At 72.5% G+C, this 55736-nt stretch carries 58 protein-coding genes and 2 pseudogenes (2 of these 60 cut by a window edge); 26 read left to right on the top strand and 34 right to left on the bottom strand.

Annotated elements, in window-relative coordinates; all coding sequences use genetic code 11:
- The 3 genes from ACFQGL_RS17575 to ACFQGL_RS17565 all read left to right on the top strand — a co-directional run.
- Positions 1-1167, top strand: partial view of a beta-xylosidase/alpha-l-arabinosidase gene (locus ACFQGL_RS17575; RefSeq protein ID WP_377513041.1) — the 3' end only. Its footprint begins 1209 nt before the window's first position; only the last 1167 of its 2376 coding nucleotides appear in the window; its start codon lies off the left edge, out of view; its stop codon occupies positions 1165-1167.
- 148 nt (positions 1168-1315) lie between these two features.
- Positions 1316-2158, top strand: a complete 843-nt coding sequence (locus ACFQGL_RS17570) for a M15 family metallopeptidase (protein ID WP_377513039.1) — start codon at positions 1316-1318, stop codon at positions 2156-2158.
- 34 nt (positions 2159-2192) lie between these two features.
- Positions 2193-2699, top strand: coding sequence for a DinB family protein (locus ACFQGL_RS17565; RefSeq protein WP_377513037.1), 507 nt, complete (start codon positions 2193-2195; stop codon positions 2697-2699).
- A gap of 19 nt (positions 2700-2718) precedes the next feature.
- Here ACFQGL_RS17565 and ACFQGL_RS17560 read toward each other — a convergent pair whose 3' ends face one another.
- Positions 2719-3906 carry a spore photoproduct lyase family protein gene (locus ACFQGL_RS17560; RefSeq protein WP_377513035.1) on the bottom strand — a complete coding sequence of 396 codons (1188 nt, stop codon included), beginning with the start codon at positions 3904-3906 and terminating at the stop codon, positions 2719-2721.
- 182 nt (positions 3907-4088) lie between these two features.
- Here ACFQGL_RS17560 and ACFQGL_RS17555 point away from each other — a divergent pair, with 182 nt between their 5' ends.
- The gene (locus ACFQGL_RS17555; RefSeq protein WP_377513033.1) at positions 4089-5384 is read left to right on the top strand and encodes an RICIN domain-containing protein; all 1296 of its coding nucleotides are present in this window, start codon (positions 4089-4091) and stop codon (positions 5382-5384) included.
- 23 nt (positions 5385-5407) lie between these two features.
- Positions 5408-5887 (top strand): hypothetical protein, encoded by a 480-nt coding sequence (locus ACFQGL_RS17550; protein WP_377513031.1) that lies wholly within the window; start codon positions 5408-5410, stop codon positions 5885-5887.
- Positions 5888-5905: 18 nt separating this feature from the next.
- On the opposite strand, the gene ACFQGL_RS17545 is transcribed toward ACFQGL_RS17550, so the two are convergent.
- Positions 5906-6871, bottom strand: coding sequence for a helix-turn-helix transcriptional regulator (locus ACFQGL_RS17545; RefSeq protein ID WP_377513029.1), 966 nt, complete (start codon positions 6869-6871; stop codon positions 5906-5908).
- Positions 6872-6911: 40 nt separating this feature from the next.
- The gene (gene map, locus ACFQGL_RS17540) at positions 6912-7730 is read right to left on the bottom strand and encodes a type I methionyl aminopeptidase (protein WP_377513027.1); all 819 of its coding nucleotides are present in this window, start codon (positions 7728-7730) and stop codon (positions 6912-6914) included.
- Positions 7731-7807: 77 nt separating this feature from the next.
- Here map and ACFQGL_RS17535 point away from each other — a divergent pair, with 77 nt between their 5' ends.
- Together ACFQGL_RS17535 and ACFQGL_RS17530 are read left to right on the top strand one after the other, a co-directional pair.
- Positions 7808-8098 (top strand): helix-turn-helix domain-containing protein, encoded by a 291-nt coding sequence (locus tag ACFQGL_RS17535; protein WP_377513025.1) that lies wholly within the window; start codon positions 7808-7810, stop codon positions 8096-8098.
- A gap of 397 nt (positions 8099-8495) precedes the next feature.
- The gene (locus ACFQGL_RS17530; protein WP_377513023.1) at positions 8496-9695 is read left to right on the top strand and encodes an RtcB family protein; all 1200 of its coding nucleotides are present in this window, start codon (positions 8496-8498) and stop codon (positions 9693-9695) included.
- Between the two features lie 46 nt (positions 9696-9741).
- On the opposite strand, the gene ACFQGL_RS17525 is transcribed toward ACFQGL_RS17530, so the two are convergent.
- From ACFQGL_RS17525 to ACFQGL_RS17495, 7 genes are all read right to left on the bottom strand, one after another.
- Positions 9742-10533, bottom strand: coding sequence for a maleylpyruvate isomerase family mycothiol-dependent enzyme (locus tag ACFQGL_RS17525; RefSeq protein WP_377513021.1), 792 nt, complete (start codon positions 10531-10533; stop codon positions 9742-9744).
- Positions 10534-10640: 107 nt separating this feature from the next.
- Entirely contained in the window at positions 10641-12134 is a 1494-nt protein-coding gene (locus tag ACFQGL_RS17520; protein ID WP_377513019.1) for an MFS transporter, read from the bottom strand.
- Positions 12135-12217: 83 nt separating this feature from the next.
- Positions 12218-12793 carry a TetR/AcrR family transcriptional regulator gene (locus tag ACFQGL_RS17515; RefSeq protein WP_377513017.1) on the bottom strand — a complete coding sequence of 192 codons (576 nt, stop codon included), beginning with the start codon at positions 12791-12793 and terminating at the stop codon, positions 12218-12220.
- A gap of 139 nt (positions 12794-12932) precedes the next feature.
- Positions 12933-13847 (bottom strand): Gmad2 immunoglobulin-like domain-containing protein, encoded by a 915-nt coding sequence (locus ACFQGL_RS17510; protein ID WP_377513015.1) that lies wholly within the window; start codon positions 13845-13847, stop codon positions 12933-12935.
- Positions 13844-15223 (bottom strand): ATP-binding protein, encoded by a 1380-nt coding sequence (locus tag ACFQGL_RS17505; protein ID WP_377513013.1) that lies wholly within the window; start codon positions 15221-15223, stop codon positions 13844-13846. The genes ACFQGL_RS17510 and ACFQGL_RS17505 overlap by 4 nt, the downstream gene beginning before the upstream one ends.
- Before the next feature lie 13 nt (positions 15224-15236).
- A complete protein-coding gene (locus tag ACFQGL_RS17500) occupies positions 15237-15917 on the bottom strand; it encodes a response regulator (protein ID WP_377513011.1) in 681 nt (226 codons plus the stop codon).
- Between the two features lie 131 nt (positions 15918-16048).
- Positions 16049-16624 carry an AMIN-like domain-containing (lipo)protein gene (locus ACFQGL_RS17495; RefSeq protein ID WP_377513009.1) on the bottom strand — a complete coding sequence of 192 codons (576 nt, stop codon included), beginning with the start codon at positions 16622-16624 and terminating at the stop codon, positions 16049-16051.
- Positions 16625-16927: 303 nt separating this feature from the next.
- Between ACFQGL_RS17495 and ACFQGL_RS32180 the strand changes: the two are divergent.
- Positions 16928-17335: pseudogene (locus ACFQGL_RS32180) on the top strand (snapalysin family zinc-dependent metalloprotease); the annotation flags it as partial.
- Positions 17336-17353: 18 nt separating this feature from the next.
- A complete protein-coding gene (locus ACFQGL_RS32175; RefSeq protein WP_417565843.1) occupies positions 17354-18046 on the top strand; it encodes a S1 family peptidase in 693 nt (230 codons plus the stop codon).
- 63 nt (positions 18047-18109) lie between these two features.
- Here the strand turns inward: ACFQGL_RS32175 and ACFQGL_RS17485 are convergent, their stop codons facing one another.
- From ACFQGL_RS17485 to ACFQGL_RS17475, 3 genes are read right to left on the bottom strand one after another with little or no spacing between them, the layout of a single operon-like run.
- On the bottom strand, positions 18110-18736 hold the full coding sequence (locus tag ACFQGL_RS17485; protein ID WP_377513005.1) for a hypothetical protein: 627 nt from the start codon (positions 18734-18736) through the stop codon (positions 18110-18112).
- A gap of 23 nt (positions 18737-18759) precedes the next feature.
- On the bottom strand, positions 18760-19164 hold the full coding sequence (locus tag ACFQGL_RS17480) for a YbaB/EbfC family nucleoid-associated protein (RefSeq protein WP_377513003.1): 405 nt from the start codon (positions 19162-19164) through the stop codon (positions 18760-18762).
- A 19-nt stretch (positions 19165-19183) separates the two neighbouring features.
- A complete protein-coding gene (locus ACFQGL_RS17475; protein ID WP_377513001.1) occupies positions 19184-20308 on the bottom strand; it encodes a hypothetical protein in 1125 nt (374 codons plus the stop codon).
- Between the two features lie 98 nt (positions 20309-20406).
- Between ACFQGL_RS17475 and ACFQGL_RS17470 the strand changes: the two genes are divergently transcribed.
- Entirely contained in the window at positions 20407-21048 is a 642-nt protein-coding gene (locus ACFQGL_RS17470; protein ID WP_377512999.1) for a hypothetical protein, read from the top strand.
- A gap of 24 nt (positions 21049-21072) precedes the next feature.
- On the opposite strand, the gene ACFQGL_RS17465 is transcribed toward ACFQGL_RS17470, so the two are convergent.
- Positions 21073-21903, bottom strand: a complete 831-nt coding sequence (locus ACFQGL_RS17465; protein WP_377512997.1) for a DUF3152 domain-containing protein — start codon at positions 21901-21903, stop codon at positions 21073-21075.
- A 139-nt stretch (positions 21904-22042) separates the two neighbouring features.
- Here ACFQGL_RS17465 and ACFQGL_RS17460 point away from each other — a divergent pair, with 139 nt between their 5' ends.
- From ACFQGL_RS17460 to htpG, 5 genes are all read left to right on the top strand, one after another.
- A complete protein-coding gene (locus tag ACFQGL_RS17460) occupies positions 22043-22549 on the top strand; it encodes a SigE family RNA polymerase sigma factor (protein WP_377512995.1) in 507 nt (168 codons plus the stop codon).
- The gene (locus tag ACFQGL_RS17455) at positions 22546-23316 is read left to right on the top strand and encodes a superantigen-like protein SSL4 (RefSeq protein ID WP_377512993.1); all 771 of its coding nucleotides are present in this window, start codon (positions 22546-22548) and stop codon (positions 23314-23316) included. Before ACFQGL_RS17460 ends, ACFQGL_RS17455 begins: the two co-directional genes overlap by 4 nt.
- A 134-nt stretch (positions 23317-23450) precedes the next feature.
- Positions 23451-25208 (top strand): M28 family peptidase, encoded by a 1758-nt coding sequence (locus tag ACFQGL_RS17450; protein ID WP_377512991.1) that lies wholly within the window; start codon positions 23451-23453, stop codon positions 25206-25208.
- A 139-nt stretch (positions 25209-25347) separates the two neighbouring features.
- Entirely contained in the window at positions 25348-25854 is a 507-nt protein-coding gene (locus tag ACFQGL_RS17445; protein WP_377512990.1) for a hypothetical protein, read from the top strand.
- Between the two features lie 217 nt (positions 25855-26071).
- Positions 26072-27988 (top strand): molecular chaperone HtpG, encoded by a 1917-nt coding sequence (htpG, locus tag ACFQGL_RS17440; RefSeq protein ID WP_377512988.1) that lies wholly within the window; start codon positions 26072-26074, stop codon positions 27986-27988.
- 178 nt (positions 27989-28166) lie between these two features.
- Here the strand turns inward: htpG and ACFQGL_RS17435 are convergent, their stop codons facing one another.
- The 7 genes from ACFQGL_RS17435 to ACFQGL_RS17405 form a co-directional block, all read right to left on the bottom strand.
- On the bottom strand, positions 28167-28508 hold the full coding sequence (locus ACFQGL_RS17435; RefSeq protein WP_377512986.1) for a hypothetical protein: 342 nt from the start codon (positions 28506-28508) through the stop codon (positions 28167-28169).
- A gap of 93 nt (positions 28509-28601) precedes the next feature.
- A complete protein-coding gene (dinB, locus tag ACFQGL_RS17430; protein WP_377512984.1) occupies positions 28602-29789 on the bottom strand; it encodes a DNA polymerase IV in 1188 nt (395 codons plus the stop codon).
- Between the two features lie 61 nt (positions 29790-29850).
- Complete coding sequence (locus ACFQGL_RS17425; protein WP_377512982.1) at positions 29851-30375, bottom strand: GNAT family N-acetyltransferase; 525 nt, start codon at positions 30373-30375, stop codon at positions 29851-29853.
- A 56-nt stretch (positions 30376-30431) separates the two neighbouring features.
- Positions 30432-32006, bottom strand: coding sequence for an FMN-binding glutamate synthase family protein (locus ACFQGL_RS17420; RefSeq protein ID WP_377512980.1), 1575 nt, complete (start codon positions 32004-32006; stop codon positions 30432-30434).
- A 61-nt stretch (positions 32007-32067) separates the two neighbouring features.
- Positions 32068-32481, bottom strand: coding sequence for a VOC family protein (locus ACFQGL_RS17415; protein WP_377512978.1), 414 nt, complete (start codon positions 32479-32481; stop codon positions 32068-32070).
- A gap of 130 nt (positions 32482-32611) precedes the next feature.
- Positions 32612-33742, bottom strand: coding sequence for a peptidoglycan recognition protein family protein (locus tag ACFQGL_RS17410; RefSeq protein WP_377512976.1), 1131 nt, complete (start codon positions 33740-33742; stop codon positions 32612-32614).
- A 202-nt stretch (positions 33743-33944) separates the two neighbouring features.
- Entirely contained in the window at positions 33945-34346 is a 402-nt protein-coding gene (locus tag ACFQGL_RS17405) for a YbaB/EbfC family nucleoid-associated protein (protein ID WP_377512974.1), read from the bottom strand.
- A 199-nt stretch (positions 34347-34545) separates the two neighbouring features.
- Between ACFQGL_RS17405 and ACFQGL_RS17400 the strand changes: the two are divergent.
- Together ACFQGL_RS17400 and ACFQGL_RS17395 are read left to right on the top strand one after the other, a co-directional pair.
- A pseudogene (locus ACFQGL_RS17400) lies at positions 34546-35206 on the top strand (membrane protein); the annotation flags it as partial.
- 726 nt (positions 35207-35932) lie between these two features.
- Positions 35933-37207: an MFS transporter gene (locus tag ACFQGL_RS17395; protein ID WP_377512972.1), complete on the top strand. Its 1275-nt coding sequence runs from the start codon at positions 35933-35935 to the stop codon at positions 37205-37207.
- On the opposite strand, the gene ACFQGL_RS17390 is transcribed toward ACFQGL_RS17395, so the two are convergent.
- From ACFQGL_RS17390 to ACFQGL_RS17365, 6 genes are all read right to left on the bottom strand, one after another.
- Complete coding sequence (locus tag ACFQGL_RS17390; RefSeq protein ID WP_377512970.1) at positions 37161-37577, bottom strand: YchJ family protein; 417 nt, start codon at positions 37575-37577, stop codon at positions 37161-37163. The two genes, ACFQGL_RS17395 and ACFQGL_RS17390, sit on opposite strands and share 47 nt — an antisense overlap.
- Before the next feature lie 44 nt (positions 37578-37621).
- Positions 37622-38389 (bottom strand): SGNH/GDSL hydrolase family protein, encoded by a 768-nt coding sequence (locus tag ACFQGL_RS17385; protein WP_377513162.1) that lies wholly within the window; start codon positions 38387-38389, stop codon positions 37622-37624.
- 37 nt (positions 38390-38426) lie between these two features.
- Positions 38427-39533 (bottom strand): magnesium and cobalt transport protein CorA, encoded by a 1107-nt coding sequence (locus tag ACFQGL_RS17380; RefSeq protein WP_377512968.1) that lies wholly within the window; start codon positions 39531-39533, stop codon positions 38427-38429.
- A 111-nt stretch (positions 39534-39644) separates the two neighbouring features.
- A complete protein-coding gene (locus tag ACFQGL_RS17375) occupies positions 39645-40256 on the bottom strand; it encodes a class F sortase (RefSeq protein ID WP_377512966.1) in 612 nt (203 codons plus the stop codon).
- An 87-nt stretch (positions 40257-40343) separates the two neighbouring features.
- On the bottom strand, positions 40344-40829 hold the full coding sequence (locus ACFQGL_RS17370) for a hypothetical protein (RefSeq protein ID WP_377512964.1): 486 nt from the start codon (positions 40827-40829) through the stop codon (positions 40344-40346).
- A gap of 333 nt (positions 40830-41162) precedes the next feature.
- On the bottom strand, positions 41163-41981 hold the full coding sequence (locus ACFQGL_RS17365; RefSeq protein WP_377512962.1) for an ArsR/SmtB family transcription factor: 819 nt from the start codon (positions 41979-41981) through the stop codon (positions 41163-41165).
- Positions 41982-42334: 353 nt separating this feature from the next.
- Between ACFQGL_RS17365 and ACFQGL_RS17360 the strand changes: the two genes are divergently transcribed.
- The 3 genes from ACFQGL_RS17360 (at position 42335) to rnhA (ending at position 45506) form a co-directional block, all read left to right on the top strand.
- Positions 42335-43612 (top strand): MFS transporter, encoded by a 1278-nt coding sequence (locus ACFQGL_RS17360; RefSeq protein ID WP_377512960.1) that lies wholly within the window; start codon positions 42335-42337, stop codon positions 43610-43612.
- A gap of 32 nt (positions 43613-43644) precedes the next feature.
- Positions 43645-44922 (top strand): lycopene cyclase family protein, encoded by a 1278-nt coding sequence (locus tag ACFQGL_RS17355; protein ID WP_377512958.1) that lies wholly within the window; start codon positions 43645-43647, stop codon positions 44920-44922.
- 107 nt (positions 44923-45029) lie between these two features.
- Positions 45030-45506 carry a ribonuclease HI gene (gene rnhA / locus ACFQGL_RS17350; RefSeq protein WP_377512956.1) on the top strand — a complete coding sequence of 159 codons (477 nt, stop codon included), beginning with the start codon at positions 45030-45032 and terminating at the stop codon, positions 45504-45506.
- A 43-nt stretch (positions 45507-45549) separates the two neighbouring features.
- Here rnhA and ACFQGL_RS17345 read toward each other — a convergent pair whose 3' ends face one another.
- From ACFQGL_RS17345 to ACFQGL_RS17335, 3 genes are all read right to left on the bottom strand, one after another.
- The gene (locus tag ACFQGL_RS17345) at positions 45550-45786 is read right to left on the bottom strand and encodes a preprotein translocase YidC (RefSeq protein WP_377512954.1); all 237 of its coding nucleotides are present in this window, start codon (positions 45784-45786) and stop codon (positions 45550-45552) included.
- Positions 45787-45856: 70 nt separating this feature from the next.
- On the bottom strand, positions 45857-46753 hold the full coding sequence (locus tag ACFQGL_RS17340) for a pentapeptide repeat-containing protein (protein WP_377512952.1): 897 nt from the start codon (positions 46751-46753) through the stop codon (positions 45857-45859).
- Between the two features lie 85 nt (positions 46754-46838).
- Entirely contained in the window at positions 46839-47936 is a 1098-nt protein-coding gene (locus ACFQGL_RS17335) for a DUF5919 domain-containing protein (RefSeq protein ID WP_377512950.1), read from the bottom strand.
- A 73-nt stretch (positions 47937-48009) separates the two neighbouring features.
- On the opposite strand from ACFQGL_RS17335, the gene ACFQGL_RS17330 reads away from it, so the two are divergent.
- Both ACFQGL_RS17330 and ACFQGL_RS17325 read left to right on the top strand, forming a co-directional pair.
- Complete coding sequence (locus ACFQGL_RS17330; protein WP_377512948.1) at positions 48010-48618, top strand: hypothetical protein; 609 nt, start codon at positions 48010-48012, stop codon at positions 48616-48618.
- A gap of 56 nt (positions 48619-48674) precedes the next feature.
- Positions 48675-49286, top strand: a complete 612-nt coding sequence (locus ACFQGL_RS17325; protein WP_377512946.1) for an MBL fold metallo-hydrolase — start codon at positions 48675-48677, stop codon at positions 49284-49286.
- A gap of 63 nt (positions 49287-49349) precedes the next feature.
- Here ACFQGL_RS17325 and ACFQGL_RS17320 read toward each other — a convergent pair whose 3' ends face one another.
- Entirely contained in the window at positions 49350-50183 is an 834-nt protein-coding gene (locus ACFQGL_RS17320; RefSeq protein WP_377512944.1) for a hypothetical protein, read from the bottom strand.
- Between the two features lie 151 nt (positions 50184-50334).
- On the opposite strand from ACFQGL_RS17320, the gene ACFQGL_RS17315 reads away from it, so the two are divergent.
- Entirely contained in the window at positions 50335-51366 is a 1032-nt protein-coding gene (locus ACFQGL_RS17315) for an extracellular catalytic domain type 2 short-chain-length polyhydroxyalkanoate depolymerase (RefSeq protein ID WP_377512942.1), read from the top strand.
- A 100-nt stretch (positions 51367-51466) separates the two neighbouring features.
- Here ACFQGL_RS17315 and ACFQGL_RS17310 read toward each other — a convergent pair whose 3' ends face one another.
- The 3 genes from ACFQGL_RS17310 to ACFQGL_RS17300 are packed head-to-tail and all read right to left on the bottom strand — an operon-like array spanning position 51467 to position 54531.
- Positions 51467-52888, bottom strand: a complete 1422-nt coding sequence (locus ACFQGL_RS17310) for a DUF6297 family protein (RefSeq protein ID WP_377512940.1) — start codon at positions 52886-52888, stop codon at positions 51467-51469.
- Positions 52885-53508: an ABC transporter ATP-binding protein gene (locus tag ACFQGL_RS17305; RefSeq protein ID WP_377512938.1), complete on the bottom strand. Its 624-nt coding sequence runs from the start codon at positions 53506-53508 to the stop codon at positions 52885-52887. Before ACFQGL_RS17305 ends, ACFQGL_RS17310 begins: the two co-directional genes overlap by 4 nt.
- Before the next feature lie 45 nt (positions 53509-53553).
- A complete protein-coding gene (locus tag ACFQGL_RS17300; protein WP_377512936.1) occupies positions 53554-54531 on the bottom strand; it encodes a helix-turn-helix transcriptional regulator in 978 nt (325 codons plus the stop codon).
- Positions 54532-54575: 44 nt separating this feature from the next.
- On the opposite strand from ACFQGL_RS17300, the gene ACFQGL_RS17295 reads away from it, so the two are divergent.
- The 3 genes from ACFQGL_RS17295 to ACFQGL_RS17285 all read left to right on the top strand — a co-directional run.
- Positions 54576-55055 (top strand): hypothetical protein, encoded by a 480-nt coding sequence (locus ACFQGL_RS17295; protein ID WP_377512934.1) that lies wholly within the window; start codon positions 54576-54578, stop codon positions 55053-55055.
- A complete protein-coding gene (locus ACFQGL_RS17290; protein WP_377512932.1) occupies positions 55055-55513 on the top strand; it encodes a hypothetical protein in 459 nt (152 codons plus the stop codon). Before ACFQGL_RS17295 ends, ACFQGL_RS17290 begins: the two co-directional genes overlap by 1 nt.
- Positions 55514-55607: 94 nt before the next feature.
- A protein-coding gene (locus ACFQGL_RS17285) for a flavin-containing monooxygenase (RefSeq protein WP_377512930.1) crosses the window boundary here: on the top strand, positions 55608-55736 show its beginning. 1359 nt of this gene lie beyond the right edge of the window; the window shows 129 of its 1488 coding nt (coding positions 1-129); its start codon is at positions 55608-55610; its stop codon lies off the right edge, out of view.

Below are 55736 nucleotides of genomic sequence, written 5' to 3'. Positions count from 1 at the left end.
CGGGCGCTCGCCCGGGAGGTGGCCGAGCAGGCCGTCGTCCTGCTGCGCAACGACGGCACCCTGCCGCTGGCCCGTCCGGCGCGGATCGCGGTGATCGGCCCGCAGGCCGCGACCCCCACGGCGACGCTCGGCTGCTACTCGTTCCCGTTGCACGTCGGGTCCCACCACCCGGAGCTGCCGGTCGGGATCGAGCTGCCCACGCTGGCGCAGGCCCTCGCTGGCGAGTTCCCGGCCAGCGAGGTGGTCGTCGAGGTCGGTGTGGGCATCGACAGCCCGGACACCGACGGGATCGCCGCGGCCGTCGAGGCGGCCCGGGGCGCCGACGTGGTGATCGCGGCCCTCGGCGACCGGGCCGGGCTCTTCGGCCGGGGCACCAGCGGCGAGGGCTGCGACGCGGAGTCGCTGGCCCTGCCCGGAGCGCAGCAGCGCCTGCTCGACGCCCTGTTGGACGCCGGCACGCCGGTGGTGGTCACGATGATCGCCGGCCGGCCGTACGCGCTGGGTCGGGCGGTCGACGAGGCGGCGGCCATCGTGCAGTCCTTCTTTCCCGGCGAGGAGGGGACCTCGGCGATCGCCGGGCTGCTCAGCGGGCGGGTCGAACCGCAGGGGCGGCTCCCGGTCAGCGTGCCGCGCAGCCCCGGCGGGCAGCCGACCACCTACCTCGCCGCCCGCCTGGGGCAGGCCAGCGACGTCTCCAACCTCGACCCCACTCCCGCGTACGGCTTCGGGCACGGGCTCAGCTACACCCGGTTCGACTGGTCCGAGCTGACGGTGGAGCAGGCGGTGGCGGAGACCGACGGGGAACTGCGGCTGGCGTTCACGCTGCGCAACGGGGGCACCCGGTGGGGCAGCGAGGTCGTGCAGCTCTACGCGCACGACCCGGTGGCCTCGGTGGTGCAGCCCGTACAACGGTTGATCGGTTACCTGCGGGTGCCGCTGGACGCGGGCGCGGGCTGCCGGATCGCGGTGACCGTACCGGCCGACCTGCTCTCGTTCACCGGCCGGGACGGGCGGCGGGTGGTCGAGCCGGGCGAGGTGGAGCTGCGCCTCGCCTCCTCCAGTACCCAAGCCCGGCTGGTGGCGACCGTCGCGCTGGCCGGCCCGCCCCGGCAGGTAGACCACACCCGCCGCCTGCACCCGCAGTTCACGCTGACCGCGCCGGAGTGAGGCGGCAGCGTTGATCACTTTGTCCTGAGTAGTTGTGGCGGGGCTTCTGCAACTACTCAGGGCAAAGTGATCTTGCAGGCCGGGTGGGACGAGGGCGGATCCTGCCGTGGCGGGTACGTGGAGCATTCCTCGCTGATAGACAGGACTGGTGCGCAACCGCATCGCTGCCGCCGTCGCGCTCGCGCTGCTCGGCGGCTGCTCGCAGGCCGAACACCGCGCGGCGCCGGCCGTCCCGCAGCCAGCGCCGGCCGCCTCGCAGCCGCCGTCCGTGAGCGCCACGCCATCCGCCGCCAGCCGGCTGCCGGGGTTCGTGGTGCTGACCGACTTCGACCCACGGGTGCACGCCGACATCCGGTACGCGACCGCGCACAACTTCGTCGGTCGGCCGATCACCGCGTACCCGGAGCCGCTGTGCCTGCTCACCCGGCAGGCGGCCGAGGCGCTGCGCCGGGTGCAGGACGCCGCGCTGGCCGGCGGGCACAGCCTCAAGGTGTACGACTGCTACCGCCCACAGCCCGCGGTGGACGACTTCGTCGCCTGGGCGAAGCGCTCCGGTGAGCAGCAGACCAAGGCCGAGTTCTATCCGGAGGTGGCCAAGAGTCAGCTCTTCGCCGACGGCTACATCGGGGCGCCCACCGCACACAGCCGCGGCAGCACCATGGACCTGACCCTGGTGGACGAGCCCGCCGCCAGCCAGCCGCCGTACCGGCCCGGGCAGCCGCTGGTCGCCTGCGCCGCGCCGCGCGGGCAGCGCTTCGCCGACAACAGCATCGACATGGGTACGGGCTTCGACTGCTTCGACGCCCGGGCGCACACCGCCGACCCCCGGATCACCGGCCTGGCCCGGGACAACCGGCAACTGCTGCTGCGGCTGATGACCGATGCTGGCTTCGTCAACTACGACCGCGAGTGGTGGCACTACAGCCTGCGCGACGAGCCGTACCCGGACACCTTCTTCGCCGCACCGGTGGCCCGCTCGTCGGTCGGCTGAAGTCCCTGGCGCGGCGTCCGGCATGATCATGAAGGTGACCACCGAACGGATTGGCCCACCGGTGACCGGGAACGAGCGGGAGACGCTGCGCGCCTTCCTCGACTTCCATCGCGCGACGCTGGCCCTCAAGTGCGACGGGCTCTCCGACGAGCAGCTTCGTCGGCAGTCGATGCCGCCGTCCACGCTGTCCCTGCTCGGCCTGGTCCGACACATGGCCGAGGTGGAGCGTGCCTGGTTCCGGCGGGTGATCGACGGCCAGGACATCCCGCTGGTCTGGTCGGAAGCCGGCGACTACCAGCAGGCGTACGACGCCAGCTCGGCCACCCGCGCCGAGGCGTTCGACGCCTGGGAGCGGGAGATCGAGCACGCCCGCCGGATCGAGCGGGCGGCCCCGTCGCTCGACGTGACCGGCCACAACCCCCGCTCCGGCGAGGACGTGTCGCTGCGACTGGTGATGCTGCACCTGATCCACGAGTACGCCCGGCACAACGGTCACGCCGACTTCCTGCGTGAGGGCGTCGACGGCACCGTCGGGGTGTGATCGCACCGGTGTCGGGCGGTCAGGTCCAGTAGAGGATCCGGCAGGCCGGTACCCGCGTGGCCAACTCGGTGTGGAACCAGCCGCGCAGCTCGGCCATCGTGTCGCGCGGATACACGTACTTGACCGCGCCGAACTTGCCGTGCTTTCGGCTGCGCGACTCCTCGTCCATCTCCAGGCGGGTCCGCGGGTACCAGCCGAGCAGCACCTCCTTGCTGCCCGGGGTGAACCGGTGGGTGATCAGCTCGGCGGTCAGGTCCAGCTCGGGCACCCCGTCGACCGCCGCGCGGACCTGATCCAGCAACTCGCCGTAGCTCTCCCGCCAGTCCGGCAGCGGCATGATGGGCGCGATGGTCAGCCCGACCGGATAGCCGTCCAGCGCGAGTCGACGCAGCGCGGCCAGGCGGTCCGGCACGCGGGCGGTGCCGCCCTCGAACCGGTCGCTGACCGGGGCGCAGTTGACGCTGAACCGGACCCGGGTCCGGCCGGCGTGCGGTAGCCCCACGAAGGTGTCCACGTCGGCGTACTTGGTGGTCCAGCGCAGTTGCACCGGCGCGTCCCAGTCGGCGAAGTGCTGCACGGCCCGCCGCCAACTGCCGGTGAGGTGCTCCAGGGCGAGCGGGTCGGTGTAGCAGGACGCCTCGAAGGTGGTGCCCTCGTCGGCCCGTCGCACGTTGCGGCTGGTCACGGTTCCGCGCCCGGCGTACGGGGTCAGCCCGGCCAGGATGTCGTCGAGGTCCGCGTACACCCGGGTCACCGGTGGGCCGGACAGCGACCCGGCGAGGTAGCAGTACTGGCAGTGCGCGGGGCAGCCCTCGGCCAGATCGACTCGCCAGTCGGCACTGGGCGCGATGGGTTGCAGGGCGCGCCGCGAGGGCGGGCTCACCACGATCGCCATGGTGGCCTTGGCTCGCGCGTACGTCTCCCGATCGGTCTGCCCGCGTACGCCGGTGAGCCGGTTGGACCGCAGCCGCTCGACCTCGATGCCCAGTGCCTGTACGCGGGCGGCGATCCGCTGGCCGTGCGGGTGCTCCAGGGCGGCCGGGGTGGCCACCACCCGGCCCGGGGTCCAGCGCCGGGCCGGCCGGGCCGGCGGGGCGAGCCCGGCCAGGTCGCGGGTCGGCACCCGCTCGCCGCTGGCGTCGTGCGTGGCGGGAGGCACGTCCACGGCGAGCGGTTGGTCGACGTCCACCGCGTCCGGGCTGGTCATTGCGGCGGCGTACCCGTTACCGCGCCGATTCCACCCGTCCGGGCGGCTTCCGATTGACGCCGCCCGGCGCAACGAATAACCTTTCATCAATCTGTAAACCTTGTGAACAGAAGCGGGTCGACGCGACGGCGCGCGTCTCACGCCACCACCGAAGGGCGGTCACGGTGCACACCCACCTCTCCATGCGTGCCAGGCGCGTCATCGCACTGCTCGTCGCGTTCGTCGTCGCGGTCAGCGTCGGCGTCGCGTTCAACACCACCCGGGCGGCCCAGGCCGCTCCGACGTTCAAGGTTCTCGCCTTCTACAACGGCACCTGGGACGCCGCACACATCGACTTCGACCGGGACGCCCGGGCCTGGTTCCCGCAGGCGGCCGCCCAGTACGGCTTCTCCTGGGAGGCGACCACCAACTGGGGCCTGCTGAACACCGCCAACCTGGCCCAGTACAAGGTCATCATGTTCCTCGACGACGCACCGCCCACCGCGCAGCGCGCCGCGTTCCAGCAGTACATGCAGAACGGCGGGGCGTGGATGGGCTTCCACGTGACGGCGTTCAACACCGACCCGTCGAGCTGGAGCTGGTACTACAACACCTTCCTCGGCACCGGTGCGTTCCAGACGAACACCTGGGGACCCACCCGGGTCACGTTGAGGGCCGACAACCGCACCCACGCGGCCACCCGGAACCTCCCCGCGACGTTCTCCTCGGCGATCAGCGAGTGGTACTCCTGGAGCAACGACCTGCGGCAGAACGGGAACATCGACATCCTCGCCTCGATCGACCCGTCCAGCTTCCCGGTCGGCACCGACCCCAACCAGTCCTGGTACGGCGGCTACTACCCGATCGTGTGGAGCAACCGGCAGTACAAGATGATCTACGCCAACTTCGGCCACAACGCGATGGACTACAGCACCAACACCGGCCTGTCGTCCACCTTCGACAGCGCGCAGCAGAATCGCCTGCTGATCGACGGGCTGCACTGGCTCGCCGGCGTCGGCGGCACCCCTCCGACGACGACGCCGCCGCCGACCGACGGCCCGATCTCGCCGACCGCGTGGCACACCGTGGTCAACCGGGGCAACGGCAAGTGCGTGGACGCGCGGGCCGCCGCCAGCGCTAACGGCACCGTGATCCAGCAGTACACCTGCAACAGCAGCAACGCCCAGCAGTACCAGTTCGCGCCGACCAGCGGTGGCTACCTGCGGGTCAACAACCGCAACAACAGCGCTCAGGTGCTCGACGTGACCAACGTGTCGACGGCCGACTCGGCCCCGATCCAGCTCTGGTCCTACAGCGGCGGCAACAACCAGCAGTGGCGGGCCGAGTCGGAGGGCAACGGCTACTACCGGCTGGTCAACCGCAACAGTGGCAAGTGCCTCGACGTGCCGGGCGGGTCCACGGCGGACAGCGTCCAGCTCATCCAGTACACCTGCAACGGCACCGCGGCACAGTCGTTCCGACTGGTGGCACAGCCATAGAGCCGGTGCAGTAATGTCCCCGCATGGCCATCCCCGATCGTGTGCCCATCTCGTACGTGCCCGACTACCGCACCCGCTTCATCGGCCGGTACGACGAGGGCGAGTTCTTCGGCTCCGTCACCGCGACGCTGGCGGACGGCAGCGGGGCCGAGGACGACTGGTACCGGCACAAGCGGTGGTACGCCGTGCTGCACCGGTTCGACGCCGACGGCAGGCACACCGGTTCGGACGTGTGGTTCGCGGGCACCAGCGAAGACGAGCAAGCCTCCGTCGACCGGGCGGAGGCTCGCCTCGTCGAGTGGCTCGACCGGCTGCCCGGCCGCGTCTTCGCCGACATCTCGATCAGGCTGTTCCAGATCGAGGTCGACGGGCAGGTCTTCGGGCTGGTCGAGGACTTCTACGAGGGTGACGACGAGGACGACGAGGCGGCCGAGGACCACGTCGAGTTCCTCCCCGACAACCTCGGCTTCGACCCGCCCTGGGACGGCTGTTACGACACCTGAGTGGCGGTCGCCGCCGGATCAGGCCGGGGGTGTCGCCGCCGCCCGGCCGAACCGGGCGGCGACGCCACGCAGCACGGCGCGCAGCTCCGGCGGGTCGAGCACGTCGAGGTCCACCTCGAGGGTGCCGAGGAAGGCCGCCAGGTTGGCCAGCGACTCCCCACCGGTGTGCAGCAGGCAGGTCCGCTCGTCGATCGACTCCAACAGGCCGGCCGTGCTGGGGATCCGTTGCGCCATCAGCTCGGCCGGCGCGTGCAGGCGTACCCGGGCCGGATGCGGCCAGGCCGTGGAGCCGACGCCGCGCAGCACGTGCGCGACCGCGTCGCCACCTGGCGGCTCTCGGGGTGTGAAGCGTGGCCCGGTCGGCACCCGTGGCCGGATCCGGTCGGCGCGGAAGGTTCGCCAGTCGCCCCGGTCGGTGTCCCAGCCCAGCAGGTACCACCGCCGTCCGGTGTAGACCAGGCGGTACGGCTCGACGTCGCGCACCGTGGCCGTACCGTCGTGGCCGGCGTAGTCGAAGCGCAGCCGCTCGTGACGGTGTACGGCGGTCGAGACCGCGGTGAGCGTGGCCGCGTCCACGGTCGGGCCGCCGGTCGCGGCGGAGACGGTCGCCGTGCGCAGCGCGTCCACCCGGTGCCGCAGGCGCGACGGCAGCGACTGCTCCAGCTTGGCCAACGCCCGCAGCGAGGTCTCCTCGATCCCGCGCACCGAGCCGGCGGCGGCCGCCCGCAGCCCGACCGCCACGGCCACCGCCTCGTCGTCGTCCAGCAGCAGCGGCGGCAGCGCGGACCCGACGCCGAGCCGGTAGCCGCCGGCCACGCCGGGCCGCGACTCGACGACGTACCCGAGGACCCGCAGCCGTTCGACGTCGGCACGGACGGTCCGGGTGGTCACCTCCAGCCGGTCCGCCAGATCCGCGCCGGACCAGTCCCGGCGGACCTGTAGCAGCGCCAGCAGCCGCAGGAGCCGCACCGAGGTCTCCACCATGGCGGCAAGTCTGCCAGCCAGCGCGGGGACGACCCGGGGGTCAGGAGGTCGCGGTGGACCTCTTGGTGGGATCGGTCGAGGTGACGCCGTGCGTGGGGCGGCGGGTCAGGACCTGCGGGCCGGACGCCGTGATAGCGACGGTGTGCTCGGAGTGGGCGGTGCGGGAGCCGTCGGCGGAGCGGATGGTCCAGCCGTCGCTGTCGAACTTAATCTTGTCGGTGGAGCGGCAGAGCCAGGGCTCGATGGCGATGGTGAGGCCGGGGTCGAGCTTCAGGCCGCGCCGCGCGCGGCCGCTGTTGGCGACGTGCGGGGCCTCGTGCATGGTGCGCCCGATGCCGTGGCCGCCGAACTCGGCGTTGACGCCGTAGCCGTAGGACTGGGCGACCTCGCCGATCGCGGCGGAGACGTCGCCGAGGCGGCCGCCGGGCTGGGCGGCGTTGATGCCGGCCTCCAGTGCGACCTCGGTGGCCTCGATCAGCTTCAGGTCGGCCGGGTCGGGGGTGCCGACGACGACGGAGAGGGCCGAGTCGGCGACCCAGCCGTCGATGCCGAGGGCCATGTCGATGCTGAGCAGGTCACCGTCCCGTAGCACGTAATCGTGCGGCAGGCCGTGCAGCACCGCGTCGTTGACCGACAGGCACAGCACGTTGCGGAACGGGCCGCGGCCGAACGACGGGGCGTAGTCCCAGTAGCAGGATTCGGCGCCGCGCTCCTTGATCCGGCGGCGGGCGTGGTGTTCGAGGTCCATCAGGTTGACGCCGACCTCGGCGACACCGCTCAGCTCGGCGAGCAACTCGCCGACGAACTGACCGGCCACCGCCATCCTGCCGATCTCCTCGGCGGACTTGAGCTCGATCACGACAGCCTCCCTCTCCGTATGCGGTATTTTTATACCACGCCAGGTCGGGGATGCTGCCGAGGGGATATCCTGCACGCATGGTTCGCCAACCGCTCACCGCCGAACAAGTCGCAGCGGGCCAGCGCCTCGGTGTCGCCCTCCGGGCCGCGCGGGCCGGCCGCAGCCTCGTCGAGGTGGCCCTGGCGGCCGGCATCTCTCCCGAGACGCTCCGCAAGATCGAGGCCGGCCGCCTCCCCGCACCCGCGTTCGGCACCGTGGTCTGCCTCAGTCAGGCGCTCGATGTTCCCCTCGGTGACCTGGCCGACGTCTGGCTGGCCGACATGCCCGTTCGCCAGGCAGCCTGGAGACCGGCCGCCCCGGTGCTGTAGTCGGCCTTCGTCCGGGCCGCCGGCGACCGGCAATATCCATTGCGGACGCGCCGCGCTTCTCCTAGTCTCGTCCGTGCAGGGTCAACCACGCACACCCGAGGGGAGTACGCCGTGTCGCAACACGTCCGCACCAACCCCGAACGGTGTTTGCCGTGCATGGCTGCCGCACTGCCCACCGACACCCGATACCGCCGCTGCTGCCGCCCGGAGCTGGGCCGGCGGCCGGGGTGGAGCGACTGACGCCGACGCTGCGCGCGTCCGCTGGCCGCCCACCCCACCGGGGTTCGGGCGGCCCTTTCAGATCCGCGTACCGCCGCCGAACGTCGGCCGGGCGGCGCATGATCTCTTTCGGTCACCGTCTCGGACGGTGATACCGGCACGACCTCAGGAGACGACGATGGCATTCACCCCCCTCGCAGGCACCCGGGCACCGGTCCGGGTCTGGACCGACCCGTACGACATCGAGCCGCAGGCCGCCAGGCAGCTGCGTAACATCGGCGCGCTGCCCTGGGTACAGGGCGTCGCGGTGATGCCGGACGTGCACTTCGGCAAGGGCGCCACGGTCGGCTCGGTCATCGCCATGCGGCAGGCCGTCTCGCCGGCCGCGGTCGGCGTCGACATCGGCTGCGGGATGTCGGCGGTCCGTACCTCGCTGACCGCCGCCGACCTGCCGGACGACCTGGCCGGGCTGCGCTCCGCGATCGAGGCGACCATCCCGGTCGGCTTCGCCCAGCGGGACGACGCGGTCGACCCGCGCCGGGTCCGAGGGCTGGAGCAGGCCGGCTGGGACGACTTCTGGGGACGGTTCGCCGGGCTCGACCGGCGGGTCGCGCAGCTGGAGACCCGGGCCCGGCGTCAGCTCGGCACCCTCGGCGGGGGGAACCACTTCATCGAGGTCTGCCTTGAGCAGGGCGGCGCAGACGACGGCCGGGTCTGGCTGATGCTGCACTCCGGGTCACGCAACATCGGCAAGGAGCTGGCCGAGCGGCACATCGCGGTGGCCCGAGGGCTGCCGCACAACGCCGACCTGCCGGACCGGGACCTCGCGGTGTTCCTCGCCGGTACGCCGGAGATGCAGGCGTACCGGCGGGACCTGTGGTGGGCGCAGGAATACGCGCGGCGCAACCGGGCGACCATGCTGGCCCTGTTCTGCGGAGTGGTGCGCGACCAGTTCCCGCAGGTCAGCTACGACGAGCCCATCTCGTGCCACCACAACTACGTGTCCGAGGAGACCTACGACGGCGTGGAGGTGCTGGTCACCCGCAAGGGGGCGATCCGGGCCGGCCGGGGCGACCTGGGCATCATCCCGGGCTCGATGGGCACCGGCTCGTACATCGTGCGGGGCCGGGGTAATCCGGACGCGTACTGCTCGGCCTCGCACGGGGCCGGGCGGCGGATGTCGCGGGCACAGGCCAAGCGGACCTTCAGCACGCAGGACCTGGCCGCGCAGACCGCCGGCGTGGAGTGCCGCAAGGACGCCGGGGTGGTCGACGAGATCCCCGGCGCGTACAAGGACATCACCGAGGTGATGGCACAGCAGGAAGACCTGGTGGAGGTGGTCGCGCACCTCAAGCAGGTGGTGTGCGTGAAGGGCTGAGAAGGGGTACGCGCGGGCCGGTGGTCCCGGCCCGCGCGGTAAACCCTCAGAAGCCGACGAAGACCCGGCGCAGGTCGTCCAGGCTGACCGGGCCGGTCACCTGCACCCCGTCCGGCGTGTACCGGGCGCCGAGACGGCCGACCACCAGCCGCAGCCAGGTCTCGGCGGGCAGGGACAGCTCGCCGTCCGGCTGCTCCGGCGCGTCGGTCAGCTCGACCTGCTCGCCGAGCCGCAGCCCGAACGTCCGCTCCGGGTCCCGCAGCCGGACCAGCAGGGTGGCCTCCCGGCCGGCCAGCTCCTGCGGCCGGCTGGTCCAGGACAGCATGCCGCCGATCTGCTCGATCAGCAGCGGCACCGCCTCCGGCGTCACGGCCGCGAACGGGTTGAACGCCACCTCGGCATCCCACTGGTGCAGGGCGAACTCGCTGAGCCGGAACCGGGCAGCGGTGGCGACGTCGACCGGCTCCGGCAGGAAGCCGAGGTTGATCCGCAGCGTCGCGCGGGTGTCGGCGTCCAGCGCCTCGTACGCCTCGACCAGCCGCTGGTTGGACTCCAGGAACCCGGCCGCGTGCTCCTGGGGTGACATGGCGTCCCAGCGCTGCCAGACGCTGCGGTTGAAGTCGCCGTCCGGGGCGGGCCTGCCCTCGCGGGCGGCGGTCAGCCCGGCGAGGCCGATCTCCGCGCCGCTACCGAGGTGGCTGAGCACCTGGGAGACCTGCCACTCGCTGGCCCCCGAGGGGTGGCGCAGGTCGTCCTCCTTGAGGTCCCGAACGAGCGCGGCGAGCTCCTCATGGCCATTACGTAGGGCGTTGATGATCGGGTCGGCAGCCGTGGACATATTTCTCCTCAACGGATTCTCGACGATGCTCGCGACGCTACCGGACGTGGACGCCGACCGGCCCGCCCCCGTGCTCGGGAGCGGACCGGACGGCGTCGCCGGTGGACTCAGCCCATGTGTACGGCGTTGCCGGTCGGGATGTCCTCCTTGCGCACCTTGATCAGGATCAGGGTGGCCAGGCCGGCGAGCACGATCAGGGCCGCTCCCCAGCCGAACGCGACGCGGTAGCCGTGCACCAGCGCCTCGACCTGGTTGACCGGGTTCGGCGCCCGGCCGACCAGGTACGCGGCGACCGCGCTGGTGTAGAAGGTGTTCAGCAGGGCGGTGCCCAGCGAGCCGCCGACCTGCTGGGTCGCGTTCAGCGTGGCGCTGGCCGCGCCGGCGTCGTGTTCCGGCACCCCGACCAGCGCGAGGCTGGACAGCGGCACGAACGTGAAGCCGAGACCCATGCCGAGGACGACCTGAGCGGGCAGCAGGAGGGTGAGGAACGAGGTGTCCACGTCGATCTGGGTCAGCACCAGCATGGCCAGGGCGGCGAGCACGGCGCCACCGACCATCAGCGGCTTGGCACCCACCCGCGGCATCAGCTGGCTGGCGCCGCCCGCCGCGATCAGCACACCGGCGGTGACCGGCAGCGACGCGAGCCCGGCCTCCAGCGGCTTGTACTGGAGCACCACCTGGAAGTAGAAGGTCAGGAAGAGGAACGCGCCGAACAGGCCCGCGCCGATCAACGTCGAGGCGAGGTAAGCCCCGCCCCGATTGCGATCCAGGATGATCCGCAGCGGCAGCAGTGGGTGGTTGGAGCGCAGCTCGATCACCACGAAGGCGGCGAGCAGGACCACGCCGGCGGCGATGAAACCGAGCGTCGCGGCGGCGTCCCAGCCGTTCTCGGCGGCCTTGGTGAAGCCGTACACCAGGGAGACCAGGCCGGCGGTGACGACGACCGCGCCGGGTACGTCGTAGCGGGTGTTGCCGTGCGCCCGGCTCTCCGGCACCAGCGAAAGGGCGAAGGCGATGGCGATGGCGGCGACCGGGATGTTCACCAGCAGGCACCAGCGCCAGTTGGCGTACTCGGTGAGCACACCGCCGAGCAGCAGGCCGACCGCCGAGCCACCGCCGGCGATCGCGCCGTACACGGCGAACGCCTTGGCCCGCTCCGCGGCCTCGGTGAACAGGACGGTGAGCAGCGCCAGTGCGGCCGGGGCGAGCAGTGCACCGAAGGCGCCCTGCAAGGCGCGGGCGGCGAAGAGCATGCTGCCCGTGGTGGCCAGACCGCCCAGCGCGGAGGCGAGCGCGAAACCGGTCATACCGACCAGGAAGGTCCGCTTGCGGCCCCAGAAGTCGGCGATCCGGCCGCCGAGCAGCAGCAGGCCGCCGAAGGCCAGCGTGTAGGCGGTGATCACCCACTGCCGGTTAGCGTCGGTGATCCCCAGGTCGACCTGGGCCTTCGGGAGCGCGATGTTCACGATGGTGGCGTCCAGGACCACCATCAGCTGCGAGACCGCGATGACCGCCAGGGCGATCCAGCGCCGCGGGTGCGGCGTCGCCGTCGACGTCCCCGCGTCGGGTGCGCCGGGCGCGGTCGAGGTAGTTCCGGGCATGGTGGAGCCTTCCGTGTTGCGGATGTCGGTGGATCAGGATCAGGCCTGGGACGGGCTGTCGGGCTGGTAGCGGAGCACCGGGATCAGCACCTGGTCGACGACCTGGGTGACGAACGCGTCGTCGGCGGGTAGGCCGTGCGCGACATGCTGAGCGCGGGCGCCAGGTCGTGGAACAGCTCCCGTTCGCCGGCCTCGGGTGGGATCTCCCCCCGGGCGGCGGCGCGGACCAGGATTGCGGTGCTGGCCACCCGGCCGGCGGGCAGCACCTGGTGGCGTACCAGGCGTTCCAACTCGGGGTTGGTCCGCATGGCGAAGGTCAACGCCTGCATGAGGTCGCAGTCGGCGACGCAGATCGCGGCGGTCGCGCGCAGCAGCTCGATCAGGTCGCCGCGGAGCGAACCGGTGTCCGGTGGGTTGTGCACACCCACGTGCCGATCACGCAGGGCGGCGACGACCAGCTCGGCCTTGCCCTCCCAGCGTCGATAGATGGTGGCCTTGCTGACGTGGGCCCGGGCGGCCACCGCGTCGATGGTCATCCGGTCGAAGCCGACCTCGCGCAGCAGGTCGATGACCACGGCGTAGAGGGCGCTGTCGGTGCACCGCGCGCTGCGGGCAGCCGGCACCCCGGCACCCGCACCCACCTGCTGACCGCCCAGCATCCCGCACCCCCCCGTGAAACGATGTCGTACCGACCCTAGTTCGCTGATCACTGATCGTGCAGGGTTTTATGAGTTGCGTCGCATTGAGTCGACGAAACGATTACGTTTCACCGCGGCGTCGGGCGGATGAACGCGGCGGTCAGCCCCCGGCGGCGGGGGAGAGGATCACCGGCACGGCCACCGTGTTGATCCGGGCGCCGTCCCGGGCGGACACCTCGTACACCTCGACCGTCCCGCGCTGCTCGCGGGCCGTACGCCAGCCGACCACCACCCGGTACCCGCCCCGACAGCCGCTGCCACAGCTGGCGGTGCCGAAGCCGGTGGCCACCTCCCGGCCGGCGGAGTCCAGCACCCGGACGCTCACGGTGGCCTCGAACACCTCGGCGGTGCCGGTGACCGTGAGCGGGGTGCCGACGCGGTCGCCGACGCTCGGCCCGGTGACCACGATCGGGGGCAGCAGGTCCGCGTAGTCGTCCCGGCCGACCGGCGTTCCGCTGCCGAAGCGGACCTGCCGCACGGTGGGGAACTGGGTGAGCGTCCACACCACCTGGGCCTCGCGCAGCCGCCGGCGCTGCGCGGTTTCGTCGGCGCTCGCCAGCGGCGCGAGCGTCGCCACGCCGTCGGTGATCCGGGTGACCTCGACACCGGCCGGCAGCAGGGTGGCCAGCCCGGTGGCGGCCTCCGTCGCGGTGGGCCCGGCGGCCAGCTCGGTCAACGCCAGCCGGGACGTCGCCACGGTGGCCGGCCGAATCCGCCGGGTGGGCACGAGCCGCCCGGACCGGACGTACCACAGCTCGATGGTCACGGTGTCCGAGCGGCGCGGGTCGGTGCTGGCCGGCGCGGGCGGGTGTGCGGTGGGCGTCGGCGGCGCCGACGGTGCCGGCGTCGGGTCCGGGCGCCCGGTGGGTGCGGGCGTCGACGGCGACCCGGTGGGCGCGGGCGTTGCCGGCGGCACGGTGGGCGCCGGGCCGAGCGCGCCGGATCGGGGGGTTCCGCAGCCGGTGGCGAGCAGCGCGGCGACGAGCACCAGCCAGGCCGTGCCCCGGCGTCTCATTCCGCACCGCCCGGTAGCTCCAGCCGGAACCGGGTGCCGGTACCGGATTCGCTGCGCACGCTCAGGACCCCGCCGAGCAGGGCCGCGTGTTCCCGGGCGATGGCCAGCCCCAGGCCACTGCCGGGTCCCGAGCGCGCCGGGTCGACCTTGTGGAACCGCTCGAACAGGCGCGGCAGGTGCTCGGCCGGGATGCCCGCGCCCTGGTCGCTGACCTCGAAGACGACCAGCGGGCCCGCCGCGGCCACGGTGGCCCGGATCTCGCCGTCGCCATGCTCGACCGCGTTGGTGACCAGGTTGGCCAGTACCCGTTCCAGCCGGCGCGGGTCGGTGCGCAGCGCGACCGGGTCGCCGGAGACCAACACCCGCTCCGACCAGCCACGGGCCGCGACGATCGCGCGCAGCAGCGCCGGCGCGTCGACCGGACCCACGTCCAGCCGCTCCCGCCCGGCGTCCAGGCGGGAGATCTCCATCAGGTCCTCGACAAGCCGGCGCAGCCGGACCACGTCGCCGACCAGGAGCCGCGCGGCCGGCCGGGCGTCGTCGGGCAACTGGTCGAGGTGCTCGCGCAGCAGCGAGGCCGCGGCCACCAGGGCGGTCACCGGGGTACGCAGCTCGTGTGCGACATCGGCGGTGAACCGCCGCTCCCGGTCCTGCGCCGCGGACAGGGCGGCGATCTTCGACTCCAGCGCTTCGGCCATCTCGTTGAACGAGGCCGCCCAGACGCTGAACTCGTCCCGCCCGTGCACCGGCAGTCGGGTGGCGAGCAGCCCCTCGGTGAGCGCTCGGGCCGCGCGGCTGGCCCGGCCCACCGGCTCCAGCGTGCGGCGGGCGAGGGTGTGCCCGACCCCGGCGGCGAGCAGCACCACGAGCACCCATCCGGCCAGCAGGGCGGTACGCAGCTGACCCAGGTCGGCGGCGATGTCGTCCTCGACGGTGAGCACGTACAGCTCGGCGGTCGAGCCGGGGATCCGTCCGCCGACCACCAACAGCCGGGGTCGGTCCGCCGCGGCGGAGCGCTGGTAGCCGAGCTGTCCATCGGCGACCGTCGCGCGCAGCCGGGTGCCCAGCGTCGGGGCGTACGACGGGTGCGACGCTCGGGTGCTGCCGTCGACGAGCACCACGTGCCGGCCGCTGCCCTCGAAGCTGGTGAGCAGGTCGGTGCTGCGCTGGTCGGTCAGCGGCAGGAACTGTCCGGCGAGGACGAGCTGGTAGCGGGCGTCGGCGGCGGCCTCGTGCAGCGAGGCGTCCAGCCGGGACTGGCGCAGCAGCAGCCCGGTTCCACCGGCGAGAAGGCCCGCCGAGACGCCGGCGACCAGCACGAACGCGATCGTCAGCCGGCGCCGCAGGCGGCCCGGGGGCACCCCGCGTCCGGCCATCGCCGACCTCCCGTCAGCCCGTGGAGAGCTTGTAGCCTGCGCCGCGTACGGTGCGGATGAGCTGCGGGTTCGCCGGGTCGTCCTCGACCTTGGCGCGCAACCGCTGCACCGCCACGTCGACCAGCCGCGAGTCGCCCAGGAAGCGCTGCTCCCAGACCAGGTCCAGCAGCAGCTCCCGGGTGAAGACCTGACCGGGCCGACGGGCCAGCTCCAGCAGCAGGCGGAACTCGGTGGCCGTCAACGTCAGCTCCCGGCCGTCGTGGCGAGCCACGAAGCTGGCCGGGTCGATCTCCAGACGGCCCACCTCGATGATGGTGGAGGCGACCGGCGCGCTCGCCCGACGCAGCACCGAGCGGACCCGGGCCACCAGCTCCGGCAGGTCGAACGGCTTGCGCAGGTAGTCGTCCGCGCCGCACTCGAGGCCGACCACCACGTCGAGCGTGTCGGTGCGCGCGGTCAGCATGAGGATCGGCACCTGACTGGTCCGCCGGATCTCCCGGCAGACCTCCAGACCGTCCAGCACGGGCAGCATCACGTCGAGCACGATCAGGTCGACCGGGCGGGCTCGCCAGGTCACCAGCGCCTGCCGCCCGTCGGTGGCGGTGTCGACCCGGAAGCCGGCGCGGCGCAGACCGAGGGCGGTCACCTCCCGGATGGAGGCATCGTCCTCGACCACCAGTACGCGGCCCTCCACCACCCGAGCGTAGACCCGTGGTGACGGTGCGCAGCCCTGGCGAAACGGTCGGTGTGGAGGGCCCGGCCGGATGTCGGTCGTTAGGAAGGGCCCCTTCCTATGCACCAGGCGATAGGAAGGGGCCCTTCCTTCTACCACTGGTGGGCTACGTCGAGCACGATTCGGCTGTGGGTGCCGGGGCCCGCCAGCACGAGCGTGCGGAACGGGAGCCGGGCCCGTACGCCGACCGCGAAGGTGGTGTAGCCCTCGAAGCTGCCGCCGAAGACGACGTCGCGCAGCGTCGGGTAGCGCAGCAGGTTCGCGGTGTGCTCGCCGACCTGGTACGGGACGGTGCCCGAGTGGGCCGCGTCGTACGCCGGGGCCCGCAGCGAGACCCGCAGCAGGGCGCCTCCGGCGGTGTACGGCGACAGCGCCAGCCCCTCGCCCTCGGTCCACGTCTCGCCGTAGCCGACCGAGTAGCCGTCCACCGGGCCGGCGAACTCGAACACCACCCGGTCGTAGCAGTCCTGCCGGCCGGTCCGTACGTCGACCAGCGGGGCGCTGCTCAACGTGCCGGCGGTCTTGTCCGCGCTGCCCCAGGTGATCCCGCAGTACGGCGACGCGGCCGCCGTCGTGGTGGTGCTGCTCGCCGCGGCACCGGTGCCCGCGCCGGCGACCAGCCCGGCGAGTACGACCGCCAGCGCCGTCAGTGCGCTCCTGATCCTCATCGTGGTGCTCCGTTCGGTGATCGGGGACTACGTCGCGGCGGTGTTGCCGGTGCCCCTCGGATCGACCGTGGTCCCGCAACCCCACGACGACTTCGCCATGGCGTAACTGCCACGTAACAGCGGTGGCGTCGGTATGACGGTTCCGTTATGCCCGATCTCGACCCCCGTCGCCTTAACATTCACGTATATCAATGACCGGCGGCCCGGTGGTCGCCGGACGATCGCAGGGAGAGCGTGATGTTCCGACGACAAGTGCTGCGTACGGTGCTGGCCGTGCTGGTGGCGACCCTGGCGGCGGCCGGGGTGCAGCTCGCCACCGGCGCTCCGGCCGCCGCCGTGCGGACCGTCTACTACGACGCGAGCCGGACCGGCGAGTTCCGCACCAACTTCGACCAGGCGGCGCAGATCTGGAACAGCCGGGTCAGCACCGTCCGGCTCCAGCCCGGCACGCCGGCCAGCATCACCATCTACGTCGACGACGGCTGGCCCCGGGCGCAACCGACCGGGCTCGGCTCGGGCCGGATCTGGATGGGCCGCACGGCCGTCAACCAGGGCTACGACCGCAACCGGATCGCCGCCCACGAGCTGGGGCACATCCTGGGCCTGCCGGACCGGCGCACCGGCCTCTGCACCGACCTGATGTCCGGCAGCAGTGCCCCGGTCTCCTGTCGCAACGCGAACCCCAGCTCCGCCGAGGCGTCCCGGGTGAACTCGCTGTTCGCCGGCAGCCTGACCGCACCGGCCACCGGTACGACGTACACCTGGGACGGCGCCGGGGACGTCGGACCGACGGTCGTCGGCGGCCGGCCGGCCTCGGAGAACTACCCGTTCATGGTGTACGTCTCCGGATGCACCGGCACCTTGATCAAGGCCAACTGGGCAGTCACCGCCAAGCACTGCTCCACGCCGTCCTCGGTACGGGTGGGCAGCATCAACCGCAGCAGCGGTGGGTCGGTCGTCTCGGTGACCCGGGCGGTCAACCACCCGAGCGTCGACGTCAAGCTGTTCCAACTGGGCAGCTCGGTCAGCTATGCGCCGGCCCCGATCCCGAGCACCTCCGGCGCGGTCGGCACCGCCACCCGGATCATCGGCTGGGGTCAGACCTGCGCGCGTCCGGGCTGCGGTTCGGCTCCCGCGGTGGCCAACGAGTTGGACACGTCCATCGTGGCCGACAGCAGGTGCTCCGGGATCAACGGCCCGTACGAGATCTGCACCAACAACACCAACGGAAACTCCGGCGCCTGCTACGGCGACTCGGGGGGCCCGCAGGTGCGCCGGGTCAACGGGGTGTGGAACCTGATCGGCGCCACCAGCCGGGCCGGTAACAACAACTCCACCTGCGCCACCGGTCCGTCCATCTACGTCGACCTGCCGTCCATCCGCTCGTGGATCAACACCCAGGTCGGCGGCCTGCCGGTCTGACCACCTCGGACACTTCGGGCGGGGGACGCGTACGACACGCGTCCTCCGCCCCCGATGAGTGCCCTACGGGCGCGGGCCACCTGCGGCGGCGAGTGCCTCCAGCAACACCCGCAGGCGGCGCTCGCGGCGAAACCGACCCTCGAACAGACCGATCTGCCATGCCGCCGGGCTGTCTACGCGACTGCGCCAGTGTTCGGCCAGCTTGTGCGTGTCGGCGTGATCCGTCAGCGCCTGCGCTGCCGCGGGCGGCACGTCAAGGATGAGCAGCGGCCCGCCGGGGCTGTCCCGCTCGACTCGAACGCCGGTCAGCGCGCGGGCCGGCAGCCGCAGGTCCCACCAGGCCGGGTCATCGGGGTCGGCGTCGGCCAGTTCATCGGCCCACACGCCACGTAGCCGGCCGAAGACCTCACCGTCGCTGACCGACAGCATCGGATGCCCCGCGCCGGTGCCGTACCAGGCACCGGCACCGGCGGTCAACAGCAAGTACAGCAGGGGAGCGGCCACCACCACGGCGGGTCCGGCGACGAACGGCAGCCACGGCACCACCGAACCCAGCGGCGCGGTCACGAACGGAGCCATGACCGCCGCGACGGCCACGCCGAAGATCCCGCCGACAGTCACCGGGCGCATCTGATAGCCGGCCCTGATCGGCCGCAGCGTGCCGAGCATCCGCAGGAGGCGCCGACGCATGCGCAGTTCCGGTGCGTCGGTGCTCATGGCTGGCCGAGGCCGGCGCGCAGCTGCTCGAGTCTGTCCCGCTGCGCGTCGACGAGCCGCTGGTACTGGGCGACCTGCTCGTTGGCCTGGCGTACGGCGTCCGCGCCGAACAGGTCGGCGCCCTGGGTCACCTGCGCGACCGCGTCCGCCAGGCTGGCTCTGGCCGCGTCGGCGGCCCGGCCAGCGGCGGCGAGGATCGCCTCCTGGAGCTCGTACGTCTGCATTCGTCGGGTGCCCGCCGCCAGTTCGATGCCGACGAGGCGACCGCTCGCGTCGCACGTCGCCCGCACCAGCTCCGCGTCGTCGGTGCCCGCACCGGTGAGGTTCTGCATGGTGCCGGCGATCCGGCTCGCCTGCTCGGCCATGCCCTCGATCCGGCGTTGCAAGTCTGGGTCGATCACGAAGGCTCCCTACAGGGGGTCAGGCGAAGTTCTCGCCGACGCGAAACTCGGTCAGGTCCGGTGTGCCCGCCGTGCCGTCGTCCGGCAGCGCCATCAGCTTCAGGAAATCCTTGGCCAGCCCGTTGATGACGGCGAGGGCCAGCCCGCCCAGCGCGGTCACCCCGGCGATCATGGTGGTGACGGAGCCGGCCACGGCGGCTCCGGCCGCCTCGATGATCGGCTCGAGCACGACGGCGGCACCGGGGACGAGTTCGGCGGCGCGCATGGCGATCAGCCAGGTCAGGAACGGCACCGTCATCGTGCCCAGCGCGATCCACAGACCGGTGAGGGCGATTTCCAGAGAGTGCAGCGCCTCGCCCAGGGTGCGGATGTACGCGCCGAGTTCGTCCAGATGGGCCTTGAGCTTGGTCGACATGATGACGAAGCTGTCCTTGCCCTGGCCCTTCCAGGTGCCGGTCGCCGCCGAGCAGATCTTGTCGAAGTTCGTGTTGAGCGCCTTCTGCAGGTTGTCGCCGTGGCGAATCAGATCGGCGCCGGCCTGCGCGATGCCGAGCGGGTTGGCCACGAACAGGGCTGCGCCGGTCACACCGATGATGAACGTCGGGCACATCGCGGCGCAGGCCGACATGCCGGCCATGATCGCGCCGATCTCCGCCAGAGTGATCGAGGCGCCCACCGCGGCGAGCAGCGCCGGATCCTGGGCCAGCTGGCCCACGGCGGTCTTGCCGTACGCGTCGCCGAAGCTGCTCCCCGGTACCGCTGTGCCACCGAACCCACCGACGTGCAGGTTCTCCGCACGGTCGTACTGATCGGCGACGACACCGAGCTTCTCGCCGATCTGCCGGCACACGTCGGCGGCGCCGCGCACGTCCTTCACCAGGAAATCGATGCGTTGGATGTAGAGCGCCTCCGCCGGCGACAGTGCGATACCGAAGCCGGGCGGATCGATCCCGCTGTCGCGGGAAAGCTCGTCCGCCTCGTGTGCGTAGTCGTCGGCCACAGTGGTGCCGAGGGTCCGCGCGTGCGCACGAACGTCGACCGGGTCCACGGTGAAGTCAGCCATGCCGCCCCCTTCGCCGCCCGCAGCGGTTTCTCGCATCGTAGGCGAGGACGGCGCGCTCGGGGGACCGTGGACATGGCGCACGCGCGCGACACGCGCCCTGGGTCCCGATGGCATCGGTCACTGAACGGCTACACCCTGCGGTAGCCTGCCTGGCACACCGACCCCTCCGAGGTGGACCCATGCCTGCCGTCGTCGCGCTCGCGCTCACCCTCGCCCTGGCACCCGCGCCGTCTCCGTCGCCGTCTCCGTCGGCCAGCTCAGGCCTGGTCGGGGGTCTGCTCGGCGGTGTCGGGCAGATCGTCGACGGCATCCTCGGCGGTGGCAGCACGCCGAGCGCGTCCCCGACCCGCACGGAAAACCCGTCGTCGACCGCCGGTCCGTCGGCTCCGGCCGCGCCCGCCCCTGCACCGGCGCCCGCCGGGTCCGTGGCCGGGTCCGTGCCGTCGGCGGCACCGGCGGCTCCGGCCGCGCCCGCCCGCGGTGGCAGCGACCGGGGCACCCGCGAGGCAACCGTGCCCCTGCCGAACGGCACGGCCCCCGCACCGGCCAGCGCCCCGGCGCTCGCCGCCCCCGACCGGGGCGGCTCGCTGCTGCGGCCCGCGTACTATCTGCCGGCCCTGGGCGCGCTCGCGGCGCTGGTGGTGGCCCTGCTGTTCCTGCGTCGCCGCCGGCCGGCCGGCGTACCCGTTCTCGCCGCCGTCCCGGACGATGACGGCCCGGTGCCGGACAACGTCCGACACCTGCCGACCGACCTCAACGGCATCTACGAGATGGGTCGACTGGACGAGCGCCTCGAACAGGAGCGCCGACGCCGGCCCTGACGCGTGGCCCTCGGGCCGCCCGGCTCAGCGCGCCGGCCGGGCACCCTCGCGCGGCGGGATCCTGTCCTGGTACGTCCCGCTCGGGCCGGTGTACCGATCCCCGTCCGGGTACGGCCAGGCGTTGGCGGTGCAGCCGTGCATGCCCAGGGTCTGCTGCTGCATCACCGGCGCCGGCCGACCCCGCCCCGGGCACCGCTCGTGGCCCATGCCGAGGCGGTGCCCGACCTCGTGGTTGACCATGTACTGCCGGTAGCCGGCCAGGCCGGCGCTGTAACCCGGCACCGACTTGACCCAGCGCGCCACGTTGAGCACCACCTTGTCGCCCTTGCGGCAGGAGGTGTAGCCGTCCGGGTTGTCCTGGCACAGCTCGTCACGGGTGCCGGGGGTGGCCAGGTAGACCGTGAAGTCGGCCGGGGTATCGGCGCCCACCCGGTGCAGCCGCCGGGTCCCGCCGGCGGTCCAGCCACGCGGGTCGTTCAGGGTCGCGGAGACCTCCGCGGCGACGTCGGCCACCGGCAGGCCGCGGATGTCGCGTTCGACGGCGACCCGGTACCGCAGCAGACGACCGCCGCCACCGCGCCCGGGTGTCGTCTCGGCCGGTGCCACCGACCAGCGGTTGCCGCCGGTGGCGGGATAGCTGATCACGACGGCCGGCGACGGCGTCGGCGCGACGCTGCCGCTCCCGGCGACCCCGGCCGGTCGCGGGGTCGCGGGGTGCCCACCCGAGGTCGGGCGGGTCGTGGTGGGGCCGCTCGCGGGATGCCCGGTCGCCGGTTGTCCGCACCCGGTGAGCAGCGTCACCAGCAGCAGCGCAACAGGGGCGGCCTGCCCCCGGCGGGTAGCCTTCGTCGACATGTCTCTCTCCCTCGCGCGCCGGTCTGCGGCGGCGCGGGGAGAGAGACGGGTGACCGTGCCAAAAGGTTGACCTCGCGGGGACTCAACCTTTCGCGGCCCCCGCCCGTCCGTAACGTGTGGCACTGGGGAGGGTTTCGGCGTGGCGCGGGGTGATGCGGAGTTCGTCGAGTTCGCGCGGGCGGCGTCCGCGCGGCTGGTGCACGCCGCGTACCTGATGACTGGCGACTACCACCGGGCCGAGGACGCCGCCCAGACCGCCCTGGTCCGTACCTATGCGTCCTGGTCGCGGATCCGCGACGACGACGCCTACGGGTACGCCCGCCGCACGATGGTCAACCATCTGGTCGACGCGTGGCGGCGCCCGATCCGGGAGTACGCGACCGAGGAGGTCCCGGAGCAGCGGCGCGACGACGTGGCCGACGAGGTGGCCACCCGGCGTTGGCTGACCGCCATGCTGGGCGCGTTGAGCCCCCGTGAGCGGGCGATCGTGGTGCTGCGCTACTACTTCGACCTTCCGGAGGCGCAGGTGGCCCGCGAACTCTCCATCTCGGTGGGCACGGTCAAGAGCACCAGCTCGCGGGCGTTGGAGAAGCTGCGTGCCACCACCGCACCGCAGGCGGCCGACAGTCAGGAGGCGTGCCGATGAGCGAGCTGGACCGGCTCCGCGACGCCATGCGGATCACCGAGCGCCCCGACGCCACCCTCGACCTGGCCACCGTGCTGCGCGAGGGACGCCGGCTGCGGACCCGTCGGCGGGTGGCCGGAGCCGGTGTGGCCACGCTGGCGGCCGGGCTGGCCGCCGCCGTCGCCGTGGTGGTGATCGGCGCCGGGCCGAAGGACCTGCCGACGGTTCCGCCGCCGGTCGCCGACGCCCCCGGACCACCGGCCGCCACCTTCCCGACGCCGACGATCACGCCCTGGCACACGCCGGCGCCGACCACGCCGTCCTCATCCGGGGCGGATCGCGAGCGGCCGCCGTCGCCGCTGGGGCAGGTCGTCGACAGCAAGGTGTCGTACGGCACGGAACGGCGGGTGTTCTATTTCGTCCGGGTGCAGGTGCCGGGGGTGCCCCGGGTGACCGTGGGTCTGGTCGCTGGCCGCCGCGCCTCGGACGGCACGCTGACCACGGACCTGCTGGTCAACGACGTGGAGGGGGTCGACCGCAGTCCGGGGTTCCATCAGATCGGGTACGACCAGCGGACGTTGGGCCCGCCGGTGCCCACCTTCGGCTACTTCGTCGGCCCGGCGCAGCGGATCATCGGCACCGTGGACGGCCGGCAGGTCGACGCCCGGCTGACCCGGTGGAGCGTCGACCAGCAGGTGGTGATCTTCTGGTTCGATCCGGCCGATCTGACGCCGGGGGATCAGCTGGACGGCATCGTCGCCCGGGACGCCAAGAGCCGTCGGCTGTGACGCCGGTGGGCGTCGCGCGGTAGCCGGCAGCTCGGGTCCGGTCGTCCAGTCGGGGGTTCCGGACGAACGACCGATGCCCAAGACATCGATACATGCAACTGTTTGCTTCTCTCTCCAACCCCCGAGGAGCCCCCATGAGAGGCAGAACGCTGAGCGCGGGCATCGCGCTCGCGGTGTTCACCGGGATGACGGTGACGCTGGCCGCCCAGCCGGTGACCGCGTCACCCACCACCGGTACGGCAGTGGCCCGGCCGATCGCCGCGCCCGCCGCCGTCCTGGCGGCGCCGGACATCTCCGTCACCAACGTCCAGGCGCACCTGACCCAGTTCAACTCCATCGCCAGCAGCAACGGCGGCAACCGACGGGCCGGCTCGGCCGGCTACACCGCCTCGGTCAGCTACGTGCGGACCAGGCTCCAGGCGGCCGGCTACACCGTCAGCGAGCAGAACTGCTCCAGCTGCACGTACCCCTCGAACAACCTCATCGCGGAGTGGCCCGGCGGCCCGGCCGACCAGGTGGTCATGTTCGGCGCCCACCTGGACAGCGTGTCGGCCGGCCCGGGCATCAACGACAACGCCTCCGGCTCGGCCACCCTGCTGGAGAACGCGCTGGTCCTGGCCGCGCAGAACCCGACGATGACCAAGCGGGTCCGGTTCGCCTGGTGGACCGACGAGGAGCAGGGGCTCAACGGCTCCCGGTTCTATGTCAACTCGCTCAGCGCCACCCAGCGCGGCTACATCAAGGGCTACTACAACTTCGACATGGTCGGCTCGACCAACGGGGGCTACTTCATCAACCGGGTCACCTCCACCACGGCGGCGCCGCTGAAGGCGTACTGGGACTCGTTGGGGCTGCAGCCGGAGGAGAACGTCGAGGGCCAGGGTCGCTCCGACGACTACTACTTCCAGCAGGCCGGCATTCTGACCTCGGGCTACGCCGCGGGCGCCAGCGCCCGTAAGACGAGCGCCCAGGCCGCCAAGTGGGGCGGCACCGCCAACGCCGCCTACGACCCGTGCTACCACCGGGCCTGCGACACCACCGCCAACATCAGCGCCACCGTGCTGAACCGGGCCGCCGACGGCGTCGCGTACGCGCTGTGGCAGCTCGCCGTGGGCGGGGGCACTCCGACCAACGACTTCTCGGTCGCGGTCAACCCCACCTCGCGTACGGTCGCGCGGGGCGCCAGCACCACCGCCACCGTCAACACCGCGACCACCGCCGGCTCGGCGCAGACGGTGAGCCTCTCCGCCTCCGGGGCACCCAGCGGGGTGAGCGTCTCCTTCAGCCCGACCTCGGTGACCTCCGGCGGTTCGGCGACGATGACCCTGACCGCCTCGGCCAGCGCCGCCACCGGCACCTTCACCGTCACGGTCACCGGCACCGGTTCGGTCACCCGTACCGCCAGCCTCACGCTCACCGTGACCGGCACCGGCGGCTGCGCCGGCGGCCAGGTGATCGGTAACGGCGGCTTCGAGAGCGGCAGTACGCCGTGGACCGCGACCTCCGGCGTGATCACCAACTCCAGCAGTCAGCCGGCCCGGACCGGGTCGTACAAGGCGTGGCTCGACGGGTACGGCAGCACCCACACCGACACCCTGTCCCAGTCGGTGACCGTGCCGGCCGGATGCGCCAGCTACACGCTGTCCTTCTGGTTGCACATCGACACCGCCGAGACCACCAGCTCCACGGCGTACGACAAGCTCACCGTGCAGGTGGGTTCGACGACGCTGGCGACGTACTCGAACCTCAACGCCGCCGCCGGCTACGTGCAGCGCACGTTCAACGCGGCCGCGTACGCCGGCCAGACGGTGACCCTCAAGTTCACCGGCACCGAGGACTCCTCCCTGCAGACCAGCTTCGTGATCGACGACGTGACGCTCCAGGCGAGCTGATCCGAACCGTCGGGCGGAGGGGGGCCGCGTACGCCCCCTCCGCCCGACATCTAGTCACACCCGTCTATGTCTGGTAGAAATCCTGCAAGGCCGGCCCCTGTTTCGCAAAATTTCCACCCCTCACGCGAACGGGAGTGCCATGTCAGCCACTCGATCCACCCTGCGCCGCCGCGTGTTCACCCTGCTGGTGGCCACGCTCGCCACGGTCGGCGCCGCGCTCGGCCTCGCCGGCCCGGCCTTCGCGATCAGCCACTCCAGCGCCACCTCGCAACTGAGCGCCGCCGGCATCTCGTGGACCTCCAGCGGCAACTGCAGCAACCGCAACGTCGCGACCTGCACCTCGTTCGACGGCGTCCGGCAGGCCACCATCAGCGGCATCATCACGTTCAAGCGGGCCAGCGGCTGCGCGGTGACCGTGACCGCCGGCACCGAGGTCGGGCACGCCGGCGGCACGTACAGCCACTGGAACGGGTACAAGCTCGACATCGCGCTGAGCACCTGCATCCAGAACTACATCTCGGCGCACTACACCTACATCGGCTACATCGCCGGCTTCGGCTACCAGTACCAGGCCGCCTCGGGCAACCTCTACACCAAGGAAGGCAGCCACTGGGACATCCTGTTCTACAGCTGCGGTGGCTGCTGAGGGCTGACCGCGTACCCGAAAACGGGCCGCCGCCGGGAGATCCGGCGGCGGCCCGCCGCGGTGCGGTCAGGCAAGCTGCGGGTAGAGGGTGGCCACTCCGCCGGCCAGCCCGACGCGGCTCGGATCGGGAACACGACCCGGATGCGGACACAGCCCGCCGGGTGACGGCTCGTATCCTTTGCGCGAACCTCCGAACGAGCCGAGAAGGGGAGACGGTGTGAGTAACCAGGCCGAGACGTTGGAGTTCCAGGCCGAGGCGCGTCAGCTCCTCCAGTTGGTGGTCCACTCGATCTATTCGAACAAGGACGTCTTCCTGCGGGAACTCATCTCGAACGCGTCCGACGCGCTGGACAAGCTGCGGCTGGCGACGCTGGTCGACAAGGACCTCACCGCCGACACCGACGACCTGCACGTCGCCATCGAGGTCGACCGCGAGGCCCGCACCCTGACCGTGCGAGACAACGGCATCGGGATGAACCGGGACGAGGTCGTCGGGCTGATCGGCACCATCGCCAAGTCCGGCACCGCCGAGCTGCTGAGCCAGCTGCGCGAGGCCTCCGACGCCCGCGCCTCGCAGGACCTGATCGGCCAGTTCGGTGTCGGCTTCTACGCCGCGTTCATGGTCGCCGACCGGGTCACGCTGCTGACCCGCAAGGCCGGTGAGACCGGTGGCACCCGGTGGGAGTCCGCCGGTGAGGGCACGTACTCGATCGAGGCGGTCGACGAGGCCCCGCAGGGCACCACGGTGACCCTGCACCTCAAGCCGGCCGACGCCGAGGACAATCTGCACGACTACACCGCCGAGTGGACGATCCGGGAGATCGTCAAGCGATACTCGGACTTCATCGCCTGGCCGATCCGGATGCGGGTCGAGCGCCCCGGCGCCGACGGCGAGCCCGCCACCACCGAGGAGCAGACGCTCAACTCGATGAAGGCGCTCTGGGCGCGCTCGCGTGACGAGGTCGACGACGCCGAGTACCACGAGTTCTACAAGCACGTCAGCCACGACTGGGCCGACCCGCTCGAGGTCGTGCACATGAAGGGCGAGGGCACCTTCGAGTACGAGGCGCTGCTCTTCCTGCCCAGTCACGCCCCGCTGGACCTGTTCTCCCCGCAGGGTCGTCGCGGCGTCCAGCTCTACGTCAAGCGCGTGTTCATCATGGACGACTGCGAGGCGCTGGTCCCCACGTACCTGCGCTTCGTCAAAGGCGTGGTGGACGCCCACGACCTGTCGCTGAACATCTCCCGCGAGATCCTCCAGCAGGACCGGCAGATCCAGATCGTCCGCCGCCGCCTGGTCCGCAAGGTCCTGGCCACGATCAAGGACCTGAAGGCCAACCACCCCGAGCGCTACCGCACCTTCTGGACGGAGTTCGGTGCGGTGGTCAAGGAGGGGCTGATCGACGACGCCGACAACCGGGACACCCTGCTGGAGATCCTGTCGGTGGCCTCCACCAACGACCCGGACGAGCCTACCGACCTGGCCGGCTACGTCGCGCGGATGAAGGACGGCCAGAGCGACATCTGGTACGCCACCGGCGACTCCCGGGGCACCATCGAGAACTCCCCGCACCTGGAGGCGTTCCGGGCCAAGGGCCACGAGGTGCTGCTGCTCACCGACCAGGTCGACGAGGTGTGGGTCGAGCGGGTCGGCACGTACGACGGCCGGCCGCTGCGCTCGATCGCCAAGGGCGAGGTCGACCTGGACACCGACGAGGAGAAGCAGCAGGCCGAGGCCGAGCGGGAGCAGCAGCGACAGGAGTTCGCCGGGCTGCTCGAATGGCTGAACACCACCCTGGCCGACAACGTCCGGGAGGTCCGCCTGTCGTCCCGGCTGACCACCTCACCGGCCTGCGTCGTCGGCGACGCGCAGGACCTCACCCCGACCCTGGAGAAGATGTACCGGGCGATGGGGCACGAGATCCCGCCGACGAAGCGGATCTTGGAGATCAATCCCGGCCACCCGCTGGTCGCGGGGCTGCGCAAGGCCCAGGAGCAGGGCACCGACACCGCGGCGCTGACCGAGACGGCCGAGCTGCTGTACGGCCTGGCGGTGCTCGCCGAGGGCGGCGAGCTGACCGACCCGGCCCGCTTCACGAGGGTGCTGGCCGACCGCCTAGCCCGCACCCTGTAAAGCTCCGCCCGCACCCCGCCGCACCCCGCCCCCCGCCCCGCACCGCACCGCCCGCACCGCACCGCCCCGCCCCGTCGATCTAGGGCTCGTTGTTGTTTGTTGATCTCCAACCGCAACGATTTGCCCTAGATCGACGGGGCTGGGGGTGTGTGGGGAGCCGGGCGCGGGGTGGGGCGTGTTAGGCCGCTGGGGCGGCCGCCTTCGACTCCCGGTGGGACGCCACCGGGCCCGCGTTGCGGCCCCAACGCGGTGCCGACACCTCTGCGGGCCAGCCGGTGTGGACGTCCTCGTCGGCAGGCGCCGCGTTCGTGGCACGGGCCAACCGCAGCGACTGCTCGGCTCCGCTGCGGGCCGCGCACGGCCAGGGCTGGTCGGCGCACTGGAGGTTGTGGCAGTAACCCTCGTCGCCCGGCTCGTGGGCGGTCAACACGTCGATCGCGAGCTGCCAGAGCAACGGATCGGTCACGTCGTCCGGGCGCTCGGCGTGGCGGCTCGGTCGGTCGCTGATGTCATCGGACATGGTGGTCCCCCCTGTTGGCTGTTCCCCTACAGGGTCACCCCGTACGCCGCCCGCTAAACCGACGACCTGCTCTGATGTGTCGCCGGTCGCAGGTCAGTCCGGCAGCAGGGGCATCTCGACGCCCGGATCGCGGCCGAGCAGCACCGCGCGGGTGAGCGCCGTCGACCCGAACCGATCACGGACCGCGTCCACCGCGGCGTCCAACTCGGCCCCGGGGTCACGGTCGAACGGCAGCTCGGGCTGGACCGGATTGTCGTCCAGATTGCCCACCGAAACGCCGATCAGGGTGACGCCCCGTCGGTCGATCTCGGGTAGCGCGGCCCGCAGCAGCGCCCGCGCGGCGGCGAGCAGCGGCGTGGTGTCCGCGGTCGCCTTGCGTACCGTGTGCGAGCGGGTGGCCCGGGTGTAGTCGCCGAAGCGTAGCCGCAACACCACCGTGCGTCCGGATCGCCCGGCCGCCCGCATCCGTCGGGTCACCCGGTCGACCAGTCCGGCCAGGATGGCGTCCAGTTCCGCAGGGGCGTGCGGGGTACGACTCAACGCGTGCTGCGCGCCCATCGAGCCGCGCCGACGACCGACCTGGACCGCTCGTGGATCCCGGTTGTGTGCCAGGGCGTGCAGGTGCCGACCGGCCCCGGAACCGAGCAGTGACACCAGCGCCGCCTCGCCGAGGCGGGCCACCTCACCAACCGTGCGGATCCGCCGTTCCCGCAGCTTCGCGGCGGTGATCGGGCCGACGCCCCAGAGCCGCTCCACCGGCAGTGGATGCAGGAACGCCAATTCGGCGTCGGGCGCGACGAGCAGCAGCCCGTCCGGCTTCGCCACCCCGCTGGCCACCTTGGCCAGGAACTTCGTCCGCGCCACGCCCACGGTGATCGGCAGGCGTACCCGGTCGCGGACCTCCCGGCGCAGCCGCTCGGCGATCTCGGCCGGCGGCCCGACCAGCCGGCGCAGGCCGCCCACGTCCAGGAACGCCTCGTCGATGCTGAGCCCCTCGACCAGCGGGGTGGTCTGCCGGAAGATCTCGAACACCGCCCGGCTGGCCTCGGTGTACGCCGACATCCGGGGCGGCACCACGATCGCGTCCGGACACAGCCGGCGCGCCTGCTGGCCGCCCATCGCGCTGCGTACGCCCCGCGCCTTCGCCTCGTAGCTGGCCGCGAGCACCACGCCGCCGCCGACGATCACCGGCCGCCCCCGCAGGCGCGGGTCGTCACGCTGCTCGACCGACGCGTAGAAGGCGTCCAGGTCGGCGTGCAGGATGGTGGCCTCGGACGACACGTACACATGTTCGCACGGCCCGAACAGTCACCGCGCTGAGCTGCGTGAACGCCCAGCCGGGTTACAGGTCGTCGAACGGGCCGGCGTAGCGGAACTCGCCCCGGATCGAGTCGCGCCACGCGGTCATCGGCCGGGCCTGGAAGTACTGGGGACCCCAGGGCTGCGGCGGGGTGACGCCCAGTTCGACGGCCGGGCGAAACCCGAACCGCGGGTAGTAGTCCGGGTGCCCGAGCAGCACCACCAGCGGCTCGTCCCGGGCGTCGGCCGCGCCGAGCACCGCGTGCATCAAGGCGCTGCCGACGCCGCGTCGCTGCTGGTCGGGCAGGACACCGAGCGGCCCCAGGCCGAGCGCCACCGGCTCGCCGGCCACCCGACCGCGGGTGGCCACCACGTGACCCACCACCTGGCCGTCCGCGTCGGTCGCCACCAGGGAGTACGCGGGCAGCCAACCCTCGTCGGCGCGCAGCGCGTCGACCAGCGTCGCCTCGACCGGCAGGCCACCGCTCGCGTCCGAACCGGCGAAGGCGGCGGCGTGCACCGCGCGGATGGCGTCGACATCGGCCGGTGTCTCACGTCTGATCAGCACCGCGCCACGATACGGTGACCCCGGCACCGGCTCCACGGGATATTCGCGCCGGTCGGTCAGCCGACGGCGGTGGCCGACGGCGGGGCGGTGCCACCCTGCGGCGCCTCCGGGGCCATCAGCCGGATGATCTCCGCCTGGTCGGCCGACGAGGGCAGCCCCCACTCCGGCCGGTAGCCGTACACCTCGTGCAGTGGCGTGGCGCCGGTGCGGCCCTCCAGGATCTCCACCGCGTCGGTGCCGATCAGGCCCGGGTGCTCCACGCCGCACGCCTCGGCGACCTTGACCAGGTCCCGGCGCAGCGTACGCAGGTAGTTGGCCGCCCGGACCGACTTCAGCGCCGGGTCCAGCCCGCGGGCCAGCCAGGCGTTCTGCGTCGCCACCCCGGTGGGGCAGGTGTCGGTGTGACACTTCTGCGCCTGGATGCAGCCGATCGACAGCATCGCCTCGCGGCCGACGTTGATCAGGTCGCAGCCGAGCGCGAAGGCCACGATGGCGTTGTCCGGCAGGCCGAGCTTGCCCGCGCCGACGAAGACCACCTGTTCGTGCAGGTCGTGCTCCGCGAAGACCTTGTAGACCCGGGAGAAGCCTTGTTGGAACGGGAACGACACCGAGTCGGTGAAGATCAGCGGCGCGGCGCCGGTGCCGCCCTCGCCACCGTCGATCGTCACGAAGTCCACGCCCCGGCCGGTGTCGCGCATCAGGGTGGCCAGCTCCTGCCAGAAGCTCAGGTCGCCGACCGCCGACTTGATGCCGACCGGCAGGCCGGTCTCGGCGGCCAGCATCTCCACCCAGTCGAGCAGGCTGTCGCAGTCGGAGAACTCGGCGTGCCGGGACGGGCTGACGCAGTCCACCCCGGCCGGGATGCCGCGCGTGGCGGCGATTTCGGCGGACACCTTCGGCCCGGGTAGCAGGCCCCCGAGGCTGGGCTTCGCGCCCTGGCTCAGCTTGATCTCCAGTGCCTTGACGGGTGCCTCGGCGACCAGGTCCCGCAGTTGGCCCAGGCTGAACCGGCCGTGCTCGTCCCGACAGCCGAAGTACGCCGTACCGAGCTGGAAGACCAGGTCACCGCCGTTGCGGTGGTACGGCGACAGCCCGCCCTCGCCGGTGTTCTGCAGGCATCCGGCGAGCGCGGCGCCCCGGTTGAGCGCCTCCACGGCGTTGCCGGAGAGCGAGCCGAAACTCATCCCGGAGATGTTGACCACCGACTCGGGCCGGAACGCGCGTGCTCGGCCCCGGGCCGCGCCGAGCACCTTGGCGCTGGGCAGCCGTACGTCGTGGCCGGCGGTCGGCGTCGACGGCGGAACGGCCCGGCCGAAGGTGCGGTGCTTGATGACCGGGTAGCCGGGGGTGTACTCGATGTCGTTGTCCGTGCCGAAGCCGAAATAGTTGTTCTGCTGCTTCGCCGAGGCGTACACCCAGCGGCGCTGGTCCCGGGTGAACGGCCGCTCCTCGTTGTTGCCGGCCACGATGTACTGCCGAAGCTCCGGCCCGATCGCCTCCAGCAGGTACCGGGCGCGGCCGACTACCGGGAAGTTGCGCAGCAACGCGTGGTCGCGCTGGAACAGGTCCCGTGCGGCGAGCGCCGCGACGGCGGCTGCGGCGGCGGGTACGGCTCGACGGGCCCATCTCATGACCGCCACTCTTTCCGCCCGCGCCGTCCGCCAAACCGACCCGTCGGCGACGCCGCGCTGCTCAACCCTCGGGCTGGGCGATGTTGACCAACCAGGCGATGCCGTACGCGTCGACGCACTGGCCGAACTCCGCGCCCCACATCTGCTTCTCCAGCGGGATGGTCACCGACCCGCTCGCCGAGAGCTGCTCCCAGTAGCCGGCCAACTCGTCGTGGTTGTCGCCGCTGAGGCTGATCGTGATGTTGGTGCCGGGCACGTGCTGCATCCCGGGCGCGAGGTCCGAGGCCATCAGGGTGAAGCCGCTGGGCGTTTCGAGCTGCCCGTGCATGATCTGGTCCGACAGGTCCGGATCCGGATTGCCGAACTCGCCGAAGGTGTTCATCGTCAGCTCGCCGCCGAACACGCGGTGGTAGAACTCCAGCGCCTCGCGGGCCGTGCCGGGAAAGTTGAGGTACGGGTTGAGTCGCGATTGCACAGCACCCTCCTTGGTCCTGGTCGGCGTCATCGTCGCAGACCAATGGGGGGTGACCAACGGGACACGCCCGCGTCGGTGCCGGTGGTGGCGCGGGTGCGCGCCCACGCCACCACCGGCGTACCGGCTCGGATCAGTGGTGCCGGAACGACTGGCGGACCGTTCCGCCGACGATCGTGCACCACGTGCTCGTGCTGAGCTTGCCGTTGCGGGGCAGCCCGTGCAGCGCCTGCAGTTCCTGCACCGCCTTGCGGGTGGCGTGGTCGTACGCTCCGGTGACGGTGACCGCGTACCCCTTGGTGGCCAGGATCTCCTGCACCGCGGTGACCGGCAGGCCGCTCGCGTGCTGGTCCAGCTCGGGCACCAGGGTCTCCCAGGTCGGCACCGTGAGGGTGGCGTCCACGTCGACCGGAATGCCGTTGCGGGCCTGCCAGTCCTGCACGGCGGTGACGGTCGCGGCGTCGAACGTGCCGCTGACCGTGACCGGGTAGCCGCGGTACGCGAGCAGGTACTGCACCACGCGCACCGACGGCGAGTTGACGAAGCGCCACAGGTCCGGCCAGCGCCGAGCCGGCACGTCGGCCAGGTCGGTGCCGAGGGCGGCGAACACCCGCCGGCGCAGCGTCGGGAACTCCCGGTAGAAGGCCGCGCCCGGGCACTCGGTGGTACGGAAGTCCCAGTGGCCGAAGATGTCGTGGGCGTGCAGCCCGTACTGCCGGCAGATGGCGACGCAGAGCTTGACCAGCGAGTCGGTCAGCTCGTGCGGCGGCGTCTCGGTGACGTAGGTGCCCTCGTTCTCGATGCCGATGGCCCGGCCGTTCTCACCCGGGCAGTGCGCCGAGATCATCTGCCGGTCGCCGGCTTCGAGGCGCTCCAGGCTTCCCCGGCGGCCCTCCAGCACGTAGCCGCCCCGGCTCACCGTGAAGTGCTGCCCGGTGTCCGACCAACCGTTGCCGTCGATGTGCAGGTCCTGGCAGTCGTGGGCCAGCTTGACGGCCTGCTCCCGGGAGTAGTCCGTGACGTTCGGGAACGCCATGTGGTGCACGATGATCTTGTTGGTGGCGATCGCGCTGACCGACAGCGGGTCCTTCGGCGGCCGGGCGCCCCACTCGTCGCAGCTGATGATCCAGTCCAGGTCGGTGCCGGGGGCGGCCTGCGCCGCACCGGGGAAGGCGAGTTCGCTCCCGACGACGGCGACCGTGGCGGCACCGAGACCGGCCCGTAGCAGCGTCCGGCGGTCCACTTCGGAATGGTCGACGTGCATGGCATCTCCTCCTGCGGCCGGCGGCGAGGGGTGAAAAGTAGCTCCAGTGGCCGCACGTGCTCCGGAGGATATTGCCAAGACTCGCCCCCGCGCTAGATCTGGCCCACCTCTTGATCACTTGATGCTCAGTAGTCAAAAACCGCCTCCCACAACTACTCAGCATCAAGTGATCGAGGGGCGTGGGCGCCCAGCGGCTCGGCTGTCAGCTGGCGTCGTCATCGAGTCGCTCGGTCCGGCCGAGCCGACCGGCGTACGAGTCGATCAGCGCTCGCGCCGTCGGGTCGTCAGCGCCCAGCGTGGCGACGGCCGCCGCGCTGACCCGCTGGACCAGGTCGGCGTACGCGGCGCGGACGGTGGCCAGCACGTCCTCAGCGGTACGCCCCGCAGACCGGGCCCGGACCCGTTCGTCCAGCCGCAGATCGATCAGGCGGCCCCCGGCGTCCACGGTCACCTCGACGCTGCCGTCGGCGGTGCGGGCCGTTCCGGTGAGCCCGGCCAGCTCCCGGGTCAGCGCGGTGGTACGCGCCGAGCGGGCCGCGATCGTCGCCTCCCACTCGTCGACCCGTCGCCGTGTCGCGTCGAGCGCGTCGTCATCGGCCCACACGTCGGCCCCCTCCCGCCGCCGACCGCAGCCCACCCCGAGCCGCCGTCACGCTACCAACCGCCATCGATCCGTGCCGCCCCGTGACGGGGAGCAGTGCGCTGGCGACGACCGGTTGGCGACTCGGTGGCGCCGAACGGCCGGCGTTTCCTTGGCTGGCAACGGGGGTAGGTTCGGGGGCCGACCGAGCTGGCTGCCCCGCCTGGAGGAAACCCTGATGAGTGACAAGGTCAGCGATGCGGTGGGCGACGCCCTCCGCTCGGTGATGCTCTTTGTGCCCAAGGCGGTCGCCTTCGTGGCGATCCTGGTGGCCGGATGGCTGATCGCCAAAGCCGTGTTGAAAATCGTGGAGAAGGTGCTGGAGCGGGTGGGCTTCGACCGCGCCGTCGAGCGCGGCGGTGTCCGCCGCGCGCTGAGCCGCTCCCGGTACGACGCCAGCGACATCGTCGCGAAGCTCGTCTACTACGCGGTGCTGCTGCTCACTCTCCAGCTCGCCTTCGGTATCTGGGGGCCGAACCCGATCTCCGACCTGATCGCCGCCGTCGTCGCGTGGTTGCCCCGCGCCTTCGTCGCGATCGTCATCGTGGTGGTCGCGGCGGCCATCGCCAACGCGGTCAAGGACATCATCAGCGGAGCGCTCGGCGGGCTGTCGTACGGCCGGGTGCTGGCCACCACCGCCTCGGTGTTCATCCTCGGCCTCGGCATCATCGCCGCGCTGAACCAGATCGGCGTGGCCACCGCGGTCACCACGCCCGTGCTGATTGCCGTGCTGGCCACCATCGGCGGCATCCTCGTCGTCGGCGTCGGCGGTGGGCTGATCCGTCCGATGCAGAGCCGCTGGGAGTCGTGGCTGACCCGCGCGGAGCAGGAGTCGCAGCAGATCGCCACGCACGCCCGCGCGTACCAGGCCAGTCGCCGCGAGGCGGCCGAGGCCGCGGCGGCAGCGGCCCGTCAGCCGAGGGCGAACGCCGACCCGGAGGCCACCCAGGTGGTGACCCGCCCGGCCGACCCGGACGCCACCCAGGTGGTCGGTCTGCCCACGATGGTGCCGCCGTCCGTCGACCCCACCCCGTCGCCGGCCCGGCCCACGGTCGACGACACGACCCAGGTGGTCACCCGGCCGTCCGACCCGGACGCGACGCAGGTGGTGGGTCGCGGCGTCGACAGTGACGCGACCCAGGTGGTGGGTCGCGGCGTCGACAGTGACGCCACGCAGGTGGTGGGTCGCGGCGGCGACGGCGACACGACCCAGGTGGTACGCGGCGGCACCGACCGCGTGGCGCCCGAGCAGCGCTCCGGCGACGACAGCGAGACCACCACGGTCATCCCGCCGGTCGACCCGAACCGGCACTGACGCCCGGCGGGACAGTGGGGCGGGTATCCCTTGCGGATTCCCGCCCCGCTCCGTGTCTGACGGTTCGTCGGCGACCGGGCCGCACTGGCCCGCAAATGGATGCCGTCGATACGGCCGTCGTACTACCATCGCCGACATGACCTGGCGACATTGATCCAGCCCCGCAGGCCGATCCCGTGGGCCGCCACGGGCACCGCACGTCCGGTGTCCGTCTCCGCTCCCACGGGAAGGCCTCATGACCCTCATCGCCGCGCGCGTGCCCGACCCGGCGGTCCGCCGGCTGACGGCGACCCTCTACGGGTACGCGTTCCTCAGTGACCTCGTTCTGCTCTACCCGGTGTACGCGCTGCTCTTCGCCGACACCGGCCTGTCGGTAGGGCAGATCTCCTCGCTCTTCGTGCTGTGGTCGGCCGCCGCCATCCTGCTCGAGGTGCCCTCCGGCGCCTGGGCCGACGCGGTGTCGCGCCGCCTGCTGCTGCGCCTCGCTCCGCTGGTGACCGCCGCGGGGTTCGCGCTCTGGGTGCTGTTCCCGTCGTACCCCTCGTTCGCGATCGGTTTCCTGCTCTGGGGTGCCGGCGGAGCGTTGGTCTCCGGCGCGCTGGAGGCGCTGGTCTTCACCGAGTTGGACCGGCTCGGCGCGGCCGACCGGTACGCCCGGATTCTCGGCCGGGCCCGGACGGCGGGTGTGCTGGGCGTGCTCGTGTCCGGCGGGCTCGCCGGCCCGGCGCTCGCCGCCGGCGGCTACCCGGCGGTGGGCGCGGCCAGTGTCCTCGCCTGTGTGCTCGCCGCCGGTGTCGCCGCCCGGTTTCCGGAACACCGCCCGCCGACGGCGGTCGCAGCCCGGACCAGTGCCGCGCCCGAGGCGGACGACGCCGACGAGTTGGGCTGGTGGGACATGCTGCGGGCCGGGGTGACACAGGCCCGCACCCATCCTCCGGTACGGGCCGCCGTGCTGCTCGTCGCGGTGGTGACCGCCGACTGGGGCGCCCTGGACGAGTACACCCCGCTGCTGGCTCGGGACACCGGCATCGGCGCGCAGGCCGTGCCGCTGCTGCTCCTGCTGCTCTGGGCCGGGGTGACCGTCGGCGGGCTGCTCGCCCCGGCGGGGGAGCGGTTGACCGGCCGGGGCTACGCCGGCCTGCTGGCGGTGGTGGCCGTCGCGCTGGCCGGGGGTGCCCTCGTCGCGCATCCCGCCGGATTCCTGCTGCTCGGGGTGGCGTTCGGTGCCGCGCAACTGGCCACCGTGCTGGCCGACGCCCGACTCCAGGCCAGCATCACCGGGAGCAGTCGCGCCACCGTCACCTCGCTGGCCGGGATGGCCACCGACGTGCTGGTCATCGTGACGTACGTCGGTTACGGCCTGGTCTCCACGGTGGCGGGCAACGCGGTGGCGTTCGCGGTGGTGGCCGGGCCGTACCTCATCGTGGCACTGGCGCTGCTGGCCCGCCATCGACGCCCCGTGGTCAGTGCTCGCCGTCGAGGTAGACCCACCGGCCATCCTCACGGGTGAACCGGCTGCACTCGGTCAGCGTGCCCGGTCGACCCGCGTCGCGGTAGTGGGCGTGGAACGTCACGGTGCCGGCGTTGTCGAGCAGGCCACCCCGCTCGGTGTCGACGATCTCCAGCCGGGTCCACCGCTGCCCGGGGTCCAGGTCCAGCTGAGCCGGCCGGGTCGAGGAGTGCCAGCTGCGCAGCAGGTGGTCGGCGTCGCCGAGGGCGAAGGCGCTGAACCGCGAGCGCATCAACGCCTCGGCGGTGGGCGCCTGTGCGGTGCCCGCGTGCACGGGAGCGCAACAGTCGGCGTACGCCTGGCCGGAGCCGCAGGGGCAGGCCCGTGCCGTCGTCGCGTCCGTCCGCCGTCGTCCCGTCGCCCTGCCCACCTGGCCATCCTGCCGTACCCCGGCCGGGCCTGGGCGGCGAGGTGTCAGTCCAGCGGTACCGGCAGCGGTACCGGCCGCTTCGCGACCCGGTCGTCGCCGGACGACTGGCCACGCAGGTGCCGGGCGACCCAGGGCAGCAGGTGCCGGCGGGTCCAGGCCAGTTCGGCGCCGAGCACCTCGCCGCGGCGCCGCCGTGGTGCCGGGGGCAACGGGCGGGTCCAGGAGTCGTCGGTGCCGGGCAGACCCGCGGTGTACGCCAACGCGGCGGCGATCCGCTCGTGCCCGGCGCTGTTGGCGTGCAGCCGGTCGTCGCTCCACAGCCGGGGATCGGAGGCGACCGAATGCGCGCCGAGATCGAGCAGGGTGGCTCCGGTCTGCGTGGTGACCGCCCGCAGCGCCGCGTTGAGCGCCAGCATCCGGCCCCGCAGCGGCCGGGCCAACGGCATCACCGGCGTCGGGTCCGGCATGGTGAAGGTCAGTACGGTGGCGCCCTGCCCGACCAGTGCCCGCTGCATCTCGCCGAGGTCCTGCGCGACCCGGTCCGCGTCGAAGGACGGGCGCAGCACGTCGTTCATGCCGGCGACAACGGTGGCCAGGTCGGGGGCCAGATCGAGGGCGGGCTGGAGCTGTTCGGCCCGGATCCCGGCGGTGGTCCGGCCACGGATGGCGAGGTTCGCGTACTCCAGGCCGCCCTGGGCGCGAGCCACCGCCAGGGCGAACCGGTCGGCCCACCCCCGGTAGCCGCCGGCGCCATCCGGATCGTCGAGCCCCTCGGTGGTGCTGTCGCCGATCGCCACGTACCGCTGCCACATCACCGGACGAGGTTAGCCGCCCCGCGTGAGCCGACGGTCAGAGCCAGCCGGAACGGCGGAAGAGCCGGTACAGGGCGAGGGCGGCCAGCGCCATCAGGGCGAGTACGGCGGCGTAGCCGTAGCGCCAGGACAGCCCCGGCATGTTCGCGAAGTTCATGCCGTAGACGCCCGCGATGCCGGTCTGGGTGGCCGCGATGGCCGCCCAGGCGGCGATCTTGCGCATGTCGTTGTTCTGTTCCACCGCGAGCTGGGCCAGCCGGGACTGGACGATCGAGGTGAGCAGGTCGTCGTACGCGGCCACCCGGTCCACCGCCCGGGTCAGCCGGCCCTCCACGTCGACGAACCAGCGGTGCAGCGCGCGTGGCGGCCCGTCGGCGCCGGGGTTGAGCAGGGTGCTTATGGGCGCCTGCAGGGGCAGCACCGCCCGCTTGAACTCCACCACCTCGCGTTTGAGCTGGTAGATGTGCTGGATGTCGGCCGAGCGGTCGCGGGCGAACACCGACTCCTCGACCCGTTCCAGGTCCTGCTCCACGTGCCCGGCCACCTCCAGGTAGGAGTCGACCATCCGGCTGCAGACCGCGTACGCCACCGCCCACGGGCCCGCTGCCAGCAGCGCCGGACGCCGTTCGATGTCGGCGCGTACGCTGCGCAGCGCCCCGGCCGCGCCGTGCCGCACGGTGATGGCGAACCGGTCGCCGAGCAGCACCATCACGTCGCCGGTGTCGATCACCTCGGAGGTGTCGGTCAGCTCGGCGTGCTCCACGTAGCCGGCCGTCCGCAGCACCAGCAGGGTGACCGGCCCGTGCCGCTGCACCGTGGGTCGGTGCCCGTCGGCCAGCGCCTGCTCGACGGTCAGCTCGTCGAGGCCGAAGGTGCGGCCCACCGCGGCGAGCACCGCCGGGCCGGGCTCGTGCAGCCCCAGCCAGACGAAGGCGTCGCGGCGGTGCCGGGCGCGGGCGTACGCGTCGGCGTAGTGCGGCCGGCCGGGCTCGCGTCGGCCGTTGACGTAGACGGCGCAGTCGACCACGGCATCGGGGTTGGACCGGCGTGGCGTGGGGGAGGTGTCCTCGTCCCGGCCGAGCAGTCGGCGGGCCAGGGCGCGTACGCCATGCCCGGCCCGTTCCCGTACCGGTCGCTGATCCACCGCGTGCCTCCCCCGCCGCCGGAGCACCGCCCCGACGGCGGTGACCGCAGGGGATGGTGCCACCGCATTCTGCCGAGCAGGGTCCAGCTCCGGAAAGCCGGGCGGTCCGACTCAGGCCGTGCGGGTGGCGAAGACGACCACGTTGTCCACGTAGTTGCCAGTCCCGGCGTCGAACCGTCCGCCGCAGGTGATCAAACGTAGCCCGGCGGCGTCCGCCGGGCCGTAGACCAGGGCGGTGGGGAAGTGCTCCTTGGGGTACGACCGCACACCGTCCACGGTGAACGTCGTGACCGTCGCGTCGGCGCGGGTGACCTGGATCTCCTGACCGGGCACCAGCCGACCGAGGTCGAAGAAGACCGCCGGGCCGGCCGGGGAGTCGACGTGTCCGACCAGGACCGCGTTGCCGGTCTCGCCGGGGCTCGCCCCGTAGCGGTACCAGCCGGCGATGGTGGGTCGGTCCAATGGGGGCACCTCCAGCACCCCGGCGGCGCCCGCGCCGACGGCGACGACCTCGGCGCGTACGTCGATGGCCGGGATCTGCACCCGGACCGGCGCGGCCCGGGGCAGCGGCGCCAGGTCCGGTGCGGGGTTGGTACGCGTCGGCGCCTCGGCGGGCGGCCGGGGCGGTCGTGCCGGGCCGGCGGTGAGGCCGGCGGCGATCAGCCCCAGCCCGGTGACGCCGAGCAGGGCGACCACGACCGGGCCGCTACGCCGCCACCACACGTGTCCACCTCCGTACGGGATCGTCGGGGTGCCCGCGCCGGTGTCACCGGTGCGGGCACCCGTCTCAGGGATGGTGCGGGTCGCCGATCAGGCGACAGCGGAGGCCGGGCGGCGCCGGCGGAACAGGATCACCGCGCCGGCGGCGGCGGTGCCGAGCAGCGTGCCACCGGCGGCGAGGGCGCCGTTGTCGCGGCTCTCCCCACCGGAGCCGGCGGGGGCACCGCCGATCGGGGTGACGGCGAACGTGGCGCTGCCGGCCGAACTGCCATCGCCGCAGGTGGTTGCCACCGTGTACGTGCCCAGGGTGAACCCTGCGGTGAAGAGTTCGGCGCTCAGCCCGCCGCCGGCGGCGGCCGTGGTGGACCGGACGTTCTGGTCGCGGTTCGGGCCGGTGACGCGGAACAGGGCGTCGCCCGACTTCGGGTTACAGGTCGTCGCGGTGAGCACGACGGTCCCGCCGACCGGTGTGCTGGCCGGCGAAACGGTGGTGTCGGCCAGTGCGGCGCCCGGCAGCGCGAGTGTGCCGAGGCCCACGCCGAGCGCCGCCGAACAGAGTGCTGTTGAGACCTTCATACGCGTCTTCCCTCACTTTTCGTCCGCTGACTGCGTGGGACGTCGTTCGGGTGGCCAACTCCGTGACTAGCACCGGTGTGCCCAACACTAGGTGCGTTGGGACCTCGATCAGGTGAAAATGAGAAATCCTCGTTGCCGTCACGTGTCCACCCGAAGACGGGGGAGAGCTGCGAAAACGCACCGACGGCCCAACCGGCGCCGCTGATCCGATCGATGTCCGTACGGCCCGGCTGTCACGGGTGGGTCGATGGCGAGGTATCGCCCGACGCCGACGGGAATGCACCCCCCGCTGCCGTCGCCGTGCGACCGTTTGATCGGCCCGGCCCGGCTCGCCTACACCGGTGCGGGCATCGGCTCGCCGGTCTCGATCAGCGTCTTGAGGCTGGCCAGCAGCACGGGCCAGCCTCCGCTGCCGTCGAGCTGACCACTGATCGCTCGGTGCATCTCGCTGTCGGGCGCGAAGTCGTCGTGGACGACGGTCAGCCGGACCGCGGTCGGGCCGTGCGGCTCGATCTCGAAGGTCACCTTCGACCGGCGCTCGTCCAGCCGGGCGGCGAGGTCTTCGGCAGACCAGCCGAAGTGCTCGGCGTGCTCCGGCTGGAAGGCGTGCCAACTGTAGGAGAGGCGGCGGTACGGCTCGGCGACCAGCACCCGCTGGCCGAGGTCGCGCGGCTCGGCGCCCGGCGCGTCCTGCCACAGCACGGGCGAGCCGATCTGCCAGTCCGACACCAACGCGACCCCGCCCCAGTAGCGGCGGGTGAAGGCGGGTTCGATGAGCGCGGCCCAGAGCCGCTCCGGGGTCGTGGCGATGTACGTCGTGTAGACGAACGTGGGACTCTCCATGGGCTGGTTCTCCAATGCTGTGCTCAGGTCGGCGAGCGCCGCTGCCCGCTGACGGTCGTAGCGGCTGAGCCACCGGTCGGCGATGGCCGTGATCGGGGCGGCGTTGAGATAGTGCAGCTTCTCCCGGCCGCGCCGTGCGGTCACGACGAGATCGGCCGCTTCCAGCACCGACAGGTGCTTGCTGATTGACTGGCGGGTCGTCTCCAGCCCGTCGCAGAGCTCGCGCAGTGTCTGTCCGTTGCGCTGGTTGAGCCGGTCGAGCAGCCGGCGACGGCTGGGATCGGCCAACGCTCGGAAAACCTCGTCCACCGCGACTCCCAACATGCAACCATTTGGCTGCCTGTCAGGATAGGCAACCGAATGGCTGCATGTCAAACGTAGCCACGCCGCGCCGCACACGCCCGCACGTCCGCACGTCCGCACGTCCGCACGTCCGCACGCGCTCGAACCAGGATGTAGTGGCCTCGACGCTGCTGGGATGCCACTCGATCCAGGATGTTGTGCCCGCCGCGCACCAAAACGCCGGCACCGTTGTGCCCGCCGCGCACGAAAACGCCGGCACCGTTGTGCCCGCCGCGCACGAAAACGTCGGCACCGCCGCACCCCGAGGCGGCGGAAAAGCGGGGGTGCCCGCACCTCGGGCGCTGGTAGGTTCGCTCGCCGTGACGCGACAAGGGGAATCGGGGCTCGGGACGCGGTTTGCCCAACTGTGGGCGGCGAGCACGCTGTCGGCCCTTGGTAGCGGTCTGGCCACCGTCGCGGCGCCGCTCTTCGTGGCGTCGCGTACCGACGATCCGCTCGTGGTGGCTGCGGCGTCCGCCGTGGCCTGGCTGCCCTGGTTGCTCTTCGCCCTGCCCGGCGGGGTGCTGGCCGACCGGCTGGACCGGCGTCGGCTGATGATCGTCATCGACCTGGTGCGGGTGGTCGCGCTGGCCGTGCTGGCCACCGCGATCATGACCGGCCGGGCCGGGGTGGCGCTGCTGTACGCGGTGCTGTTCGTGGTCAACACCGGCGAGGTCGTGTTCCGCGCGGCCAGCCAGGCCATGCTGCCGACCGTGGTGCCCCGGCACCGCCTGGAACGGGCCAACGGCTGGCTCGGCGGCGGTACGACCCTCATGCAGGGCATGCTCGCCGGCCCACTGGGCGGCTTCCTGTTCGTGCTCGCGGCCGGCAGCCCGTTCCTGGTCAACGCCGTCACGTACGCCCTCAGCGCGGTGTTGGTGGCGCTGGTCGGAGGCAATTTCCGGGCCGAGACCACCGACGTGGACCCGAGCCGGACCCGCTCGATACGCCGGGAGATCGCCGAAGGGCTCCGCTGGCTGGCCCACCAGCGGCTGCTGCGCACGATGTCCGTGCTGATCGGCCTGCTCAACGTGACCCTGACCGCCGCGCTCGCGGTGCTGGTGCTGCTCGCCGGGGAACGGCTGGGGCTCGGCTCGGTGGGCTACGGGCTGCTGTTCACCTGCATGGCCACCGGTGGCGTGCTCGGTGCCCTGCTCGGCGACCGGTTGATCGCAAGGGTCGGCGCCACCTGGACGGTCCGCATCGGCCTGCTGATCGAGGCGGGGCTGCATTTGGCGCTCGCCGCGTCGCGCAGCACGATCGTGATCGGGTTCGCGCTCTTCGCCTTCGGCGTGCACGGCGCGCTGTGGAACATCGTGGCGAACTCGCTGCGCCAACGGCTCACGCCGCCGACGTTGCAGGGTCGGGTGGCCAGCGCCAACCTGTTCGTGGCGGCCGGCGGCAACTGCGTGGGCGCGCTGCTCGGCGGGGTGCTCGCCGCCCGGTTCGGCATCACCGCGCCGTACTGGGTCGGACTGGCCGTGGCGATCGGCGTCTCCGTCGCCACCTGGCGGGTCTTCGACCGCGCGACGGTGGCCAGCGCCTACGCCGACCCCGCGTCCGCCGTGCCCGCGCGTCAGCCCGCCCCGGTCAACTGACCGCGGGTGGCGGCGCGCGACCGGGCCGGGCGGTGTGGCAGCGTGGTGCGGTGACCGCCACCGCGCCGCTCGATGTCGACCTCGCGCTGCTCGGCGGCGGCGGCGCCGCGTCGCTGGTGCTCGCCGCGCTGGACCGGCACGGCGTCCGGGACCTGCGGATCGCCGTCGTCGACCCGGTGCGCCGGCGCGGCCAGGACCGTACCTGGGCGTTCTGGGGTCACCCGGGCAGCGACCTGGACCCACTGCTCAGCGCGAGCTGGCAGCGGGTCGAGGTGGCCACGCCGGCGCGGCGGCGGGTGCTGGATCTGACCCCGCTGCGGTACGCCATGCTCCGCTCCGGCCCGGTCTACGACCGGGCTGCCGAGGCGGAGCGTCGGCTCGGTGCCGTCCGTATCGCCGCGCCCGCCGAGATGGTGACCGACGACGGCACCCGGGTGGTGGTGCGCACCGGCGGCGGGCCCACCGTACGGGCCGGTTGGGTGCTCGACTCCCGTCCCCGCCCACCGGCGCGACCCGGGCGGACCACCTGGTTGCAGCACTTTCGTGGCTGGTGGTTGGAATCCGACCGCCCGGCGTTCGACCCGGCCCGCGCGGTCCTGATGGACTTCCGCACACCGCAGCCGCCCCGGGGCGTCTCGTTCGGGTACGTGCTGCCGGTGAGTGACCGGTACGCCCTGGTCGAGTACACCGAGTTCTCGCCCGGCCTGCTCACCGACGCCGGCTACGACGAGGCGCTGGCCGGCTACCGAGACCTGCTCGGGCTGGACCCGGCCGGGCTACGGGTGCGCGAGGTGGAGAACGGGGTGATCCCGATGACCGACGCGCCGTTCCCGGCCCGACCCACGCCCCGGGTGGTCCGCCTCGGTACGGCCGGCGGCGCGACCCGTCCGTCCACCGGCTTCACCTTCTCGGCGATGTACCGCCAGGCCGACCAGGTGGCCCGCGCGATCGCCGCCGGTCGGCCGCCGGTGCCCGCCGCGGCGTACCCCCGTCGGCACCGCTGGATGGACGCGGTCGCGCTGCGTGCCCTGGACCGCGGTGGGGTCGGTGGCCCGGAGTTCTTCGACCGGCTCTTCGACCGCAACCCCGCCGAGCGGGTGCTGCGCTTCCTGGACGGCACCACCAGCCCGGCCGAGGAGGTCGCGGTGATGAACTCCACCCGACTGCTGCCGATGATCGCCGCCACCGTCGGCGACGCGGCGCAGCGGGTCCGTGACCGGCTGCGTCCGACCCGTCCGGTGCCGGCCATCCCGCCCGCGGTGCTCGGGTCGGCCGGTACCGCACCGGACGCCGCGGCCCTGCCCGACTGAGCGAGCCGGGCAGCCGGGCCGGGGCAGCCTCAGCCGGGCCGGCCAGCCCCGGCGTGGCGGGCCCCCGAGCGCGGGGCGCGGCGGCGCCGCCCGGTAGGTTGCCGGGCATGGTGGACGCGGCGGCCGGCAAGGGCGTACAGATCTGGACCGACGGGGCGTGCAGCGGCAACCCCGGGCCGGGCGGCTGGGGCGCGCTGCTGCGCTACGGCGACCACGAGCGGGAGTTGTGCGGCGGCGAGTCCACCCCGACCACGAACAACCGGATGGAGCTGATGGCGGCCATCCAGGCGCTGGAGAGCCTGACCCGGCCGGTCGCCGTGGAGCTGCACACCGACAGCACGTACGTGCGCAACGGCATCACCAGTTGGCTGGCGTCGTGGAAGCGCAACGGCTGGCTGACCGCCGCGAAGCAGCCGGTGAAGAACGCCGACCTGTGGCAGCGGCTGGAGACGGCCTGCGAGCGGCACCAGGTCACCTGGCTGTGGGTCAAGGGCCACAACGGTCACCCGGAGAACGAGCGGGCCGACGGCCTGGCGAACAAGGGCATGACCGAGGCGCGGGCCGCGGCGCTGACCAGCCGCTGATCCTGACCTGAGCCCGCTTCAGCGGGTCGCGTCCGGCGTCGGCTCAGCGGGTCGCGTCCGGATGCCCGGGCATGCTCGATCCGCCGCCGCTGCTGCCGGAGGAGCCGCCGGCGACGCCCGAATTGTTGTCCTCGGTCACGATGTCCGGTCGTACGTCGGTGTCCTCCGGGGCCGGGACCTTGGTGTCCGTCTCGACCTGCACCAACGGGACCTGGCCGGCCTCGTCCTCGGCGTGCGCCGGGTCCGCCGGCAGCTCACCGTCCCGCTTTCGGTAGCCCACGCCGTGCCCCCCGTCGATGCCGTTCCGCGTCGGCGCTGGCTACCCGTCGTCGTCGCGGACGAAACCTCGCTCAGCGACGCCGGCCGCGGCGGGCCGACGCGGTGGCCCTCGACGGCTGGCGGACCGGGGTGAGTGGCAGCGCCGTCCAGTGCGCCGGCCGGGTGAGCGTTTGCGGCAGCCCGGTACGCGAGTCGCCCCGAGCCGCGTCCACCTGGGCCTGGTGCAGGAAGAGGGTGCTCCGCAGCTCTGCCCCGCGCAGGTCGGCACCACGCAGGTCAGCGCCCGTCACGTCGGCCAGACCCAGGTCGACGCCGCGCAGGTCGGCGCCGACCAGTAGCGCCCCGCGCAGGTTGGCCCGGCGCAGGTCCACCCCACGTAGGTCCGCGCCGAGCAGCTGGGCGCCCCGGTGGTCGGGGCCGGCGGTGCCACCTCGGGAGCGGGCCTGGTCGCCGGCTCGGGACAGCAGCGGGTTGACCCGGGCACGCTGTGCCGCCACGTCCACCTCACGTAGTCGCGCCGGATCGCCCTCGGTGAGCGCCGCCGTCTCGGCCTGGGCACGGACCAGCTCGACGTGCAGGTCGGCCGGCGGGTGCAGCGCCAACGCCGCGGTGAGGTACCAGAGCAGCTCGTGCAGCGGGCGCAGCACGGTGAACGCCTCCGCCATCGCGGGCAGCGTCTCCGGCGCGTCCCGCCAGTCCCGCCCGCCGAAGGTCACCTGCGCGACCTGCTGGCCGGCGCCGAAGCAGTCGAACACCGTGCACCCCGGGAACCCGCGCTCCCGTAGCTGGGTGTGGATGCCGCAGCGGTGGTCCGTGCCCAGGTTGGGGCAGGCCCGGCCGGCCGGCTTGTCGATCGCGAAGTCCGCCGACGCGGCGAAGGCGGGCACCACGCAGCACAACCCGAAGCAGCGCCCGCAGTCGGCACGCAGCTGCGTTGGCCCGGGCGGTGCGGCGGGGTCGGGCGACACGCGGACGGTCCTCCTGCCGATCGGCACGGCGACGTGCCGTGACCACCATTGTCCCGCGCGACGACCCGCCCGGACCCCTCGGGGGTCACCGTCCGTGTGCGTCGCCGGCCGCCGCGGAACGAGGTTCGGGGGTACGCGGGCCGTTCGGCTGCGGCACCAGTCGGCGCAGCGCACGCTCCCCGTCGCCCCGCCCGTACTTCTGGTCGAAGTGTCGGATGACGCTGGCCGCCGGCGTCCGGTCCCCGTCGGCCGGTTCGGCGAGCGCGAACACCGCCGCTGCCGCGCCGGCCGCCCGGGGTGGCAGACCGGCCCGCACGCTCAGCGGCCGGGCCAGCCGGAACGCCCGGCAGTCGATGTAGTGCTGCCCGTCCACCGTCACGTACGGCACCTGCACCTCGACCACGTCGGACTCGTCGTGCAGCAACGTGACCATGACGGACCAGTACCGGTCCAGGTTCACGGTGGTCTGGCCGTGTTCCCACAGCTCCTCGAACCGGGCGTGCACGAACCCACCCCAGGGGCTGTCCATGTCCACCTCCAGCTGAGGCACGTTGAACGACAGCTTCCCGATCGGGAAGAACGAGATCAGCGCCCGGCCGTCCCACTGGTAGAGCTGGATCGACGGGGAGGCGTCGTAGAGCTGGACCTGGAAGCGGTGCCGTAGGCGCGGGTCGAGGGCGTCCTGGAAGGCGGTCAGGTGGCGCAGGTTGGTGCGGATCTGCCGGGGCACGTCGACCCGTTGCCGTTCCAGTTCCTCGGAGCGCTGCTGCGCGGCGGCGCAGTCCGGGTCGAGCAGGAGCAGCTGCACCTGGGCGCCGTTGGCCAACGCCGACCGTATCGCCGCGAGGGTCTCCTCGCGGTACCGCTGCTCCAGCAGGATCGTCCAGGTGTCCAGGATCCGCACCCGGCGGGCCGCGCGGTGCAGCCGCGCCACGAACGCCTGCTGGTCGAAGCTCAGGTGCTCCTGCACCCGCGCCTTGCGGGCCTCCTCGAACAGCGGGTCGAAGATGACGTACGAGATGGCCGCGAGCACCACGCTGGCACCGAGATTGAGCAGCAGGTCACTGAGGAAGCCGGTGCTGAGCCAGGCGGCCAGCAGCATCACGACGGCGAACCCGAGCAGCGTTCCACCGACGAGGAAGGCACGTCGCTGCCGCCCGCCCCGACCAGCCCACTCGGGCATCCGGTCTCCCTCCGTCGTGGTCGCTCGTAAGGTGACCATATCGGGGTCGCGCGACTGCGGAGGGCCAGGCGGAATGGACGACGGCGAACGCGAGAAGGCGCTGCTCGCCGCTCTGACCACCGAGCACTACGCGTTGCAGTCCTCCCGCGCCGGCACCATCGAGGAGGCCACCGGCCGGGCCACCATCTTCCTGTCCGTCCTGTCGGCCGCCCTGATCGGGCTCGGGTTCGTGGCCAGCAACGACAAGCTGGTCCGGCCCTACGTGGCCGCGGCCCTGCCCACCTTGGTGATCATCGGAGTGTTGACCTTCCTCCGTCTGGTGGAGACCACCGTGGAGAACTCGCTGGCCCTGCTACGAATCCAGCGCATCCGCGCCTACTACCACCACCAGCTCGCCAGCGAGCACGAGTTCTTCGCCGACTCCGTGGTGACCGAGGACAGCATGGAAACCGCCTGGACCCTGGTCGGCACCCGGCCGGGTCGGTGGGAATATCTGCTCACCACGGCCGCGCTGGTGGGCGCGGTCAACGCGCTGCTGCTCGGACTCGGCGTCGCCCTGGTGACCGGGGCGGCCGGGGCCGGGCACTGGCTCGCGGTCCCGGTCGGGGTGGTGGCCGCACTGGTGGCGTTCGGCGTGCAGTTCGTCTACATCGTCCGGATGTCGGCGTCGCGCATGAGCTGACCGCGGTCAGACCGAGCCGGACGGCGGGAGCGCGGTCGCGGGCGTACCGTCGCCGGGTGCGGATCACCCGGTTCACCCACTCCTGTGTCCGCGTCGAGCACGACGGTGGGGTGTTGGTCGTCGACCCGGGCACCTGGAGTGAACCGCGCGCCCTGGTCGGCGCGGACGCCGTCCTGGTCACCCACGAGCACACCGACCACGTGGACGTGCTGCGGCTGGCCGGCCTGGGCGTTCCGGTGTACGTGCCCGACGGCGCCCGGCTGCCCGATCTCGCCCCGCTGCCGGTCACCCGGGTCCAGGTCGGGCAGCACTTCACCGCGGCCGGCATCCCGGTCACCGCCCACGGTGGCCGGCACGCGGTCATCCACGAGGGCCAGCCCGACTGCCCCAACCTCGGCTACCTGATCGGCGACGGGCTCTACCACCCCGGCGACTCGTTGCACGTGCCGGACGAGCCGGTGCACACCCTGCTCGTCCCGGCGCAGGGGTCCTGGCTGCGCCTCGACGAGGCGATCCGGTTCGCTCGGGCGGTCCGTGCCGAGCGGGCGTACACGATCCACGACGCGCAGCTCAACGAGCGCGGCATGGCGAGTGTCGCCGGCTGGTTCGGCGAGACGATCCCCGGCTACCGCCACCTGCCGCCCGGCGACACCGCCCGAGCGCCGTGATCACTTGATGAGGAGCAGGTCGGAGACGGTCCTGGCGACTACTCATCATCAGGTGATCATGAGTCACGCTTCTCGTGCCACGGTGAGCAGCAGCGGCGACCGGACGCCGAGTTGGACGGCGAGGTCGGCGATGATCTCGGCCACCCATCCGATCGCGTCACACGACCACTCGCTCAGGCCGCCGCGCAGCACCACGCCGTGCAGGGCCGGGCCGTTCCAGAGCCGGTCGTCAAACGGTGGAGGCATGCCGACGTCGGGGTCGGCGAGGTCGTGGGAGCGGTAGACGAAGACGCCCTGGTCCACGTGCGCGAGGTGGTCGGTGAGTTGCTGCGCGACAGCGGGGATCGACGGGTCGCGACCGCTGTTGACGGTGACCTGCACCGGTGTCCTCGCCTCCGGGGAGCACTCGGCGAACCACCCCTGCGTCTGCACCGCCGGCGCGTACGGCACACGCGACGCGGGGTCGAGACCCTGCACCGGCAGGAGCACCTGTACGGCGGACAGGTTCGGCGTGCCGGCACGCGCCGTCGCGTCCCACGCACACCGCAGGAACGCCTGCACCGGCAGCGACCGGTCGTCGGCGACCTCGCTGGCCTCGACCTGGAACCAGGAGATCAACCCCGTGCCGGCAGCGACGAGGGGGTGCTCCCAGCCGGCATCGTTCATGCCCCACAGCCCGGGCGCGCGCAGGCGGTCCTCGGCACCACCTCCGGCCGATCTGTCGTCGAGCCAACCCATGGCGAGCGACCGTTGATGGAACAACTGGTAGGCGTCGTGCTCCGGATCGTGCCAGGCGTGCGGAACCAGCCCGCCGTACAGGGCGGCGAACATCGGGCCTGCGGTCCGGCGGGCGCCGGGCGCCAGGCCCGGTCGTGCGGTGTCGTCGCGCTCCGGCACGCTGGGTCCTTCGCGTCGGGGATCCGAGTAGGCGAAATGTACACACCGGCGTCGGCCGACGTGTCGGTTGCGCTCATACCTCGTGTGCTCTGCGTCACGATAGCGTCGGCGCACGCCGACGCCCCCGCCGGCGCTCCCAAGGAGAGCGTCAATGCCCACACCGCTGAAAGCCGCCACCGCCCTCGCCGCCGTACTCCTGTTGATCCTGACCACGGCGGCCCCCGCCCAGGCCGCCAACCCGTCCACCAAGACCCCGGTCTCCGGGTCGCTGCGCGCCTACAACGTCTCCGGCGTCTACGTCGCGGGCGTCTCCTCCGGTGGTTACCTCGCCACCCAACTGCACGTCGCGTACTCGTCCCGGATCCGCGGCGCGGCCATCTTCGCCGCCGGGCCGTACTACTGCGCGCAGAACAACGTCGCGCAGGCGCTCTACGGGTGCGGCGACAACCTGTACCCGACCAACGTGACCGCCCTGCAGACGTACACCCGGACCTGGGCTTCCTACGGCTGGGTCGACCCGGTGGGCAACCTGTCCGGTGATCCGGTGTACGTCTTCCACGGCGGCAACGACACCACCGTCAAGAAGTCCGTCACCGACGACCTGGTCCGCTACTACCAGCACTTCGGGGCCAGCGTGCAGTACGACAGCGGCTCCGCGGCCGGTCACTCCTGGGTCACCCCGTACGGCACGCTGGGGTGCACCGCGACCGCATCGCCGTTCCTCAACGACTGCGGCACCGACCCGCAGAACGCGCTGCTGCGCAAGCTGCTCGGTGGCGTGAACGCGCCGAACACCGGCCCGCTCGGCGGCACGCTCATCCGGTTCAGCCAGGACACGTTCGCGGTCAACGGCTGGGCCAACGGATTGAGCATGGACTCCAACGGCTTTGCCTACGTGCCGTCGTCGTGTGCGGCCGGCCAGTCGTGCCGGCTGCTGGTCACCCTGCACGGCTGCGTGCAGGGGTACGGCTCGGTGGGCACCGCCTTCGTCGACCGGGCCAACCTCAACCAGTACGCCGACACCAACAACGTGATCGTCCTCTACCCGCAGGCCAGCACCGCCGGCACCAATCCGAACGGCTGCTGGGACTGGTGGGGCTACCTCGGTGCGACCAACTACCCGATCAAGGGCGGTGCCCAGGTGGAGACCGTCATGAACATGGTCCGCCGGCTGGGCGGTTGAGCCGCGACGCCGGTTGAGCCGGGACGCCGCGGGCTGGGCGGTTGAGCCGCAGGAGCGCAGGCCAGGCCACGGGACGGCCTGGGCTGCGCTCCTGCCCGTGTCAGCCCAGCAGCATTCGGCCCAGGACCAGCACGGCGAGTAGTGCCGGCCCGCGCGAGCCCTGGCGCAGCAGGTCGACCGGGACCATCCCGAACGGCGTGTTCACGGTCGCGCCGCCGTAGTCGATCGGCGGTCGCGTGGCGGCCCGATAGGCGGCGGCCACCACCCCGAGCGCCAGGGCCGGGGCCAGCCAGGCCGGCCCGCCGTGCACGGTCGGCAGGGTCAGCAGCCACCACAGCCCCGCGCCGACCGCCGGCACGACCACATGGATCGCGCGCAGCGCGTTGTCGCTGCCTCCGAGCGCCCGGCGCAACCCGGGTGACCGGCTGATCGACCGCAGGCCGCCGGTCAGCCGGCCGGCGGCGAGGTAGCCGAACACCACCTGCACGGCACCGGCCAGGCCGGGCAGGGCGAGCGCGGCGGCGTACTGGACGACGACCAACGCCGCCCAGAACAGCAGGGCGCTCGGGTGGCGGCCCAGCCGGCGCACGTCGGCCTGCAGCAGCGCCCACCATCCGGGGCCGGGCAGGAATCGTCGGCTGCGGACCCGGCCGATGCGGCGCCAGCGCCGGCTCTCCACCAGACCGGTGAGCATGCTCGGGTCGAGCAGGATGGTGGCCGTCGCGGCGGCGTTGGCGAACTGCGCGCCGGTGGTCAGCGTGGCGCGGTCCACCCGGGGCAGCGCGCGTACCGCGAAGATGCTGGCGGCGACCGCGAGGGGCACTCCGAGGACGACCAGCGCGGCGGTCGGCGCCCCCGTCGGTCGGGGCAGCCCGTCGCCGAGGTGGCCGACGAGCACCACCAGGACCGTGACGACGGCGGCTGCCAGCACCGGCACCGCACCCGCCAGGGCCGGCCAGCGTCGGCCCGGCCGACTGCCCTGCGCGACGACGCTCAGCGCCAGTGCGGCCGCGCCCCACCCCGCGCCGGCCCCCGCCGCCCAGCCCAGGGCCGCCAGGTCGGCGACGCCGCTGAGCGCCGCCACGGCCACACCGAGCACCGCGGTGCCGGCCGCCGAGGCCGCCAGCAGAATGCCGAGGCGGGGTGCCAGCCAGGCCCGCCGGTCGATCGGCGCGCTGGTCACCCAGCTCTGCGTCGCCGGGGTGACCAGCAACGGGCCGAGCGCCCGCAGGCCGCGCCAGGCGAGCCCGGCGCCGGCCAGCAGCGCGGCGACCGCGAGCCACCACCGCACGCCCGGATCGGCCTTCCCCATGCTCGGAGAGTGCAGCACGTCGCGGGCCTCGCTGATGGCGAACCAGCCGTACATGCCGACGAACAGGACCATGACGTACGCATCGCCCAGCACGTCGCCGAGGGAATGATCGTGATGCCGGCGGCGGGCCTGGCGCAGATGCGCCCGTACCTGCCGGGCGGTGGGCAGGCCGGCCCGCTCGTCGGCGACCGTGGCCGGTGCCGCGGTCACCGGCCGATCTCGATCCGCTCGTCGACCACCGCGTCGATCAGCTCCGCGTCGTGCGAGGCCAGCAGGACCGCCGTGCCGGCGTCCCGCTCCCGGCGCAGCCGGTCGGCCAGCCACTGCCGGCCGCGTACGTCCAGCCGCTGCTCCGGCTCGTCCAGGATCAGCACCCGACGCGGGCGTACGAAACAGGACGCGAGCGCCAGGCGGCGGCGTTGCCCACTGGACAGGGTCACCGGCAGCTGGTCGCGGGCCGGCTCCAGGCCCAGCTCGGCGAGCACCTCGTCGACCGGCTCGGCGCTGCCCCCGTGGGCGTACGCGACCAGCTCCAGGTGCTCGACCACGCTCAGGTCGGGGAAGAAGTCGATGTCGTCCAGGGCGGCCGCCACCAGGGCCCGCACCTCGGGGTCGGTCTCGTCGGCCCGCCGGCCCTGCACCAGCACCTCGCCCGCGTCCGGCCGGTCGGCGCCGACCACGCACCGCAGCAGGGTGGTCTTGCCGCTGCCGTTGGGGCCGAGCACCACCGCGATCCGGCCCGCCCGGAGCGTGAAACTCACGTCGTCGAGCACGACCAGGTTGCCGAAGTTGCGGGAAAGTCCCCGTACCGAGAGCGCATCCACGATCACACACTCTCCCAGACCCGCGCTCGCGGCCAACGCGAGCGACCCACATCACGCCGGGGCGTAGAGGGCGGCCAGCTCGGCCGCCGTGGCGGCCAGCCGCTCCCGGAGCGCGACCGGTGTCAGCACCTCGATGTCGGCGCCGAGCCGCAGCAGGTCACCGTGTGCGTGGGTGAGCGACTCGATGGGCAGTACCGCGGTCACCCAGCCCAGCGCGTCGGGCGGGCCGGCGCTGGCCTCCACGGCGGTCACCACCGGGTCGCTGCCGATCTCCCGCAGCCGCTTCCGGCCGGCCGGGGAGAGTCGTACGGTCGCCTCGTCGCGGTGCAGGCGGGCCCGGAACTGCACCACGTGGGCCCGCCACCAGGCCGGCAGGTCGAAGTCGGCGGGCCGGTCGAACTCCTGGGCCAGCGGGGTCAGCGCGAGGATCTGGTTGACCCGGTAGGTGGCCGGTGCGCCCCGGCCGGGCCGGTCGGCCACCACGTACCACCGGCCGCCCTTGAGCACCAGGCCGTACGGCTCCAGCACCCGGGTCACCTCGCCCTGCCAGCTGCGGTAGCGCACCTCGACGCGGTGCTGCCGCCAGACCGCCTCGGCCGTACGGGCCAGCTCGGGCGAGGCGTCACCGTCGGCGTACCAGCCCGGGGTGTCCAGGTGGAAGCGCTGCTGCAACTGGGTGGCCCGGTCGCGCAGCGGCGCGGGCAGGGCCGCGTGCAGCTTGAGCTGCAGCGCCGCCACCACGTCGCCGTAGCCCAACTCGTCGGCCGGTCCGGGCAGCCCGGCCAGGAAGAGCCGGTCGGCCTCCTCGGCGGTCAGCCCGGTGAGTCGGGTCCGCCAGCCGTCGACGAGCTGGTAGCCGCCGGCGTGCCCGGCCTCCCCGTAGAGCGGGATGCCGGCGGCGTGCAGTGACTCGACGTCCCGATAGATCGTGCGGGGGGAGACGGCCAGCCGCTCGGCGAGCTGCGTGGCGGTCAGCCGACCGTGCGACTGGAGCAGCAGCAGGAGGGAGAGAAGTCGAGATGCCCGCACTTCACTGACACTAGCTGTCAGGGGAGTGGTCGTACCGTCCCGGCATGGCATTTCGCGACAAGCAATTACGGACGCCGGGACCGGTCATCGTGGACGGTCGCCAGCTCAAGCGTTACCACATAGACCAGCCGGATCGGCCGATCGAGCCGGAGGTGGAGAAGGCCGCGTACGACCTGCTGCCCGCGCTGCTGGCCGACGTGCCGGACGACGGCACCCCGGCCGCCGGGTGGGTGGTGCTGCACCGGGGCGGGGACACCGGCGCCTACCTGCTGGCGTACACCTGGGTGTGGGACAACGCCCTGGAGGTACGCGTCGCCGCGGCCGGCCAGCCGGCGCTGGACTGCCCGGACGACGACCCGACCAACTTCGTCCCGCTGAGCCGGCCCGCCGTGGGCTGTGTGTGGGAGTTGGCGGTGCTGGAGCACGAGCGGGCCGCCTGGGTGCGGCACCTGCTCGCGCCGGAACGTCCCGAACTGGCCGGATACCTGCACGACACGCGAGCGGAAGGGCCGGTGGGCCGCTGATGGGCGACTTCGACTTCTACGTGGGCACCTGGAACGTGGTCAACCGCCGGCTGCGCGAGCGGCTGGTCGGCTCGGACGAGTGGGAGGAGTTTCCGGGGGTGTCGGTCGCGCACAGCTTCTTCGGTGGCGGCGGCAACTTCGACGAGATCACCTTTCCGACCAAGGGCTTCACCGGCGCCACGATCCGGATCTTCGACCCGGCCCGAAAGGAGTGGTCGATCTACTGGATGAACAGCGGACGCGGCGAGTTGGAGCAGCCGCCGATGGTGGGCCGCTTCGTCGACGGGGTCGGTCGCTTCTACGCCGACGACCAGCACGAGGGGCGTCCGGTCCGGTGCCGGTTCATCTGGTCCGAGATCACCGCGACGACGGCCCGCTGGGAGCAGGCGTTCTCGGTCGACGGCGAACGTACCTGGGAGACCAACTGGATCATGACGTCCACGAAGGTGTCGCAGTAGCTCAACCCGGCGGTGGGGGAGTGGTATCGCGGTAGCTGTCGACCATGCGGGTGCGGTGTTAGTGTCCGTCCACCGCCCCGGATGGAGGATCGCGATGCCCTCCGACCACGTCGACGTGCTCATCGTCGGAGCCGGCCTGTCCGGCATCGGCGCCGCCTGTCACCTACGCCGCGAGTGCCCCGACAAGACGTACGCGGTGCTGGAGGCGCGCGACGCGATCGGC

It is taken from the genome of Micromonospora vulcania, from assembly GCF_042658605.1.
In the GTDB taxonomy this organism is placed as follows: domain Bacteria; phylum Actinomycetota; class Actinomycetes; order Mycobacteriales; family Micromonosporaceae; genus Micromonospora; species Micromonospora vulcania.
The sequence above is the reverse complement of the archived record's forward strand: the minus strand, read 5'-3'. Positions and strand labels throughout refer to the sequence as shown.

Bases quoted from the DNA above. Each gene is read 5' to 3' on its own strand.
- ACFQGL_RS17560 (WP_377513035.1), bottom strand. From the start codon at position 3,906: ATGACCAGCCCGGACGCGGTGGACGTCGACCAACCGCTCGCCGTGGAC.
- ACFQGL_RS17555 (WP_377513033.1), top strand. From the start codon at position 4,089: ATGCGTGCCAGGCGCGTCATCGCACTGCTCGTCGCGTTCGTCGTCGCG.
- ACFQGL_RS17550 (WP_377513031.1), top strand. From the start codon at position 5,408: ATGGCCATCCCCGATCGTGTGCCCATCTCGTACGTGCCCGACTACCGC.
- ACFQGL_RS17545 (WP_377513029.1), bottom strand. From the start codon at position 6,871: ATGGTGGAGACCTCGGTGCGGCTCCTGCGGCTGCTGGCGCTGCTACAG.
- ACFQGL_RS17535 (WP_377513025.1), top strand. From the start codon at position 7,808: ATGGTTCGCCAACCGCTCACCGCCGAACAAGTCGCAGCGGGCCAGCGC.
- ACFQGL_RS17530 (WP_377513023.1), top strand. From the start codon at position 8,496: ATGGCATTCACCCCCCTCGCAGGCACCCGGGCACCGGTCCGGGTCTGG.
- ACFQGL_RS17525 (WP_377513021.1), bottom strand. From the start codon at position 10,533: ATGTCCACGGCTGCCGACCCGATCATCAACGCCCTACGTAATGGCCAT.
- ACFQGL_RS17520 (WP_377513019.1), bottom strand. From the start codon at position 12,134: ATGCCCGGAACTACCTCGACCGCGCCCGGCGCACCCGACGCGGGGACG.
- ACFQGL_RS17515 (WP_377513017.1), bottom strand. From the start codon at position 12,793: ATGCTGGGCGGTCAGCAGGTGGGTGCGGGTGCCGGGGTGCCGGCTGCC.
- ACFQGL_RS17510 (WP_377513015.1), bottom strand. From the start codon at position 13,847: ATGAGACGCCGGGGCACGGCCTGGCTGGTGCTCGTCGCCGCGCTGCTC.
- ACFQGL_RS17505 (WP_377513013.1), bottom strand. From the start codon at position 15,223: ATGGCCGGACGCGGGGTGCCCCCGGGCCGCCTGCGGCGCCGGCTGACG.
- ACFQGL_RS17495 (WP_377513009.1), bottom strand. From the start codon at position 16,624: ATGAGGATCAGGAGCGCACTGACGGCGCTGGCGGTCGTACTCGCCGGG.
- ACFQGL_RS17485 (WP_377513005.1), bottom strand. From the start codon at position 18,736: ATGCGTCGGCGCCTCCTGCGGATGCTCGGCACGCTGCGGCCGATCAGG.
- ACFQGL_RS17470 (WP_377512999.1), top strand. From the start codon at position 20,407: ATGCCTGCCGTCGTCGCGCTCGCGCTCACCCTCGCCCTGGCACCCGCG.
- ACFQGL_RS17465 (WP_377512997.1), bottom strand. From the start codon at position 21,903: ATGTCGACGAAGGCTACCCGCCGGGGGCAGGCCGCCCCTGTTGCGCTG.
- ACFQGL_RS17455 (WP_377512993.1), top strand. From the start codon at position 22,546: ATGAGCGAGCTGGACCGGCTCCGCGACGCCATGCGGATCACCGAGCGC.
- ACFQGL_RS17450 (WP_377512991.1), top strand. From the start codon at position 23,451: ATGAGAGGCAGAACGCTGAGCGCGGGCATCGCGCTCGCGGTGTTCACC.
- ACFQGL_RS17445 (WP_377512990.1), top strand. From the start codon at position 25,348: ATGTCAGCCACTCGATCCACCCTGCGCCGCCGCGTGTTCACCCTGCTG.
- ACFQGL_RS17435 (WP_377512986.1), bottom strand. From the start codon at position 28,508: ATGTCCGATGACATCAGCGACCGACCGAGCCGCCACGCCGAGCGCCCG.
- ACFQGL_RS17420 (WP_377512980.1), bottom strand. From the start codon at position 32,006: ATGAGATGGGCCCGTCGAGCCGTACCCGCCGCCGCAGCCGCCGTCGCG.
- ACFQGL_RS17410 (WP_377512976.1), bottom strand. From the start codon at position 33,742: ATGCACGTCGACCATTCCGAAGTGGACCGCCGGACGCTGCTACGGGCC.
- ACFQGL_RS17395 (WP_377512972.1), top strand. From the start codon at position 35,933: ATGACCCTCATCGCCGCGCGCGTGCCCGACCCGGCGGTCCGCCGGCTG.
- ACFQGL_RS17385 (WP_377513162.1), bottom strand. From the start codon at position 38,389: ATGTGGCAGCGGTACGTGGCGATCGGCGACAGCACCACCGAGGGGCTC.
- ACFQGL_RS17370 (WP_377512964.1), bottom strand. From the start codon at position 40,829: ATGAAGGTCTCAACAGCACTCTGTTCGGCGGCGCTCGGCGTGGGCCTC.
- rnhA (WP_377512956.1), top strand. From the start codon at position 45,030: ATGGTGGACGCGGCGGCCGGCAAGGGCGTACAGATCTGGACCGACGGG.
- ACFQGL_RS17335 (WP_377512950.1), bottom strand. From the start codon at position 47,936: ATGCCCGAGTGGGCTGGTCGGGGCGGGCGGCAGCGACGTGCCTTCCTC.
- ACFQGL_RS17330 (WP_377512948.1), top strand. From the start codon at position 48,010: ATGGACGACGGCGAACGCGAGAAGGCGCTGCTCGCCGCTCTGACCACC.
- ACFQGL_RS17315 (WP_377512942.1), top strand. From the start codon at position 50,335: ATGCCCACACCGCTGAAAGCCGCCACCGCCCTCGCCGCCGTACTCCTG.
- ACFQGL_RS17295 (WP_377512934.1), top strand. From the start codon at position 54,576: ATGGCATTTCGCGACAAGCAATTACGGACGCCGGGACCGGTCATCGTG.
- ACFQGL_RS17290 (WP_377512932.1), top strand. From the start codon at position 55,055: ATGGGCGACTTCGACTTCTACGTGGGCACCTGGAACGTGGTCAACCGC.